The organism is Streptomyces sp. NPDC102274 (assembly GCF_044766385.1).
GTDB lineage: Bacteria > Actinomycetota > Actinomycetes > Streptomycetales > Streptomycetaceae > Streptomyces.
Window position 1 is genome coordinate 55,694 of the sequence record NZ_JBIWLW010000003.1, and the last position, 56,959, is coordinate 112,652.

Sequence of the window (56,959 nt, forward strand, 5' to 3'; positions counted from 1 at the left end):
CTCCGCCTGGGAGCACCCGCGCCCGACGCGGCGTCCTCCTGGTACGTCTCCGCGTTCAACCTTGGTATCGGAGGAGGAGCCCTCACCGGCGGACTGCTGAGCAGCTCCCCGGTGGCGATGCTCCCTTGGACCGCCCTGATCCCCGTAGTACCGGCCTTCGTCTTTGCCTGGACCACGCGGGCAGCCTTCCCACATCCGCCGTCGCGGTAAATGCCGGATTTACTGCGGCGGAGCTTCTACCGTGATCAACGCGACCTGCGGCGGACTCTCCGGCCACCGCAGGCGAGGTGTACGCATTTACTGCGGCAGTGCTGGAAGGGCAGGCGGGCGTGGCGATCGAACCAGTGACCGAACTCGGTAGCGGGGGCGCGCTCCGGCTGCCGCGCGCCCGGGTGGTGCCCCTGTCCGCCCCGCCCACGTCGTACACCGCGGCGGTCGAGCGTTACCTCACAGGCGCGGGCATCGCCAAATCCTCCGCACGGATCTACCGGATCTCACTGACGACGTGGGGATGGATGCTCGCCAGCGAACCCGCGCCGGCCGGACCCGCCCGCCGGGGCGCGAAGCCGCCTGTCTTCCCCCTCGCCGCGAACGACGACCCAGCGCTGCCCGAGGTGCTGGCCGAACTGGCGGCGGCCCGGGCGGACGAGATGGACGCCGACACCGTCAACCGCGAGCTGTCCATCGCACGCAAGGCGATCGGCTGGTGGCAGCGCCAGGGCTGGATCGAAAGCGATCCAACGATCGGCATCGAGCGGCGGCCGGCACCGCCGGACCGCACCAAGGCCCTGGCGGAGAACCAGATCGCCGCCCTGTGGCGCCTGGACATCGGACTCAGGGAGAAGACGTTCTGGAAGATGCTCTATGAGTCCGCCGCGCGGGCCGATGAGGTGCTGTGCCTGAATGTGGAGGACCTGTACCCGGCGGACAAGCGGGGCAGGATCACCGCCAAGGGCGGGGCGACCGAGTGGATTCACTGGCAGTCCGGCACCGCCCAGCTGCTGCCTCGCCTGATCGCCCGCCGCACTCGCGGACCGCTGTTCCTCACCGGCCGCAGGGCCCCGGCCGCGACAGCGACGCTCGACATGTGCCCGGAGACCAGCCGAGCGCGGCTCTCCTACCGCCGGGCCGAGGAGATCTTTGAGGAGAACACCCGGCTGCTGGCCAATCCGCTCACCTCACCCGAGGACAACGAGGAACTGGACGGCTGGACGCTGCACCGGCTGCGGCACTCCGCGCTCACCCACGACGCGGAAGGCGGCGCCTCCCCCCCGATGCTGCTGGCCCGCTCCCGCCACACCTCCGTCCGCTCCCTGGAGCGGTAAGCCCGCCCCGGCGTCGACGCGGTCGCCCGGCACGTCGCCGAACGCGACCCCGCCGCCCGAAGGAAGCACTGAAGCTTCAAGATCAACTATTGGCGGCTTCTGGGCTCACCTCGGCGACACCCCCAGCATGTCCGGCGACCGCGTCCGTACGTCAGCCGCCGTTCGCCTTCTTGGCGATCCGGTCGCCGATCACCTTGTCGATATTGCGCCAGTACTGGAGTGCCCGGTCCAGAACAGGACGGGACACCCCCTGCGCCAGATGCCCGGAGACATTCGACACCAGCCGGTCCCGCGCCGCGTCGTCCAGCACCTGACGGACCTGCGTGCCGGCCTGGCCCCAGTCGTCGTCCTCGCGGTGCAGCTTGTACGCCTCGCGCACCATCTCGCCGGCCGCGGCCCAGCCCGCCGGGTCGCCGAACCGGTCCACATCGGCGGCGGGGCCACCGTACGAGTTCGGTGCGTACGGCCTCGCCGCGTTCGACGCCTCGTACCGCATCGGACCGTCCTTGGCGTACGAATTCACCTGCGAGCGCGCCCTGTTGGGCGGCAGCTGGGCGTAGTTCGGGCCGATCCGGTAGCGGTGCGTGTCCGGGTACGAGAAGAGCCGGCCGAGCAGCATCTTGTCCGGGGACGGGCCGACGCCCGGCACCAGATTCGAGGGCTCGAACGCGGCCTGCTCGATATGGATGAAGAAGTTGTCCGGATTCTTGTTGAGCGTCATCCGGCCGACATCGATCAGGGGGTAGTCGCCGTGCGGCCACACCTTGGTCAGATCGAACGGATTGAAGCGGTAGTCGGCCGCGTCCTCGAACGGCATGATCTGGACCTTCAGGCTCCAGGTCGGCGCGTTCCCGGACTCGATCGACTCGTACAGATCACGGCGGTGGTGGTCACCGTCCGAGCCCGCCATCGCGTCGGCGTCGGCCTGGGTGAGGTGGTCGACACCCTGATCGGTCTTGAAGTGGTATTTCACCCAGAACCGCTCACCGGCGCCGTTCACCCACATATAGGTGTGCGAGCTGTAGCCGTTCATGTGCCGGAAGGACTTCGGGATACCCCGGTCGCCCATCAGCCAGGTGACCATGTGCGCGGACTCGGGGGAGAGTGTCCAGAAGTCCCACTGCATGTCGTTGTTGCGCAGCCCGGTGGCCGGGTGGCGCTTCTGCGAGCGGATGAAGTCCTGGAACTTCATGGGGTCGCGTACGAAAAAGATCGGCGTGTTGTTGCCGACCATGTCGTAGTTGCCGTATTCGGTGTAGAACTTCAGCGCGAAGCCACGGGGGTCGCGCCAGGTGTCGGGCGAGCCGAGCTCACCCGCGACCGTGGAGAACCGGGCCAGCATGTCGGTGCGCCTGCCCGGCTGGAAGAGGTCGGCCTTGGTGAACTGGCTGACGTCATTGGTCACTTCGAAGATTCCGTACGCGCCCGCGCCCTTCGCGTGGACCACCCGCTCGGGAACCCGTTCCCGGTTGAACTGGGCCATTTTCTCGATGAGGTAGTGGTCCTGCATCAGGATGGGGCCGTCGGGGCTGATGGAGAGCGAATGCTCGTCGCTCTCCACCGGAACGCCGGCGTTGTTGGTCGTGTAGGGAGTCTTGGGGGATGACGCGGTCACGAGCGGGCCTCCCGTCGATAGAGGGCCCGGGAAATGAGGGACCAGGGGACCAGGGAGTGATCCCAGGCCCTGTCCCGGGCTGGGACAGCGGTCACTACGGCCGCCTGCCCCAGCTAACCTCTACGACACCTCGTCGGCAACATATACCCTTAGGTCCGTTTCATCCCTGTGTTCCCTGTGCTCCCCGATCCGCTGCTCCTGGTCCGCGTCCACGACCTGGGTCCGGGCAGGACCTACGTCCGCGTCGGGATCTCGAACCAGACCACCTTGCCGGTGGAGAGCCGGGTCGCTCCCCAGCGCCGCGCCAGCCGGTTGACCAAGAACAACCCCCGGCCGCCCTCGTCGGTGTCGCGGGCCCGTCGCTGCCGGGGCAGCTGGGGCGAATCGTCCCCGACCTCACAGCGCAGTACGTCCGTACGGAGAAGCCGCAACGTCACCGGACGCTCCGCGTACCGCACGGCATTGGTCACGACCTCGCTGATCAGCAGCTCGACCGAGTCGCTCAGCTCCTCCATGTCCCAGCGGGCCAGCGCACGCCGGGCCAGCCGCCGGGCCCGGCCCGGAGCCGCGTCCTCCGGCTCCAGGAACCAGTACGCGACATCACTGGGCGCGATCCCGTCGAAACGCGCGGCGAGCAGCGCGATGTCATCGTCCCGGTCGCCGGGGCCCAGGACATCGAGGACGTCGTCGCAGAGCGCCTCCAGCGGCGGTGAGTGGTCGGGTCCGGTCAGCTGCGCGGTAGCCGCGAGCCGCTCCCGCAGCTGCTCGATCCCCGTCCACACGTCCCGCAGCCGGGACTCGACGAGCCCGTCCGTGTAGAGGAGCAGGGTCGCTCCCGCGGGCGCGTCCAGCTCGACGGCCTCGAAGTCCACCCCGCCGACCCCGATCGGCGCCCCGGGCGGCACCCGGAGCACCTCCGCCCGGCCGCCCAGGTGCAGCAGTATGGGCGGCGGGTGACCGGCGTTGGCGATGGTGATCCGGTGCGAGACCGGGTCGTACACCGCGTAGAGGCAGGTCGCCATCCGGTCCGTGCCGAGCCGCTGGGCCTGCTCGTCCAGATGGTGCAGCACCTCCTGCGGCGGCAGATCGAGACCGGCGAGGGTCTGCGCGGTCGTCCGCAGCTGGCCCATGATCGCCGCGGAGGTCATGGAGTGGCCCATGACATCGCCGACGACCAGCGCGACCCTGCTGCCGGGCAGTGGGATCGCGTCGTACCAGTCGCCGCCTACCCGCGCGGTCTCGGCGGCCGGCAGATAGCGGGACGCCAGTCGTACGCCGGTCGGCTGGGGCAGGTTCTCCGGCAGCATCGTGCGCTGGAGCTCATCGGCGATATACGCCTCGCGGCCGTACAGCACCGCCTTGTCGATGCCCAGCGCCGTATGTGTCGCCAGCTGCGCCGCGACCAGCAGATCGTTCGGCTCGAAGGCGGCCCGGTCAGGTCTGCGCAGGAAGACCGCGGCGCCGATGACCCGCCGCCGGCCGCGCAGCGGCGCGAGGATCGCGCGGTGCCCGGACGGTACGGTGCGGTCGGCGCCGAGCAGCTCAGGCAGTGCGGCACGGGCCGCGGCCGAGTCGCCGAAGACCGGACGTACGCCCCGCAGCACCTCGGAGAGCGCGCCGCCGGAGCGCACCTCGCACAGCTCGGCGGCCGGGATCACGTCCGACTGCGGGTCGAGGATCGGCAGCCGCAGACCTTCGCTCAGCTGGACCGGGATGCCGGCGGCGCCCTCCGTGTCGTCGTCGGTCAGCCGCAGCCGGTCCGTACGCCGCAGCCGCAGCACGAACGGCGACACCGGGCGCTCGTCACCGACGGGCAGCGGATCGCGCAGATAGACCAGTATGGCGTCGGAGAACGTCGGTACGGTCGCCCGGCACAGCCCGAGCACGATCTCGTCCAGGTCTATGCCGCGTGCGATCCGCCGGGTCGCGGCTCCCACGAAGCGCAGCCGGTCGCCCTCGCGCCGCGCCGTCGCGACGGGGTCCGGCACCGGCACCACGGGCTGCGGCACGGCGGAGGCGCCGGCCTCCTGCCGCGGCCTGGTGCGTTCCTGCGACCGGGCAACCAGTGGTTGCCGGCCTTCGTGGGAGGGGGGATGCTCCGTCACGCGTGGGATTCCGTCCGTCCGGGCCGGGGGTGCGATGCGATCGTTTCGACTGGCGAAACTACCGCGCGGCAGGCGGCGTCGACAGGGCGGCAGCCCTTACGCACGGCTCCACCCCCTCGTAGTGGCTCACGGTCGTAGTTGTGCGGGTCGTTGCGGGCGAACAGTGTGACGTGTGCGGTCGTATGCGATGTGACCAGTGGTCAGCCGGCTTTCCGTACCGGCCTGTTGCCCCGCTCCGGTCTTCCGGAGGACGATCCTACGTTTCAACCCCGGGGGCGTATCAAGGATCTCACGAGGTCGTATGCGTCCGAGCGCGTTCCCGGACGTGAATCAGTCACTTCACCGCGGCCGTACGGTGAGTTCCCTCAGGGCGTCAGCCGCGCCGCCGTACGGTCCCAGTCCGCGGGCAGCTCCGGCACCGGCCAGTGCGGCTCGGGCCGCCAGTGCTCCCAGCCGTCGTTGTACGGGGCGCCCCACGCGTTGATCACCTCGATCGCCGCGCGCCCGGCCTCCCCGACCCGGCGCGCCTGCGCCGGTGTCATCAGGCCGTCGTGCTGCGCCTGCGCGAACTCGTCCTCGTCGCGCCAGCGCCAACTGCGGTCCGGATAGACGTCGATGTCGAGGAAATGGTCCTCCGAATCGATGCCTCCCGTCCAACGGGTACGCGGCTCCTCCAGGTTGACGTACCAGTTCTGGAACCGCCAGCCGCGCTCCCACCACAGCCACACCGACCAGGGCTCGCCGGGTCTCGCCAGCTTCAGCACGCCCATCCCGTACCACCGGTCGTGCACCACCGTGCGCGGCTTGGTATAGCGGGTGGCAAGCGGCTCGCGGTGGACCGGGGTGCCGTCCGCGAGGGCCGGCCTCACACACGGGGTGTCCGGCGCGAGCCAGGCCGCGAGCAGGTCGTCGGTGTCCTGCACGACCGTGACAGGACGGCAGATGTGCACGCGGTTCCCGGCATTCTCCCGGTACCGCCACAGGATCTGTGTGCCGGGCGCCCAATGCTGCCCGTTCGTCGCCCTCACCGTCGCTGTCATGCGCAGATCCTAGGGCCTGTCCTCAAAGTAGCGCCGTCCGCCCGAAGGGCGGGCCCGGCGGGACTTTGAAGACACGCTCTAGGTCCTGTCCGGTCGATCTTCGCGGATCAGCCCGCGGCGTCTGGTGCCGTGCATCGCAAGGCGAAGGATCGCCCATGTACTGACGTACTTGGGCGACTCCGACAACGCCGCGAGGTGCGGTGCCAGGCGTCGCGGGCCCGCGAAGATCGGCCGGACAGGACCTAGGCGGTGGCGTACGGGCGCCACGGCACACCTCACGTATTCACGGCCGTGTCATGCGCAGCACATCCAGCGCCTCGTCGAGCTGCTCCAGGGTGAGATCCCCGCGCTCCACATAGCCGCCCGCCAGAACCGTCTCGCGGATCGTCGTGTGCTCGGCGAGGGACCGCTTGGCGACCCTCGCGGCCTCCTCGTACCCGAGGTACTTGTTCAGCGGGGTGACCACGGACGGCGACGACTCGGCGTACTCGCGGGCCCGCTCCACATGGGCCGTGATGCCGTCGACCGTACGGTCCGCGAGCAGCCGGGAGACGTTCGTGAGCAGCCGTACGGACTCCAGGAGGTTCTTGGCGATCACCGGGAGCATCACGTTCAACTCGAAGTTCCCGGCGGCGCCGGCCGTCGCGACCGTGGCGTCATTGCCCATGACCTGCGCGGCGACCATCAGCACGGCCTCCGGGATCACCGGATTGACCTTGCCGGGCATGATCGAGGAGCCGGGCTGGAGATCGGGGAGGCTGATTTCGGCCAGACCGGTGCGAGGGCCCGAGGCCATCCAGCGCAGATCGTTGGCGATCTTCGTGAGGGAGACGGCGAGCGTACGGAGCTGGCCCGAGGTCTCCACCAGTCCGTCGCGGGCGCCCTGCGCCTCGAAGTGGTCACGGGCCTCCGTCAGCGGCAGCCCGGTCGCGCGCGCGACCTCCGCGATGACGGCAGCGGAGAAGCCGGGCGGCGTGTTGATGCCGGTGCCCACCGCCGTACCGCCGAGGGGAAGTTCGGCGAGCCGGGGCAGCGAGGCCGTCAGCCGCTCGCCCGCGTACCGGATCTGGGCGGCGTAGCCGCCGAACTCCTGGCCCAGGGTGACGGGCGTGGCGTCCATCAGATGCGTACGGCCCGACTTCACGACGTCCCGGAAATCCTGGGCCTTGCGCTCCAGGGAGGCGGCGAGACGGTCCAGCGCCGGCATCAGTTCGCCGGTGACGGCGGCGGTCGCGGCGATATGGATGCTCGACGGGAAGACGTCGTTGGAGCTCTGCGAGGCGTTCACATGGTCGTTCGGATGGACCTCACGGCCGAGACGCTCGGTGGCGAGCGTGGCGAGCACCTCGTTGGTGTTCATGTTCGAGGAGGTGCCGGAACCCGTCTGGAAGACGTCCACCGGGAAGTGCTCGTCCCAGCGGCCGTCCGCGACCTCGGCCGCCGCGTCCCGGATGGCGTCCGCGATGTCCTTGTCGATCACGCCGAGATCGGCGTTGACCTTGGCCGCGGCGGACTTGATGCGGGCCAGGGCCTCGATATGGGCGCGTTCCAGGCGCTGTCCCGAGACGGGGAAGTTCTCCACCGCGCGCTGCGTCTGGGCACGCCACTTGGCGTGGGCGGGGACCCGTACCGTGCCCATGGAGTCGTGCTCGGTCCGGTACTGGTTCTCGTCGGTCGTCATCGTCGTCGTACCTCCTGCAAGGGTGAGCGTCCGGCTGATCCGATGTGTTCCCCCGTACGTTCCCCGGGAGTGTCGTGGAGACGGGTCATGGAGACGGGTCATGGAGACGGGAACGCCCTCCCCGGAGGAAGGCCGGGGAGGGCGCGTCGAAGGGGCCGTGCGGGGCCCCGGGGGAGCCTGGCGGTGCCAGGCGGTCGGGGGGCGTCAGGCGAGACCGGGGCCGCGTACCGGGATGCTGGTGAACGTCGGTGCCGGGGCCGGCTCGGTGAAGAAGTCGTTGCCCTTGTCGTCCACGACGATGAACGCGGGGAAGTCCTCCACCTCGATCTTCCAGACCGCCTCCATGCCCAGCTCCTCGTACTCGACGACCTCGACCTTCTTGATGCAGTCCTGGGCGAGCCGGGCCGCCGGGCCGCCGATCGAGCCGAGATAGAAGCCGCCGTGCGTGCCGCACGCGTCGGTGACCTGCTTCGAGCGGTTGCCCTTGGCGAGCATGACCTTCGAGCCGCCCGCCGCCTGGAACTGCTCCACGTACGAATCCATCCGGCCGGCGGTCGTCGGGCCGAACGAGCCCGAGGCGTACCCCTCGGGCGTCTTCGCCGGGCCCGCGTAGTAGACCGGGTGGTCCTTCAGGTACTGCGGCATCTCCTCGCCCGCGTCGAGCCGCTCCTTGATCTTGGCGTGCGCGATGTCACGGGCCACCACGAGCGGTCCGGTGAGCGAGAGCCGCGTCTTGACCGGATACCGCGTCAACTCGGCGAGGACGGCATCCATCGGACGGTTGAGGTCGACCCGCACGACCTGTCCCTCGTCGAGGTGTTCGTCGGTGGTCTCCGGGAGGAAGCGCGCCGGGTCCTTCTCCAGCCGCTCCAGGAAGACACCCTCGGCGGTGATCTTCGCGACGGCCTGCCGGTCGGCCGAGCAGGAGACGGCGATCGCGACCGGCAGCGAGGCGCCGTGCCGCGGCAGCCGCACCACCCGTACGTCATGGCAGAAGTACTTGCCGCCGAACTGCGCGCCGATACCGATCTTCTGCGTCAGCTCGAAGACCTTCTCCTCCAGCTCCTTGTCACGGAAGCCGTGGCCGGTCGGCGAGCCCTCGGACGGCAGCTCGTCCAGATAGTGAGCGGAGGCGTACTTCGCGGTCTTGAGCGCGAACTCGGCGGACGTACCGCCCACCACGATCGCCAGGTGGTAAGGCGGGCACGCGGCCGTACCGAGCGAACGGATCTTCTCCTCCAGGAACTTCATCATGGAGGCCTCGTTGAGGACCGCCTTGGTCTCCTGGTAGAGGAACGACTTGTTGGCGGAGCCGCCGCCCTTCGCCATGAAAAGGAACTTGTACGCGCCGCCGTCGGTCGCGTACAGCTCGATCTGCGCGGGCAGGTTCGAGCCGGTGTTCTTCTCCTCCCACATGGTGAGCGGAGCCATCTGCGAATAGCGCAGATTCAGCTTCGTGTACGCGTCGTAGACACCGTGCGAAAGGGCTTCCTCGTCGCCGCCGCTCGTCAGTACGTTCTGCCCGCGCTTGCCCATCACGATCGCCGTACCGGTGTCCTGGCACATGGGCAGCACGCCCGCGGCCGCGATGTTCGCGTTCTTGAGGAGGTCGAGCGCCACGAACTTGTCGTTCGAGGACGCCTCGGGGTCGTCCACGATCCGGCGCAGCTGGGCGAGATGAGTCGGGCGCAGATAGTGCGAGATGTCATGCATCGCCTCGGCGGCGAGCGTACGCAGGGCTTCCGGCTCGACCTTGAGGAACGTACGGCCGTCGGCCTCGAAGGTGGAGACACCTTCGGCGGTCACCAGCCGGTACGGCGTGGTGTCCTCTCCCAGCGGAAGCAGATCCGAGTACGTAAACTCCGGCATTACGGCCATTCCTCACTCGACAGACAGCGGCGTGGCCTCCATTGGCGACGCGCGGCGCGTCCTCCAGCGTAGGGCGCGGCACCGACAGCGATGCTGTGAGGTAAGGCTCAGTCGCGACTGCTCGCGGGGGCGTGGCGGTTCTTCCACCATGTCCGGTCCGGACAGGGCCTAGTCGCGATCTATCGCGTTTCGCTACCCTGGGGTCGTGGACCTCGAAAAGCACCCTCAGAAGCCGGTCACGCAGAAGCCGGTCGCGCCGGCGGAGCCCCCGGCCATCCGGGCCTCCGACGCCGACCGTGACCGGATCGCGGACATCCTCCGGGAGGCCCTCGCGGAGGGCCGGCTGGACGCCGAGGAGCACGCCGAGCGGATCGACTCCGTGTACCGGGCCAAGACCGTCGCCGAACTGGAGCCGCTGGTACGTGACTTGCCGGTCACCGGAGCCGACGGCCGCCGGGCCGCCCCGGGCGAGTCCTCGTCGGGCTCGTACAAATACGGCCCGGAGGACCCCTCGGCCCCCGCCGAGAACCTCGTCGCGATCTTCAGCAGTTCGACCCGCAAGGGCCGCTGGCGCATCGGCCGCAAGACCAACGCCTTCGCGCTCTTCGGCAATATCGAGATCGACCTGACCGAGGCGCTCTTCGGGCAGCGGACCACCGTGATCAACGCGACGTCGATTTTCGGCAATGTCGAGATCACGGTCCCCGAGAACATCTCGCTGCGCGGCAACGGCACCGGAATCTTCGGCAATTTCGAGGTGCTCACGCTGGAGGCCGAAGAGCAGGACGCGCCGACGGTGATCGTGAACGGGTACTCGGTGTTCGGCAATGTCGAGGCCAAGCCGAAGCGCGGCAAGTTCATCGCCGATCTCCGTAATCAGCTCCGCAAGCACTTCGGCCACTGACTCGTCCGGTTCGTTCGGCTCGTACGGTTCGTCGGGCTCATTCGGCTCGGCCGCTTCCGGCCGAAGCCGTCCTGTCACGTGGGCGTCCGGGATTCCGGACCACGTTCCGGACTCCGAACTGGCTGCCACTCAGTGCATAGGCGTGCGTACAGCGGGTAGGGAAAGCTTCATCGTCTCTCGCTCGCGAAGCCGTCGTCAGGAGTAGACCGTGCTGCAACTGCCGCATCAGCCCCTGCAGGTCGCCGCCGTACCGCCCCAGCGGAGTCCCGCTCGGGAGGATCAGGCCGGGCCCTGGCATTCGGAGGCGGTGTGCCGCCGGGACGAAGCCGGATTGTTCTTCGCCCCTTCCAAGGAGCCGACAGCCGCGAGACTGGCACGGGAGGAGGCCGCGAAGCGGGTCTGTGCCCGTTGTCCGGTCATGGTCGACTGCCGGGAGCATGCCCTGCTCCAGCCCGAGCCGTACGGGGTGTGGGGCGGGCTGACCGCGGCCGAGCGCCGAGTGGTGCTGGCCCGTCGCAGGCGGCGCGAGGTGGAGCTGCGGAAGGCCGCCGCGCCGGGCGACCGGATCGCCGCCGCCGGTTGAAGCGTGGCGGTACGTACGTACGTGGCGGTACGTGCGTATACGGAGGGGGCGCCCCGCCGCACAGCCGGGGCGCCCCTCCGTATACGCCATGGGCCATGAAGGCCCTTGCGCCGTATGCCGTTTCAAGCCCGTACGCGCCAACGGCCAGGATCCCCGGCTACTTGGCGCGGTCGAAGTCGATCGTGCTGTAGGCCCGGAGCTTCGAGAGCCGATGGGTCGAGTCGATCTGCCGGATCGTGCCCGACTTCGAGCGCATGACCAGGGACTGGGTGGTCGCGGTCTCCGAGCGGTAGCGCACCCCGCGCAGCAGTTCGCCGTCCGTGATGCCCGTGGCGACGAAGAAGACGTTGTCGCCACTGACCAGATCGTCCGTGGACAGGACGCGGTCCAGATCGTGCCCGGCGTCGATCGCGTGCTGCCGCTCGGCCTCGTCCTTGGGCCACAGCTTGCCCTGGATGACACCGCCGAGGCACTTTATGGCGCACGCCGAGATGATGCCCTCGGGGGTGCCGCCGATGCCCATCAGCAGGTCGATGCCGGTGCCGTCGCGCGCGGCCATGATCGAACCGGCCACATCGCCGTCGGAGATGAACTTGATCCGCGCGCCCGTCTCCCTGATCTCCTTGACGATGCCGTCGTGGCGGGGGCGGTCGAGGATGACGACGGTGACATCCTCGGGCGAGGAGCGCTTGGCCTTGGCGACCCGGCGGATATTGACCGCGACGGGCGCGTTGATGTCGACGAAGTCGGCCGCCTCGGGGCCGGTGACCAGCTTGTCCATGTAGAAGACCGCGGACGGGTCGAACATGGCCCCGCGGTCGGCGGCGGCCAGGACGGCGATCGCGTTCGGCATGCCCTTGGCGTTCAGGGTGGTGCCGTCGATGGGGTCCACGGCGATGTCGACCTCGGCGCCGGAGCCGTCACCGACATGCTCGCCGTTGAACAGCATCGGGGCTTCGTCCTTCTCACCCTCGCCGATGACGACCACGCCGTTCATCGACACGGTGGAGACGAGCGTGCGCATGGCGTTCACCGCGGCGCCGTCGGCGCCGTTCTTGTCACCGCGCCCGACCCACCGGCCGGCCGCCATCGCGGCGGCTTCGGTGACCCGGACGAGCTCCAGTGCGAGGTTGCGGTCGGGTGCCTCGGGAGACACCTCAAGGGGAGGCGGGAGGTGATGCTCGGTCATCGGAACGCACCTTTCTGTACGGCGACGGCCGTAAAAGAGGGTGATACGACTCTATCCGTACATCGATAAAATGAGCAGTGGGCCCCACGTATGAGCGCCGCGCCGTGATGCGACGATGGGGCGGTGGCGAGTAAGCGAGGCAAACAGACGGTGCGGGACCTGTTCCTGTCGATGGCGGTCATCGGGGTCGTCGTCGCCGGGATCTATGTGTTCATCCCGCATGACGAGAAGGCGACCCCGGTCAAGGCGGTCGACTACCGGGTCGAGCTGCTGACCGCGCGGCGCGCGGCGCCGTACCCGGTACTGGCGCCGACGGGCCTGGCGGAGACGTGGAAGCCGACGTCCGTCTCGTACAAGCGCGAGAGCGACAACGCCTGGCATCTCGGCTACCTGGCACCGGACGGCGAGTACGTCGCGGTCGAGCAGTCGACGGGGGCCGCGGAGAAGTACGCCGCAGAGGTCAGCCAGCAGGCCGCGGACACCGGCAAGACGCAGCGGGTGGCGGGCGAGACCTGGCAGCGCTGGGAGGGGCCGAAGTACGACGCCCTGGTCCGGACGGACGGGGACGCGACGACGGTGGTGACGGGTACGGCGTCCTATGAGCGGCTGGCGGAGATGGCCGCCGCGCTGGAGGCCGACAAACCGCGGTCCGGGGAGCCGGGGTCCGGGGAGCCGCAGTCCGGGAACCCTGAGGTCGCGGAGTCCTGAGGTCGCGGAATCCTGACGGGCGAGGCCGCTGTCCGGTACGGGGTGTACGGGACAGCGGCCTCGTCGTCTGCCGGGCTCGGGCGGCTGGGCTCGGGGGGCCGGGCTCAGACGGTGGTGATGGCGTCGTCGAAGGAGAGGCGCGGGGAGCGCGGGAACCAGGCGTTCTCGCCGGGCTTGCCGATGTTGATGATCATCAGCGGGGTGTGGTCGTCGTCCAGGAACTCCTTCTGGACAGCAGCCGAGTCGAAGCCCGTCATCGGGCCCGCGGCGAGCCCGGCGGCGCGAACGCCGACGATGAAGTAGCCGGCCTGGAGCGTGGCGTTCAGCGCGGCGGCCTGCTCACGGACCGAACGGTCACCGAAGAAGTCCTTGGCCTGCGGGAAGTGCGGGAAGAGCTGGGGAAGCTCCTCGTGGAACTCGTTGTCCGCGGCCAGGATCGCGACGAGCGGCGCGGTGGCGGTCTTGTTCTGGTTGCCCTCGGCCATGAGCGGTACGAGGCGCTCGCGGGCCGCGGCGGAACGGACCAGGACGACGCGCAGCGGCGACTGGTTCATCGAGGTGGGGCCGTACTTGACCAGGTCGTAGATCGCCTGGATCTGCTCCTCGGTCACGGGCTCGTCGGAGAACGTATTGGCCGTACGTGCCTCACGGAAGAGGAGGTCCTGAGCGGCGGGGTCGAGAATGAGGGACATCTGAAGTACCTTCCGGGGCGCGATGGATCAGGCAAACAGCATTTACCGTACAACCGGATGTATGAACATTCAACAAAAACTGGCCCAGGTGACTCTACTCACAGCAGCCCCGGCAGCCCCGCAGCCCCGGCCGTCAGGTCACTGTGCCCCGTCGCCGTCCTGTTCTGACTCGTCCGCCAGGGACGCGTCGAGCCGCGCCCTGGCACCCTCCAGCCAGCGGCGGCACACCTTCGCCAGCTCCTCGCCCCGCTCCCACAGTGCCAGCGAGTCCTCCAGGGACGTACCGCCGGCCTCCAGCCGCCGTACGACCTCGATCAGCTCGTCCCGCGCCTGCTCGTAACCGAGCGTCGTGCCCTCGTCCGTCCTGGCCATGTGATCCACCCTAGCTAGTGCCCCTTCCGGCAACGTTTGCCCCGTCGGGCAAACAATGCCGGTCGCGGCACTGGTTACGCGCGCGTGGGCGCGGTCCGACAATGACAACGTCAGCGGCTGTGTGAACGATTCCGTCAGTGATTCCCTCAGCGGGTCCGGCAGCGATCACGTGGGCGATCACGTCGGCGTTCACTCGGCGACCCGCACCGTGAACTCACCCTCCGCCACCCTGGCCCGCAGCTCCTCGGCCGCGGTGACCTCCTCCGGGGAGCGTACGACCGTCCCGTCCGGCCGCTGGAGCACCGCGTACCCACGCCCCAGCGTGGCCGCCGGCGACAGCGCGACCACCCTTGCCCGGGTGTGCGACAGCTCCGAGTCGGCGCGGTCCAGCAGATGCCGCAGCACACGCCGGCTCCGGTCGGCGAGCGCGTCCACCTCGGCCGCGCGCTCGTCCACCATCCGGTGCGGCCGCTCCATCACGGGCCTCGCCAGCGCGTGGGCGAGACCGCGCTCCTCCCGGTCGAGCAGCCCCCGTACCGTCCGCAGCGCCCGGTCCCGCAGGGCCTGTACGCGATCCTGCTCCTCCCCGACGTCCGGCACGATCCGCTTCGCGGCGTCGGTCGGCGTCGAGGCCCGTACGTCCGCCACCAGGTCGAGCAGCGGCGCGTCCGGCTCATGGCCGATGGCGGAGACCACGGGCGTACGGCACGCGGCCACCGCCCGTACCAGCTGCTCGTCCGAGAACGGCAGCAGATCCTCCACGCTGCCGCCGCCGCGCGCCACGACGATCACGTCCACCTCCGGCAGCGCGTCCAGCTCCTTGACCGCCTGGACGACCTGCGCCACCGCGTTGACCCCCTGCACCGCGGTGTTGCGGACCTCGAAGCGCACCGCGGGCCACCGCCGCCGCGCGTTCTCCAGCACATCGCGCTCGGCCGCCGAGGCCCGCCCGCAGACCAGCCCGATCAGCTGCGGCAGAAAGGGCAGCGGCTTCTTGCGGTCGGCGGCGAACAGCCCCTCGGCGCCCAGGGATTTCCTCAACCGCTCCAGCCGGACGAGCAGTTCACCGATCCCGACGGGCCGTATCTCCGTGGCCCGCAGCGACAGCTGACCGCGCGGCGCGTACCACTCGGGCTTGGCCTGCACCACGACCCGCGCGCCCTCGGAGACCACATCGGCGATCGCGTCGAAGACCTGCCGGTAGCAGGTCACGCTCACCGAGATGTCGTACGACGGGTCGCGCAGCGTCAGGAAGACGACGCCCGCCCCCGGTCTGCGCGAGAGCTGGGTGATCTGTCCCTCGACCCAGACTGCCCCGAGCCGGTCGATCCATCCACCGATGAGCCGCGACACCTCGCCGACGGGCAGCGGAGCGTCCGCGGATGTGTTGAGAGCCATACCAGGGAGCGTATCGGCCGCCTGTGACATCGTTCCGAAAACCGCTTTGCGGACACGGACCGTCGCTGCGGCCCGCTGCCTCCGGCCCCGGCTACGGCTCTCCGGGCCCCGGCTATGCCCCTCCGGGCCCCCGGCTATGGCGTGCCGGTGCCGGTGCCGGTGCCGGAGAGCGGGGCCGACCGTCCGCGTCCCCGCTGCACCAGCAGCACCACCAGACCCACCGCCAGCCAGATCGCCCCCGCCAGCCGCGCCGAGCCCGCCGCCTCCACGATCACCGCGATCAGGATCACCGCGCCGATCACGGGCAGCACCACATGGGTGAACCAGCGCACCGGCCCTTCCCGGCGCCGCACCGCGAACCACCCCACCACCGACGCGTGCAGCAGCACGAACGCCGTCAGCGCCCCGATGTTCACCACCGAGACCAGCCGGTCGAGCCCGTCGGCGCGCCGGGCCGCCCATACGGCGGCCACCAGCGTCACCACCGCGGCCAGCAGCAGTGCCAGCCGGGGCACGCCCGAGTCCGTACGGGAGAGCACGCGCGGCAGCCGGCGCTCGCGGCCCATGGCGAAGAGCAGCCGTCCGGCCGCCGCCTGCGCGGCCAGCGCCGCGAACGCCGCGCCGATCGCCTTGCTGACCGCCACCAGATCGTGCAGCCAGGTGCCGACCGAGGTGTCCACCGCGTCATAGAACGCGGAGCCCTGCGCGGCCGGATCCGCGGCCAGCTCCGCCGAGGACATCGGCTCAAGCAGCGCCACGAGATAGGTCTGCGCGACGAACAGCGCGCCCGCCAGCATCAGACAGAACAGCACGGCGCGCGCCACCTGCCGCGATCCGCCCGTCACCTCTTCCGCGAACGACGCGATCGCGTCGAAGCCGAGATAGGACAGCACGGCCACCGACACCCCGCCGAGTACGGCGGCCGGTGAGAAGCCCACATCGCCCGTGAACGGCGTGGCCCAGCCGCGCGTCCCGCCGTCCTGCGCGAGCACCGCGACGGCCGACACCACGAACACCAGCAGGACGACGATCTCCATGGCGAGCACCGCCATCCCGACCCGGGCCGCCGCCCGTACCCCCCAGAGGTTGAGCAGAGTGGTGATCACGACGGCGATCGCGGTCCACACCCAGCGGTCCACGGACGGAACCAGCGCCTCCATGGCGATGCCGGCGAAGAGATAGGCGACCGCCGGGATCAGCAGATAGTCGAGCATCGCCATCCAGCCGGCGATGAATCCGGCTCCCTCGCCGAGCCCCTTGCGCGCGTACGCGAAGACGGAGCCCGCCTGCGGGGCGACCCGCACCATCTGCGCGTAACTGAACGCGGTGAACGCCATCGCGACCGTCGCCACGACGTAGACCAGGGCCACGGAGCCATGGGACTTGGCGTCGAGCGTGCCGAAGACCCCGACGGGCGCCATGGGAGCGATGAAGAGGAGTCCGTAGACGACGAGGTCGCGGAAGCCGAGCGTCCGCCGCAGTCCGCCGCCCTCGGGCCGCCGGATCGCTGCCCCCGGCCGGGCGTCCGGCCGGCCTTCCGACGGCGCGTCCGACGGCCCTTCCGACGGCGGCCCGTCAGAACCGGTGCCGGTCCCGGCCATCGCGTCCCTCCGGTCGATCACGTAGGCCCAGTCTCGGGCCGCCGCCCGTCGTCCCGCCTCTTCTGGACGGCCTTACGATGGGACGCATGACTGCCACGTCCCGCCCGTCGCCCGCCGCCACCTCCAGTGGAGACGCCGCGCGCCGCGCCGGCAAACGCGTCCTGCTCGCCGCTCCCCGTGGTTACTGCGCCGGTGTCGACCGTGCCGTGATCGCCGTGGAGAAGGCCCTGGAGCAGTACGGGGCGCCGATCTACGTCCGTCACGAGATCGTCCACAACAAGTACGTCGTCAGGACCCTGGAGAAGAAGGGCGCGATCTTCGTCGAGGAGACGGCGGAGGTCCCCGAGGGGTCGATCGTCATGTTCTCGGCCCACGGCGTCGCGCCCGTCGTCCACCAGGAGGCGGCGGACCGGAAGCTCGCCACGATCGACGCGACCTGCCCGCTGGTCACCAAGGTGCACAAGGAAGCCGTCCGGTTCGCGGACGAGGACTACGACATCCTGCTCATCGGCCACGACGGACACGAAGAGGTCATCGGTACGTCGGGCGAGGCCCCGGACCACATCACGCTGGTCGACGGCCCCGACGATGTCGCCAAGGTCGAGGTGCGCGACGAGTCGAAGGTCGTCTGGCTCTCGCAGACCACGCTGTCGGTGGACGAGACGATGGAGACGGTCGGGGCGCTCAAGGAGAAGTTCCCGCAGCTGATCTCGCCGCCGAGCGACGACATCTGCTACGCCACGCAGAACCGCCAGATCGCGGTCAAGCAGATGGGCGCCGCCGCCGATCTCGTGATCGTGGTCGGCTCCAAGAACTCCTCCAACTCGGTCCGGCTGGTCGAGGTCGCCCTCGGCGCGGGCGCGGGCGCCTCGTATCTGGTGGACGGCGCCGACGAGATCGACGAGGCGTGGCTCGACGGCGTTTCCACGGTCGGTGTCACCTCGGGCGCGTCCGTCCCGGAGATCCTGGTCGAAGGCGTACTGGAGTGGCTCTCGCAGCGCGGCTTCGAGGATGTCGAGATCGTCAAGTCGGCCGAGGAGTCGATCACGTTCTCACTGCCGAAGGAACTGCGCCGCGACCTGCGCGTCGAGGCGGCGGCTCTCGCGGAGAAGTAGGACCGGACGCGGGGCGGAGGCAGCGGAGGCACGGGCCGGGACGGTACGCGGTACGGAGGCAGGACGTACCCGGGCAGGACGAAAGCCGCCGCCCGGGACGTCGCTGTCAGCATCTGGCCGTAACGTTGTGTCCATGAACGTCTTCGGAGTGGACATCGGTGGCTCGGGCATCAAGGGTGCGCCCGTGGACCTGGAGCGCGGCGATCTGGTCGAACCGCGGTACAAGGTGCTGACCCCGCACCCGGCGACGCCCGAGAGCGTCGCCGACGGCGTGGTGGAGGTCGTGCGGCACTTCGGCTGGTCGGGCCCGGTCGGCATCACCTTCCCCGGGGTGGTCACGGGCTCGGTGATCCGTACCGCCGCCAATGTCGACAAGGCCTGGATCGATACGGACGCGGGGAAGGTGCTCGGCGAGCGGCTGGGCCAGCGGACCACCGTCCTCAACGACGCCGACGCGGCGGGGGTGGCCGAGATGGCCTTCGGCGCGGGCAGAGGCCGCAAGGGCCTGGTGTTCCTGCTGACTTTCGGTACGGGCATCGGCAGTGCGCTCTTCGTGGACGGCAAGCTCGTGCCCAACACCGAGCTGGGTCATCTGGAGCTGGACGGCCACGAGGCGGAGAAGCGTGCCTCGACGAAGGCCAAGGACGACGCGGACCTGGGCTGGCACCACTGGGCGCACCGCGTCCAGAAGTATCTGGCCCATCTGGAGATGCTGTTCTCGCCCGAGTTGTTCATCATCGGCGGCGGGGTGAGCCGCAAGGCCGACAAGTTCATTCCCCTCGTCGAGGGGATCAGGGCGGAGATCCTCCCGGCGGAGCTCCAGAACAACGCGGGGATCGTGGGCGCGGCGATGGCGGCCGCGGGAAGGTGACCGAGCCCGTACGGCGCGGCTAGCCGCGCCGTTCGGCCCTGGGCACGGTGGTTCCGGGAGCCGTTCCGGGAGCCCTGGTCGCGGGGCCGGGACCGGCTGTTCGATACGCCGTGGCCCCGGCCCGGGCCGCCCCCGCCCTGGCCGCCGCGTCCCGGGCGCTCTGCCGCCGGCTCATCTGCTGCACCTTCCGTACGGTCGCGATGAGCCCGGCGACGAGTGTGCCGCCGTACAGCCAGCCCGCGTGCACGGCCAGGGTGGTGACGAGCGCCATCGTCTGCCCGCCGAAGCCGCCGGTGCCGCCGGCGATCGGGTACGCGCCGGCCGCGAACGCGATCGGCACGCTGATCGGCGCCGTGACCAGGTCGGCGGTACGTACCCAGAGCGCGGTCACCGCGCTGACCAGCAGGAACAGCACCCCGTAGACCATGGGCGCGCCGTCGAGGAGCAGCTGGTCCAGAAAGGCGACGGCCAGCATCGCCGCGGCGGCGAACAGACCGGCGCCGAGTCCGGTGAACCGCGGATTGGGCAGTCCGCGCAGCCGCGCCGTCGGCGGCGACACCCGCGGACGGGGCGTCACCGGTGCCCGGTAGCCGCCGGGCACCGGTACCCGGTACCCACCGGCGGTTCCGGGGCCGGTCCCGGCGAAGGTGCTCGGGGGGCGCTGTCGACGCTGCTGCGGTTGACGTGTCCTGTGCTGCTCCACCGGACCAACGTAGGTGGCCCGGGGCGACGATGCGGGCTTTGGACACGCCCTTTGGGTGAGCTTGGCGTTGAGTTCGAGGTTGGGCGGCCGGAGCGAGGCGCCCGCGCCCGTCGGTAGCGGCTTCGGCCCGCCCGTAAACTGGGAGATCGGCCCGCCCGGGTCACACGCCATCAGCCAGTCCTCACTTCAGGAAGTCGCCAACGTGTCGCTCACGATCGGAATCGTCGGCCTGCCGAATGTCGGCAAGTCGACCCTGTTCAACGCCCTGACCAAGAACGACGTGCTGGCGGCCAACTACCCGTTCGCCACTATCGAGCCCAACGTCGGCGTGGTCGGCGTGCCGGACCCGCGGCTGGACAAGCTCGCGGAGATCTTCGGCTCGCAGAAGATCCTTCCGGCCACGGTCGACTTCGTCGACATCGCCGGCATCGTGCGCGGCGCCTCCGAGGGTGAGGGCCTGGGCAACAAGTTCCTGGCGAACATCCGTGAATCGGACGCGATCTGCCAGGTCATCCGGGCCTTCAAGGACGAGAACGTCGTCCATGTCGACGGCAAGGTCTCGCCCAAGGACGACATCGAGACGATCAACACCGAGCTGATCCTCGCCGACCTCCAGACGATCGAGAAGGTCCTCCCGCGCCTCCAGCGCGAGTCGCGCATCAAGAAGGAGGTCGTGGGCCAGGTCAAGGCCATCGAGGAGGCCCAGGCCATCCTGGAGACCGGCGAGACCCTCTTCTCGGCCGGCATCCTCCAGGGCACGGAGAAGGCCGAGCCCCTGCGTGAGCTGCACCTGCTCACCACGAAGCCCTTCCTCTACGTCTTCAACGTCGACGAGGACGAGCTGACGGACGACACCTTCAAGGACGAACAGCGCGCCCTGGTCGCCCCCGCCGAGGCGATCTTCCTCAACGCCAAGCTGGAGTCCGACCTCGCCGAACTGGACGACGACGAGGCCCTCGAACTCCTCCAGTCGGTGGGCCAGGAAGAGCCGGGCCTCGCCACCCTCGCCCACGTCGGCTTCCGCACCCTGGGCCTGCAGACCTACCTCACGGCAGGCCCCAAGGAATCCCGCGCCTGGACGATCAAGAAGAACGCGACGGCCCCCGAGGCGGCCGGTGTGATCCACACCGACTTCCAGAAGGGTTTCATCAAGGCAGAGGTCATCTCCTTCGCCGACCTGGTCGAAACGGGCTCGGTGGCGGACGCCCGCGCGGCGGGCAAGGCGCGGATGGAGGGCAAGGAGTACGTCATGCAGGACGGCGACGTAGTTGAATTCCGCTTTAACGTTTAGCGCACGTCGGTATCGACGTGGCGATCTGGCAAACGCGCAGGTGAAACGGGGTCCGCCCTATTCGGGGCCGACCCCGTCGCCGTGCCCGTCGCTGGATCTGTGCTGGATGTCCTGACGTCTCGTCACCTGTCGTCAACCCTGGTTTTCCGTACCGCTGTTGGACCGGCGCCGGACCACCTGACGATGCGTCAGCTGGATGGAGTGCGTACGGTCGCGCCTTGGCCGCCCGGACGGCCGATCTCCGTTTGTGTGAGTCACGGAACTCAGACATAGGCGAACATCGCCACAGACGAATTGATGCCAGGGATCGGTTGACCTTTAACCGCAGTAGCTAATAGTGTCTCGCCCGTTGCACGGGAACGTTGTTGGTACGAAAGGCAACACGGGGGGGGCCCGGATTGTTGACTTATTTTTTGCCCTGAGATCAGTTGCGCGTAGACCCGACTTGCGGTACGCGTCCACGGGATCCGGGCGGAACCTTACTCATTAGCTTCGCGACGTCTCGCGGCTTATTTTCATCACTCGTTTCCATGAACGATGGTGAAATTTGCCATGTCCGGGACCTGGTCGCGAGTGCTCTCCATGCGAACCATCGCCATGCTCAGAGCTAGATTTCGAGGAACTTCTGTGTCTTATCGTGTCCTGGTGGTGCAGCCTGCGTTCTCCGCGAACGCTTATGTCGCTCATGCCCATTCCCTTGGTTGGGAGGTCTTAGTGGCCTCCCACGAAAGCGAGGGCCGCAGAGTCGCAGACGTGGTGCGATCTCTCGCCACAGAAATACTCACGGTGGACACCAATGACAGCACTGCCCTGGAGGCTGCTGTCGATCGGGCTCACCAGCGGAACACAATTCATGCCGTTGTCGCCGGCGGCGAATACTACGTGCCGGCCGCCGCACAGTTGTCTGCCCGGCTCGGTCTGCCCGGTCTGGACCCCGCTGCCGTCGACCAGGTCCGGCACAAAGCGAGAATGCGCGAGGCGGTGGCCGCGGCCGGCCTGGAGGTACCGAAGTTCACCGTGGTCCGCGATCTGACGGACATCGAAGAAGCCTGTGCGTACGTGGGCTTCCCCGCGGTCATCAAGCCGGTCGATTCCGGCGGTAGCGTCCATGTCTCGCGCGTTGACACACCGGAAGAGGTACGCGCGGCGGTGGCCGCGATGCACGCCGAAGAAGGGCTTGAGTTCGACCGGGCACTGACCACCGACGCGATCCTCGAGCAGTACGTCCCCGGTACGGAGTACAGCGCCGACGGTTATGTACGCGACGGCGAAGTGGTCGTCGTGGCGGTGACGCGGAAGCTGCTCGGGCCCGAGCCGCGATTCCTGGAGCTCGGGCACCTCACGCCGGCCCCGCTCGACGAACCCACCCGTCATGAGCTGGCGTCGTACGCTTCGGGCGTCGTCGAGGCAGTGGGGATCACGACCGGGCCGTTCCACTGCGAGCTGCGTCTCAGCGATGGCCGCCCGGTCCTCATGGAGGTGGCGGCGCGCCTGCCCGGTGACAAGATCACCGACCTCATGGAAATGGCCGCCGGCCTCGTGTTGCCGGGAAAGGTACTCGCGGATATCACCGGCGCTGATCCGGTGAGTGCGGGAGCATACCGGGAACCTGTCGCCAAGGCGGCCGGGATTCGCTTTCTGACAGCGGGCGGAACGGGTTCGTACGCGCGGCTCGACGGCTGGGAGGAACTGACGGCCGAGCCGTGGGTGGTGGCGAGCCAGGTCCTCATAGAACCGGGCGCCGGGATCAGCACGGATGAAGCGGACTACAGCTGCCGGATCGCCGCCGTCGTATTCACTGCGGATTCCCCTGAAGAGTCGCACGAACGCTGGTCCGAGATCGGTGACCGCGTGCGTGTGCTCGGTGCCTGAAATGGAAGGGAAAACCAATATGGACGCTCTGCGCTTACACTGGTGTTCGCCCCCCGACACGGGACAGGCGACGCCGACGGATACGTATAAGATCGGCGCGCTCGATATGGGTGAAGTCATCGACTTCGTCCAGGAGGCCGAAGAGCTCGGCGTCGACAGCCTGTTGTTCGGAATCTCCAACTACCTGCCCGATCCGCTCCCGGTGCTCGGTGCTCTCTCGCAGGTGACGGATCGCATCAAATTCATGCTCGCCTATCGCCCCGGCCTGATGTCGCCGACACTCTTCGCGCAGGTCGTCAACACGCTTTCCTGGATGTCGGACGGGCGTATCTCCCTCAACATCGTCTCCGGAATCTCACCAGCGGAACAGGCCGGCTATGGCGATTTCCTCAGCCATGATGAGAGGTACGCGCGATGCAATGAGTTCCTTGAGATCATTCGGGGTCTCTGGGAAGGCGAGTCGCCGCTGAGCTACGACGGGCAGCATTACACCGTCAAGGACGCGGCGCTGGGCCTCGGCCACAAAGGCGGCGGAAGGCCTGAGATCTATATCAGCGGGGCGTCCGGTGTGGCACAGCAGACGGCGCTGGCCTCCGGCGACTGCTGGCTGCGCTATGGAGACACCCCTGAGGGGATCGCACAAGCGAGCCGGCCGCTCATCGAGGGCGGGTGCCGGGTGGGCACCCGAATGCACGTGCTGGCTCGGGCCACTCGTGAGGAGGCGGTGGCGGAGCTCGCCCACCTCATGCGCAATCCGGATGAGGATCACGAGGCGTGGATCCGTCAGTGGGTGAACACGACCGACTCCGAGGCGGTGAAGTCCTCCTACCGGCTGGCGGACGGTGCGACCGACGAGTGGCTGTCGCCCTACATCTGGACCGGTGCCGTTGCCTACCGCGGCGGTCCGGCACTGTGCATAGTCGGCAGCTACGAAGAAGTGGCCCAGTACATTTACAGCTACAAAGCTGCGGGCATCAGTGAGTTCATTTTCTCCGGATGGCCGACCCGGGACGAGATGAGGAACTTCTTCACTCATGTGGCTCCCCTGATCCGGCGCCTCGAAGAGGCGTCGTCATGAGCGAGCGCGGTGACCAGGAGCTTCTGCTCGTCGGCGTCGGAATAATGGGTCGTCCGTACGTGGCGGCCGCCCGGCGACTGGGCCTGCGCGTACGCGCCATCGAGGCGCACGACTGGGCCGGTGGGATCGAGGATCTGGTCGATGCCGTCGAGCCGAGCCAGGGCAGGTACGGCTCGCTGGACGAGCTGTGGGCCGAGACCGTCCACGCCGCCGTGCTGGCGAGTCGGCCGGACGGAATTTTCGGGTTCACCGAATCGCACGTCCTGGGAGCGGCCATGGCGCAGGACCGCTTCGGTCTGCCCGGACCGTCACTCCAGGCAGCCGTGATCTCGCGGAACAAAGCACTGCAGCGCGGACGCTTCCGCGCCCACGAGATCGGCCAGCCCGAGTATCTCCTCACGAACGACCTCGCGGATTCGGCGGAATGGGCCGGCGCTCGCCTTCCCGTGGTGGTGAAACCGCTGTCGTCGGCCGGCAGCGACGGCGTCGAGCTCGTGGCCGATGCCGACGCCTTCGACCGTGCCGCGCTCCGGCGCGCTTCGGAGCGGCCGCTCCTGGTGGAAAGCGCGCTCGAAGGACCTGAGTACAGCTGGGAAGCCCTGGTTCGTGACGGAGAGGTCTGGTTCTCGAACCTGACCGCGAAGACCACGACGGGCCCGCCCAACTTCGTCGAGCTCGCGCATCGGGTCGCGGCGCCCCTGTCGACGGCGGACGCCGATCGTGTCGCCGAACTCGGCAGATCTGTCCTCTCGGCCATCGGGATGCGTACCGGAATCGTCCATCTGGAGTTCCGGATGACGAGTTCAGGGCCTGCGGTGATGGAGGTGGCGGTCCGCACACCCGGCGACTACATCATGGAGTTGTGCACCCTGGCGTACGGGATCGACTGGCACGAGATGGTGGTGCGGCTCGCCATCGGTGCCGAACTGCCACCGCCGCCGGAGGGGCCGGTGCGGCACGCGGCCAGCCTTTTCGTGACCTCCGATCCCGGCGTGGTGGTCGCCGTCGACGGGCTGGACGCAGTCCGGAGTCACCCTGCCGTCGTGGACGCCGCGTTCAAGGTGTCGGTCGGTGACACCGTCGGACAGACCTCCTCCTCCCTGCAGCGGACCGGGTACGCGGTGCTCGCCGCGGATTCGCCCGAGGAACTGGAAGAAGCAATCGAGTTCACCCGGCGAACTCTGTCGATCAAGACGGTTCCCGCGGCGACTGAGGAGTGACCCGTGCATATTGTTGTCGTCAATCGCTGGCCAAGGTTTCATGACGGGCAGCGCTGGGACTTTTCGCTCGGCCGCTTCGAGGAGCTCATCGACCATGAGCGGCATCGCGTCAGCTACGTGGTCGACCCAGTTGGCGCCACCGGCGTTCTCGCGGATCCCTCGCAGATCGCCGGTCTCGTCGAGATCGACGATGTCAACGATTTCGGGGCGCTCTGCGCAGCGGTTCGGGAGATCGCGGATCAGGTGGGCCCGGTCGATCAGCTCATCGCGGTGTCCGAGTTCACGCTCGGCATAGCGGCTGAGGTCCGCGAGGCACTTGGCATCCCCGGCCCGCGCCCTGAGGACGTGGCGGTCTACCGCAACAAGCTGAGGATGAAGGAGTTGGTCGCGGAGGCCGGCATACGCGTGCCTCTCTTCGCTTCCTGCGGCACGGCGGAGTCCGCGGTGACGTTCGCCCGGACGACCGGGTTCCCGCTGATACTCAAGCCGGTATCCGGGGCGGCGAGCATGGGAGTGCACCGCGTCGACGACGAAGGCACGCTCACGACGCAGCTGGAGCAGATCGACACCGGCGACTATGAACTCGAAGAGTTCATCGACGGGGCCATCTACCACGTGGACGGGTTCGCGGGCGAAGATTCGCAGGTCCCATTCCTGGCGGTTTCTCGCTACATCAATGACTGCCTGTCCTTCGAGTCCGGCGGACAGCCGCTCGGTTCAGTCGTTGTTCAGGCATCCCCGTTGCGGAGCCGCATAGAGGAATTCACGCGGCGGTGCATGTCGGCTCTGGGCATGAGCTCCATGCCATTCCACCTCGAACTCTTCGTCACGCCGGACGGAGACCTGGTCTTCCTGGAGGTCGCAGGCCGCATCGGCGGAGCCGAGGTGCCGTATCTCACGGAAAAACTCTTCGGAGTCAACCTTTTCCAGGTCTGGCTGGACGCACTCTGCGAGGGGCGGGTGACGCTCCCGCCCATGACAGGCGATCCGTCCGGCGGCTGGCTGATCATCCCGAAACCGGATGGGCTGCCGGCGCGGGTTGTCACGGTGACTCCTATGCGCGGGGATTTCGGGACGATCTGGCGAGAGCTGGTGCCGAGCCCAGGTGAAGTACTGCCTCCGGGGGGCAGCTATGACGCGGTGCACAGCGGGCGGTTCATCCTGATCGGGGACGAGGCGACCGTGGAAGAAGACATTCGGAAGATTATCGCTGGTTTCCATATCGAGACCGTTCCAGTGTCGGAGTGACAAGTCTCGCGCCGTGCTGTGGCCGGCGGAGCAAAAGGGAGCACTCAATCTGATGACCACGCGATCACGGTTGCACCGCAGGCTTTTCGGCTGCGGCGTCCTCCTCGGAATCGTCGCAGAGCAGATGATGTTATTCGCCGTGCCTCTGCTTATCTTTCAGGACACCAAAGAAGTATCTGCTCTCGGATTCGCTTACGCGATCGAGTGGCTTCCGGCCCTGCTTGCGTATCCCTTCGCCGGGCTCCTCGCCGATCGGGACGGCGGCGCACGGCTGTTCCGCTTCGTTTCCGCCGGCCGGGCCGTCGTCCTTGTCGGCGCCCTCGTAGGCTGTCTGGCCGCCCCTTCCTTGCTGACGCCGATTTTGATGACCTCCGGGGCGCTGCTTTCCCTCTTGATGGCGCCGGTACGGATGTCCGTCGAAAAGGTGGTGCCGCAACTGGCCAAGGGCACGGAGCTGGCGAAAATTCAGGGCCTGGTCCAGAGCATGGAGGTGTCGGCGATGGCCGTCGGCCCCGCCTTGGCCATGCTGGGCGTGGCCTTCATCGACAAGATCTGGCTCCTGGGCGCCGCCGCGGCGTTCTTCCTCGTGGCGGCGGCCTGCTGGCTACCGCTGCCTCGCGGGCTGCGGTCGCCCAGCAGCGGTGGAGCGCGAGAGACGTTTGCCGAGCTCAGACTGGGCTGGTCACTCCTGGCAGGCAGCAGGCCGCTCGTCCTGCTGGCCGGCCTCAACTTCTCGATCAACCTGGTCTTCGCCACAGTGCTCAGCGCCAATGCCGCACTTGTCACGGGTGTGTTCCACGCCCCGGAATCAACGTTTGCCTTGCTCAACATCTGCGTCGGCGTACTTGGAATCGTCAATCTCCTGGCGATCCCATTCTTGCTCAGATACGTCGACGTTGGGATGCTCGGAGTCTTCGGCCTCATTCTTCTCTGCGTTTGTCTGGTGTTTATCGGGTTCGCCTCCTCAATGCTGCTGTATGGTGTGGCATTTGTTGCGGCGATGCTCGGCGTGACGTACTTCAACGTCTTCAATCGAACGCAACGGATCAAGGTCCTGCCACAGGAGCACCTGGGCAAGGTGATGGGGCCGTTCTATCTGCTCAATATGCTGGCCCTGCCCATCGCCGGTCTTCTCGTGGCCGGTTTCGGATCCAGCGTGGGCCCGCAACGGCTTGTCGCTGTACTGGCGATAGCGCTCACCGGATTCGGTGCGATCATGCTGCCATTGACAGTACGTGCTTTCGGTCGCGCGATTGCCGCACGGGAGGTATCTCTCGTGGACGCGAACGTAGAATAGTAACAATGGTCTATCCAGAATCGAATCACCGGCTGCTCCGCGGGGGGAACTTGATGGACGTCGGTTCTGCACGGTTCAGCGAACTCTTCGGCTCATTCCCGACCCCGATTGCGATCGTCACGGCGACGGATGGGGAAGGGAAGCCCTTCGGATTCACCAGTAACGCGGTTTGCGCTGTGTCGGCAGCGACACAGATGCTGCTCATCTCCGTGGGCAAGGGATCTCGAACTCTGCCGGCGATCATGTCGTCGCAGGCGTTTGCGGTGAACTTCCTCTCCGCGTCCGGGCGGGCTGCCTCGCAGGTATTCGCGAGCAAGGCCACGGATAAGTTCGCGAATTTGAAATGGGAGCCTTCGGTCATCGCGGAAGGCGCGCCGCTGCTCGTGAATATCGCCCTGAGCTACGCAGAATGCAGGGTTGAGAATGCGATCGAGGTGAGCGACCATTGGCTCTTCATCGCCCGGGTGGAAGGCACTGCCGTCTTCCCTCGCGAACCACTGCTTTATCGTAGAGGCGACTACGGCGTCTGGTCGCCGCAGAATGCCGATGTAGAAGAATTGACGGCTTTCTGAAAGAGCGCTGACCATCGCCGGTCGATAATTCAAACAGAAAGGCATCACATGGATATCGGAGCCGTAGACCACGTCGAGTTCTACGTCGGGGACGCCCAGCAATCCGCGTTCTACCTCTGCACCGCGTTCGGCTTCCGCATATGTGGGCAGGCCGGTCCCGAGACCGGGCAGGCCGACCACCGCTCGCTGCTGCTGCGTCAGGGCGGTATCGAGATCGTTCTCACCTCCGCCCTGACCCCCGCCCATCCGGCGGCGTCCTATGTGACACAGCACGGCGACGGCGTCGCCAACATCGCGTTCGAGGTCACCGACGCGGCCGAGGCATTCGCGACGGCGGTGAAGCGGGGTGCCACCCCGGTTGAGCAGCCCGTCGTCCACAGCAAGGACGGCACCGAGGTGGTCACCGCGTCGGTTCTGGGCTTCGGGGACGTGGCGCACCGGTTCGTCCAGCGAACGGGAAACCGCGAGCAGTTCCTGCCCGGAGTGATGGACATCTTCGCTCCGGATCCCGACGAGGGTGAGCAGCTCCTGAGCACCGTGGATCACGCGGCGATCTGCCTGCCCGCGGGCCGGCTCCTTCCCACGGTCGCCTTCTACGAGAAGGTCTTCGGCTTCTCCCAGATCTTCGAGGAGTTCATCGAGGTGGGCAGCCAGGCCATGGACTCCAAGGTGGTGCAGAGCCCATCCGGGAAGGTGACCTTCACGCTGATCGAGCCGGTGACCAGCCGGGAGCCGGGCCAGATCGACACCTTCCTGGCCCGCCACGGCGGCGCCGGAGTGCAGCACCTGGCGCTGCTGTGCGACGACATCGTGGGAACCGTACAGACCCTTGAGAACCGGGGTGTCAAGTTCCTGCAGACACCGAGTTCCTACTACGACCAGCTCGAGGAGCGCATGGTGCGCCCCAAGCTCCAGGTCGAGGACCTGCGCCGGACCAACGTACTGATCGATGAGGACCACTGGGGGCAGGTGTTCCAGATCTTCAGCCAGTCCCAGCACGTACGGAAGACCTTCTTCTGGGAGGTCATCGACCGGCACGGCGCCCGCACCTTCGGCAGCGGCAACATCAAGGCGCTCTATGAGGCGGTGGCCCGCGAGAAGGCCGTCTCCTGACCCGGATAGCTCGCATCCGGTCCATCGACCCAAGAGGTCATCTCATTTGGTGAGTCGGTGGTGGCGGACGAGGGTGCAGGCGACGTTGGTGAAGGCGAGGGGACAGGATTCGGTCCTGTCAGATCCCCCTTCTGATGGCCCGCATGTTCACCGAGTCGATCGCGCAGCGGGACCAGTCCAGCTCGCCACGTGAGCCACGTTCGTCGAGCACCACACGGTGGAGTCTGGCCCACACCCCGGCCTTCGCCCACTCCGAGTAACGCCTGTGTGCCGTCGCCCCCGACGGGCCGAACGAAGCAGCGGGCAACTGCTGCCATGTGCACCCCGACGTGGTCACGAACACGATCGCGGCCAGTACCTCACGATCACCATGCCGACGACGCCCACCACCCTGCGGCCGCGTCGGCGCCACAGGCACCACCCGCTGGAACAACTCCCACAACTCATCCGGCACCAGCCGCTCAACGATCCCTGCCATGCCCGACAGACTACTGACGACACCAAATGAGATGGCGTCCACGTACTCGAAAGGAAGACCATGACCGTTGAAGACTCCCGGACTTTCTCCCTGACCGACGAGGAACTCAGTCTCCTCCCGTCCGACGAGGACGTCGCTTTCTACGCCGAGCACGGCTGGTACCTGTCGAAGAAGCTCTTCACCGACGAGGAGGTCGAGCAGCTGGAGGCCGCCAGCGAGCGCTTCTACGCCGGCCATCGCGACCGTACGTTGCCGGTACGCCCGCCCAAACTGGCGTACTGGGAGCCGGAGCACGGTCCCGTTCAGCGGCACAACGACTACATCCACTACGAGGACGACACCATCGGCCGCATCCTGCGCAAGCCGCTGCTGGGTGCTGTGGCCGCACGGCTTGCCCGGGCCAGGCAGATACGGGTGTTCCAGTCCACCCTCATCTACAAGCCGCCGATGGCGGAAGAGCAGTCGAACATCGTGCCCTGGCACTTCGACCGCCACTACTGGGCCACTTCCACCTCCGAGCAGATGCTGACCGCGTTCATCCCCTTCCACGACTGCGGTGAGGAGATGGGCACCATCACGATGGTCGACGGCAGCCACCTGTGGAAAGAGATGTCCGGGAACGACAGCACCTCCCTCCACTTCGCCGAGCGCGACCGCACCGAGCTGGACAAGATGCTCGATGAGAACGCCGCCTTCAACGGAGTCGAAGTCCACAAGATCCCGGTCCATATCCCGAAGGGACACGTGAACTTCCACCACTGCTGCACCTATCACGGCAGCGGTGCCAACGTCAGTGATCGTCCGCGTCGGGCCATCTCGTTCCACCTGCAGGACGGCGAGAACCGCTACCGCGAGTTCTTCCGCTCGGATGGCACCCAGGTCTCCTACAACCACGACGCGCTCGTTCGACGCACCGCCGAAGGCACTCCGGACTACAGCGACCCCGAATTTCTCCCTCTCCTGTGGAGCGACGCTGATGCGTAGTGCCGCAGTGGTCGGAACCGGCCTGATCGGTACATCGATCGCCCTGGCCCTTCGGGGCCGGGGCGTGACCACGTATCTGATCGACACGAACCTGGAAGCGGCGCGCATAGCCGCTGATCTCGGGGCCGGTATCGCGGGAAGACCTCCTGAACCGGTCGATCTGGCCGTCATCGCGGTGCCGCCGCAGCATGTCGCGGCGGCGCTCAAGGAACATCAGCTGCAGAAGCTCGCGCATGACTTCACGGACGCGGCGAGCGTCAAGGAATCGCCCCAGCGGGAGGCGGCCCAGGCCGGCTGCGACCTGACGCGCTTCGTCGGGGGGCATCCCATGGGCGGACGGGAGCAGTCCGGGCCACTGGCGGCGAGGGACGACCTGTTCCAGGGACGGCCCTGGGTGCTCACCCCCTCCCCGCAGACTCGGGTGGAGACCGTCGAGCGCGCGGAGAGGCTGGCCGAGTTGTGCGGAGCCAAGCCGGTCGTGATGGCCCATGCCGAGCACGACCGGGCGGTCGCGCTCACCTCCCACACCCCTCATCTGGTATCGAGCCTGCTCGCGGCACGTCTGCTGTACGGCGACCAGTCCCAGCTGGGGCTCGCGGGGCAAGGACTCCAGGACGTGACCCGCCTCGCCGGAGGCAGCGTCGAGTTATGGACCGACATCCTCGGCTCAAATGCCGTGGCCGTCGCCGACGTCCTCGCGGAGTTCGCACACGACGTGCACGGGGTGGTCGACGTCCTGCGGGCGTTGGGCACCGCCCGGGAGCCGGAACAGCGGCGGGCTCATATGGACCGGCTCTCGACAGCCCTGGTCCGCGGTGTACAGGGCCGGGCCCGGATCCCCGCACGCAGCACGGCCGGACTGAGCGCGAGTACGGCCTACGCGACCGTGCCGAGAGGGGCCTGAGCCATGACGCAAGCCGCTCCGCCGCTCCCGCGGCCCCATGCTCTTGCCGAGCTGCACGAATCGCTCAGCGACCCGGTCCTCGACGCGATGAACTTTCTCAACGAGGTCGTCAGCCGTTTCCCGGACGCCATTTCCTTCGCTCCCGGCCGGCCGACCGAAGGCGACTTCGAACCGGAGGACCTCGCCCGTCATCTGCTCACGTACACCACGTACTTGGAGAAAGAACTCGGCTGGTCACGTGATCAAGTAAGAACCCAGCTGTTCCAGTACGGTCGTACCAACGGGATCATCCACGAACTGATCGCCAGGACGGTCGCGAACGACGAGGGTATTCAGGTCCCGCCGGAAGCGATCGTGGTGACGACCGGTTGCCAGGAGGCCATGCTCCTCACCCTGCGGGCGCTCTTCGCCCGGCCTGAGGACACTCTGCTGGTCAGCTCGCCGTGCTATGTGGGCATCACGGGTGCGGCCCGGCTCCTGGGTATCCGGGTGTGCCCCGTGCCCGAAGGCCCCACGGGACCCGACCCGGAAGCTGTGCTGGCGGCTGTCCGCGCCAGGCGGGACGCCGGTGAACGCCCTCGGGCCTTCTACGTGGTCCCGGACTTCGCCAACCCGTCAGGAACGAGCATGAGCCTCGCGGCCCGAGAGCGTCTGCTGGAGGTGGCCGCGGCGGAGGACCTGCTCATCATGGAGGACGACCCGTATGGGTTCTTCGTCCGGGTCGGATCGGCCCGCCCGACGCTGAAGGCCCTCGACCGCGGCCGAAGCGTGGTGCATCTGGGTTCCTTCGCCAAGACGGCGCTGCCCGGAGCCCGTGTGGGCTACGTCATCGCCGACCAGGAGATCATCGGCCCGGCCGGCCGGCGCTCTCTGCTCGCAGACGAACTGTCGAAGATCAAGAGTATGACCACGGTCAACACCTCGGCCGTCGGTCAGGCCGTCATCGGCGGACTGCTCATCGAGAGCGACTACCGACTCCGCGAGGCGAACTCCCGGACCATCGCCTACTACCGCACGAACATGGACACGCTGCTCGGCGAGTTGGAGCGGCATTTCCCCGCGGAACGCCAGGCCGAGCTCGGCATCTCCTGGAATCGTCCGGACGGCGGATTCTTCGTCGTCGTCAATGTCCCCTTCGCCGCCGACCACCATGCCCTGGAGCGCTCCGCACGCGCCTTCGGTGTGCTGTGGACCCCGATGTGCGATTTCCATCTCGACGGTGGTGGCACCCACCAGCTGCGTCTCTCGTGCAGTGCCCAGAGCCCGGAAGCGATCACCGAGGGCATGGCCAGGCTGGCCGCCTTCATCACCGCGCAGATCACCGACACAACCGCCTCAGCCGCCTAATGGCGGGTGACCGAAATCCATTTACCGTACGGAGAACGGAGAAAATGTGGTGATGGCGCTGCACACGTACGAGGCAGCGGCCAAGGAGCGGTTGCCGGGACCGGTATGGGACTTCCTCGCGGGCGGCAGCGGCACCGAGTCGATGCTGACGGCGGGACGAGAAGCTCTGGACCGCATTCAGTTGCGGCCACGTTGTCTCGTCGATGTCTCCCACTGCGACTCCCGCACCGATCTGCTGGGTGCGGAGCTGGCGGCTCCGTTGGGCATTGCCCCCATGGCCTACCACCAGCTCGCCCATCCGGAGGGCGAGGTGGCGACGGCGCGAGCCGCGGGCGACGTCGGCGCACTGCTCACCGTGAGCATGTTCGCGAGCCGGACTCTTGAGGACATCGCTGCCGCGACGAGTGGCCCCTTGTGGCTGCAGCTCTACTGGCTCAAGCGCCGTGAGCTGATGACAGACCTGATCCGCCGGGCCGAGTCCGCCGGCTTCCGAGCGTTGGTACTGACGGTCGACGCGCCCAGGGTCGCGTTTCGCCCGCGGGATGCCATCAACGGGTTCGCGGTTCCTCCTGGCATACGAGCGGTCAACTTGTCTCCGGAGGTCATGGCCGCTTCCCACGGGAGCCTGGCCGGAGAATCGGCTATCGCAAAACACTCGATGGAGCAGTTCGATCCCTCAATAACCTGGGAGGACCTCGCCTGGCTGCATGGAGTGACGTCCTTGCCGGTGGTGTTGAAGGGCGTCCTTACCGGAGAGGACGCCCAGCTGGCTGTCAAGCACGGTATTTCAGGACTGATCGTCTCCAACCACGGTGGTCGGCAGCTTGATTTCTCCAGGAGCGCTCCGGAGTCTCTTACGGAGGTTGTGGATGCCGTGGACGGAAGATGCCAGGTAATCCTTGACGGGGGAATCCGGCATGGTGCCGACATAGCCAAGGCTCTTTGTATGGGCGCGGACGCGGTAATGATCGGTCGTCCGGCTCTATGGGGTCTTTCTCATTCCGGCGCCGAGGGGGTGGCAGGGGTCCTGCGACTGCTCATGGACGAGTTCGAGGAGGTTATGGCCTTGATGGGATCTCCGACTGTCGCCGATTTCGGGCGGTCCGGAGTCTCACCTGCGCGTGGCCATCTTTCCGCATGACACCGCGTGTTCGGCCGGTCGGAGATCACGATCACTCGCGTGAGATACACGCCATGCCTCTTCACTGCCCCATGGGCTGCTCGCGGGCTGCTCGCGGGCTTCCCGTGAGCTGCTCATGGGCGTACAGCGGCTGCCCGACGAGACCGAGGAGCCGCTGTGGGTCGCCGGCGTGGGCGGGGTACGGATCGACCACCTCAGGTGACCCGTCCTCCTGCCCTGCGCCCGTGATGCCCGGACCCTCGAACGGACAGGCTCAGCCCGCGGCCGCCCGCTCCCCGGCCGTGCGCCTGCGCCGTGTGCGCTCGGTGAGCGACGGCGGCTGCCACACACCGTCGGCCCGATAAAGATCGGTGCCAGGCGCCACGATCTCGTCGATACGGTCGAGCACCGCGTCGTCGAGCAGCAGGTCAGCTCCCTTGAGCAGCGAGGTGAGCTGGTCCATGGTGCGCGGACCGGTGATCACCGACGTGACGGCCGGGTGCACCAACGGAAAGGCGACGGCCAGTTCCGGCAGGGTGCAGCCCACCTCCTCGGCGAGAGCGACGAGTTGCTCGACGGCCGCGAATTTCGCGGCGTTGCCCGGGATGGCGGGGTCGAAGCGGTGCGGAGTGCGCATGGCGCGGCCGGTGGTGAGGTCGACGGGCCGGCCCTCGCGGTAGGCGCCGGACAGAAATCCCGAGGCGAGCGGCGACCAGGTCAGCACTCCCATGCCCAGGCGCTGCGCGGTGGGCAGCACGGACCGTTCGATGCCGCGCGCGAGAATCGAGTACGGCGGCTGCTCCGTGCGCAGCCGCGTCAGTCCGCGCCGCTCCGCCACATGGTGAGCCTCGACGAGGTCCTCGGCGGGGAACGTGGAGCAGCCGAACGTCCGGATCTTGCCTGCCCTCACCAGGTCGCTGAGGACGGACAGCGTCTCCTCGATGTCGGTGGTGTGGTCAGGACGGTGCACCTGGTAGAGGTCGATCCAGTCCGTGTCCAGACGCCGCAGACTGTCCTCGACGGCCTTGAGGATCCAGCGGCGCGAATTGCCGCTGCGGTTGCGTCCCTCCCCCAGCGGAAAGTGCACCTTCGTGGCGAGCACGACATCGTCGCGCCTGCCCTTGAGCGCCTTGCCGACGATCTCCTCGCATTCGCCGGCCGAGTACATGTCGGCGGTGTCCACGAAGTTGATGCCGGCGTCGAGCGCGGCGTGGATGATGCGTGCGCTGTCCTCGTGGTCGGGGTTGCCGGCGCCTCCGAACATCATCGTGCCGAGGCAGTGGGTGCTGACCTCGATGCCGGTCTTGCCGAGGACTCGATAGCGCATACAGGTGCTCCGTCGCGGGCGGGGGCGAGTTGGGAGCGTCAGTCTAGGACTTGGCGTGCACTTGACGACAAGGCACGGGGAGGTTCCGGCGGGCCGCGTTGCCGGTGGCGCCGGTGACCTGCGCGAAGAGAAGTGCCCCGGCAAGGTGGCCAAGGGCTGTCCCCCGGGGATTACGGGACAGCCCTTAGACTTTCCTGCCACCGTCCGATCTGTTCGCGGCCGCCTTTACGGAACGACATCGGGGCGGCAACTCTCCACGAGATCAAGGAACTTCATGTCCCTGAGCGAGCGGCAACCCCTTTACACGGTCGAAGTGCCCCTGAAGGACGGCACGGACGTCGTCACAGTTCAGGTGAACGACGCGGACGAGAGCGTCGTACGGGTGGGCCGAGGCGGTCGCACGGTGGCGCGGGCCGAACGGTCGCTCGACCAGATGCTGGACATCGTCCGCCCCGTGGCCGACGCGTTCGTAGGCCGCTGCCGGGAGATGACCCGCCAGCCGGACGAGGCGACCCTGGAGTTCGGCATGTCGCTGTCGGCCGACGCGAAGGTCCTCATCGCCGGTTCGTCGGCGGGGGCGAACTTCTCCGTCAGCCTGACCTGGCACGCGGACAGCGGAAGCGGCCAGGACTAAGGGCTGTTCCGTAACCCCCGGCGGGTGCGCGACGACAGCTACGGCGCCTCGCCGCGTTTTCGGAACGCCCGCATACATCCATTATGCGGGCGCCCCTCCGCGATGAAAGACGCCCCGGATCGTCTGCGGTGGGCGATGAACCACTGCCTGGCTCAGATCGGGATCGAGCACGCCGAGCACCGCACCCGTGCGATCGACATCGGTGAGCGCCTGGGGGTGCACGCTCCGCGTCCTCGGCCGGTGGACCGCACAGGAGCACCTCGTTCGTTTTGACCGCACAGGAGCACCTCGTTCGTTTTGACAACGACTTGTGGCGGGCGAGAATTGAAATGGTGTGCGACAACGAGGTCCGAGACCTGGCCCATCGAACAGGTCACGGATTCGCCGGCCATTTGTGGGCGGAGAGCGTTCAGACCTCGGATGGGACGGTTGAGCAATGGCCAGGGCCAGGACCCCACAGAGCCTGAACAGGCCAATCCGGCACGACGCACCTCTGCTCAGGCGCGGCAAGCTGGTAAAGCCGGGCGAGGGCGTCTCTATCTGGTGGATGGGCGACGATCGGATCACTTTCGCCGCTGTCAGCGAGGACACGGGAAGTGAGTACGCGTTCTGGCTCGACTGTCCACCGGCCGGGACCGGCCCGCCCCGGCACATCCATTCACGCGAGGAGGAAGGCTTCTACCTTCTCCATGGGAAACTCGAACTGAAGGCGGGGGGAATCCACACCACCGTGGGCGACGGCACGTTCTTCGCGGCGCCCCGCGGCATTCCTCATGAGTGGTGCAATGTCGGAGAGGACAGCGCGGAACTCCTCACCTTCACCACCCCCGGCGGTAATGAGGGCTTCTTCCTTGAGCTGGGCGCACCGGGCGATGAGCCTCCGGGTGAACGCGGGAAGCTGCCGATCAAGGAGATCAACGCCCGGACCCCGCGTTACGGCGTCACCTACGTCGAAAGCGGCCCCGATGCGCCGACAAGACCCCTTCCGATCGGTGAAGGGCGCGGTCCCACGCTGGTGCTTCCGGATGAAGGCGACCGCCGGTACGCCGCCGGGGCGACGTACAACATCAAAGCGGCGGGTCTCGCGACCGCGGACGCCTACACGGTCACCGAGATCACGCTCGAACCGGGCGGCGGCATGCCCGGCCACCGCCATGCCCGCTACGAGGAGCTCTTCTACGTGATGGAAGGAAACGCCACCGCGCTGATCGACGGAGAGGAATACGAAGCCTCCGCCGGAGCGGTTGTGCTCGTGCCCTGGGGGGTTCAGCACCAGGTACGGAACCGCACCGATCAGACCGTACGGCTGTTCGATCTGACGGTGCCCGGTGGGATCGAGGAGTACTACCGCGCCGCGTGTCGTCCGTCCGCAGGGCCGGACAGCGACCCGGACGGAGATCTGAACCGACTGACCGCGGCCGGGAGGCAGTTCGGTATCCAAGTCGGCACCGACCAGGGGTCGCCGGACTGAGGGCGCCGTGTCGATGCATAGGAACAGTCGATGCACTCGAACAGGAGGGCGTAATGCCCGACGCCAACTTTTTGACAGGCAGCAATGGTCTCGTGGCAGTCGACAAGGTCGGGAATCATATTCTCTTCCTCGATCCGGCCACCTATGAGGTCGAGTTGACCCTCGAAGGCTTCGCACCGAGGGTGCACGAGCTTCTCATCTCACCTGATCGCCGCTTCGCGTATGTCCCCATCTACGGCGCGGGCATTCACGGGGACAACCCCCCATCCGGGTCACCTGATCGCAAAGTTCGACCTGGAGGAACGGCAGCATGTCGGTGACCTCAGCACGCATCCGCATCTGGCCCCGCACGGCCTGCGCTGGGGCACGGACGGCCAGTTGTACTGCGTGTGCGAGAACAGCGGCGTGGTGCTCGAAATGGACCGACTACTGCTCGGTGACTGCTGACGGCTCGGCCGACCACTGCCGCTGCCCACTCGCCCCGCTCGACAGCACACGCCGCGTGGCCAGGCTCCCCAGTACTCCGGCCGCACAGCCGACGATGCCAGCGGACGCGGGCCAGTTGATGCCGGCCAGCCGGTCGAGTGACCAGGCGCCCGGCCAGCCGGTCGAGTGACCAGGCGCCCGGCCCGGCGAGCCCGGTGACGGCCACGGACAGGATCAGGACCAGCGGGTACTCGTATCCGTCGTTCTGGACCCACGGCCCGTGCGGGTACTTCACCGTGACCGCGACGGTCATGACGCCGGGGTGGCCGCCACCCCGAGCGGTGTCAGGAGCCCGGTCGCGAGCAGCAAGCCGCCGCCCGTCTGGCCGGCACCGGCCGCCACCGCGGTGAGCCGGCCGCCGCGGAAGCCGTCGTGGCGGAACTCTTCGGCACCGCCTGCCAGGCCGCCTCCACCCAGCCGGTGCGTCATCTTCTGCAGGCCGTGGGCGGTCATCAGCCCTCCGACGACGACGCGGAGGGCGAGCAGCCCGGTGCCGGCATACCGGGCGCCGGTGCACGCGGCGCCCCCCAGACCTACTGGGCGGACCGGCCGACCGCCCCGCCCGCCCCCGCCGCCGACGCGAGCCCGGTCTTCGCGCCCGCGCCGCACAGCGGCACGACGGTGGAGCGGTCCGTGTGATCGGCCCGGTCGCCTTCGGCGCGCACCGCCGCCCAGCAGGCGACGGCCGTGGACTCCACGAAGAGCCCCCGGGAGGCAAGATCCAGCTGGGCGGAGCGCAGTTGATCCTCGGTCACGGTACGGAAGGTGCCGCCGGAGGCCCGCACGGCCCGCAGGATCTGCCGGGCGCGCGGCGGGTTCGGGATGGCGATGCCCTCGGCCAGGGTGGCGGCGCTCCCGGCCGGTGCGGACAGCTCCTCCGCGCCCGCGCGGAAGGCGGTCGCCAGCGGTGAGACCGCCTCGGCCTGGACGGCGATCAGCGCGGGGCGTTCGTCGATGAGCCCGTGCGCGGACAGTTCGGAGATCGCGAGCGCCGCGCCCAGGAGCAGGGTGCCATTGCCGACGGGGACGACGATCGTCTCCGGGAGGCGTCCGCCGAGGTCCTCCCACAGCTCGTAGACGTAGGTCTTGGTGCCGTGCAGGAAGTACGGGTTGTGGACGTGGCTGGCGTAGAACGTGCCCGGCTCGGCGGCGGCGGCGCGGGCGGCCCGCGCGGTGGCCTCACGGTCGCCGGGGACGCGTTCGAGGCGCGCGTCGTGGGCCCTGATCTGCTCGGTCTTCTTGGGCGAGGTGGTCTCGGGCACATACACCGTGCAGGGCAGCCCGGCCCGCGCGCAGTACGCGGCGACCGCGGTGCCCGCGTTGCCGCTGCTGTCGGCGATCACCCGCTCGGGGCCGAGCCGTCGCGCCAGCTCGGCGAGCATCACCGCGCCGCGGTCCTTGAAGGAGAGCGTCGGCATCAGGAAGTCGAGCTTGGCGGAGACGGACGACGTCAGCGGTACGAGCGGGGTACGGCCCTCGCCGAGCGTCGTGGCCGGCGCCGCGAGCGGCAGCGCCTCCTCGTACCGCCACAGCGAATTGACCCGGGAGGAAAGGGACTTCAGGGGTACGGGTGATGCCTCGAAGTCCAGATCCCAGGGGCCGCGGCAGACAGGGCAGCACCAGGCGAGCGACTCGACGGGTGAGCGGGTGCCGTCGGCCGGGCAGATGTACATCGTGGTCATGATCGCCAGCATCGCAGTTTCACGGCGCGCACGGCGCTGTCGCGCGGTGGTGCGCCCGGTGCGGCAGCAGGGCGCGAGGGGGCGTACCTGCAGTAAGTGCCTGCTTAAACGCAAGTCATCACTTCGGGTGAAACTCTGGCCCATGCTTGCGGTGATCAACCGACGGTTGCCACGCTGTTGCTGTCTGTCAACCTGATGGGAGTGGCCCGTGGCCTTCGGTGAGCAGCCCGCCTATCTCCGCGTCGCGAGCGATCTCCGCGAGAAGATCACCAATGGCGCACTGCCGCCGCATACCCGGCTGCCCTCGCAGGCCCGTATCCGCGAGGAGTACGGCGTCTCCGACACGGTCGCGCTGGAGGCGCGCAAGGTGCTGATGGCCGAGGGACTGGTCGAGGGCCGCTCCGGGTCCGGTACGTATGTCCGCGAGCGCCCCGTCCCCCGCCGGATCGCCAGGTCCGGGTACCGGCCGCCGTCCGGCTCCAGTCCGTTCCGGCAGGAGCAGGCGGCGACGGGCGCGCGGGGCACCTGGGAGTCCCGCAGCGAGCAGGACGAGGCCGGGCCGGAGATCGCCGCCCGGCTGGGGATCGAGCCGGGTGACCGCGTGATGCGTACGCGCTATGTCTTCCGGGAAGCGGGCGAGCCGATGATGCTCTCCACCTCCTGGGAGCCCCTCGCGGTCACGGGGCGTACGCCGGTGATGCTGCCTGAGGAGGGCCCGCTCGGCGGGTGCGGGGTGGTCGAGCGGATGGCGGCCATCGACATCGTCGTGGACAACGTGCTGGAGGAGGTCGGCGCGCGCCCCGGGCTGGCGGAGGAGCTCATGGCGCTCGGCGGGGTGCCCGGCCATGTCGTGATGGTCCTGGAGCGGACGTACTACGCGTCGGGGAGGGCCGTGGAGACCGCGGAGGTCGTCGTCCCCGCGGACCGGTACCGCATCGCGTACCACCTCTCCGTCAAGTGACCGGCGGTCCGGCCGCCTGACCGACGGCCGGGCGCGCGGGGGAAGTTGACGGCGCGTACGGGCCCATCGGGCTTGCCCGCGTCCGGCCGTACGGGCATGATGCAGAGCCCGATCGGGCGTGCGGGGTGGCAGGGGGCGCGTCCAGTGGGTTGCCGCCCCCGGTTTCCGGTGTTTTCTTGGCCGGATGTGTATCTCTTTGTACAAACACGTATCCGCTCTGTGAAGGTCAGGCGTAGGCTCCGGCATATGCGGAATGCGGTTTCCTGGGGATCTTCGGAGAGATGCACGTCGGCGGCGGGAGGAGCGCGATGAACGACGGCGGAGCCATGCTCCCGTGGCTCGTCATACGGGAGGACGACAACGGCAACCGCTATCGCGTCGGCAGGTATGCCACCCAGGACGAGGCGCAGAAGATAGTCGAGAGCCTCGACGGCCGCGGACAGCAGCGGATCTACTGGGTGGAGCGCGTCAGCCAGGCCGCCGGATAGGCGCTGTCGGGCCGTAGGTCACGGCGCTGGTCGAGCGCGCGTTACGCTCCGGCGCATGAGTGATCGTGTGGTGGTGGTGGCGGGCGCCGTGTACGACCGGGGGCGACTGTTGGCCGCCCGGCGCAGCGCGCCACCCGAGCTGGCCGGTCGCTGGGAGCTTCCCGGCGGCAAGCTGGAGCCGGGGGAGACGCCCGAACAGGCGCTGGTGCGCGAGCTGCGGGAAGAACTCGGCGTGGAGGCCGAGCCGGTGGAGCGGATCCCCGGCGAGTGGCAGCTCAAGCCCGGCTATGTGCTCCGGGTGTGGACGGCCCGGCTGCTCTCCGGGGACCCCCGGCCGCTGGAGGACCACGACGAACTCCGCTGGCTGCGACCGGACGAGATCCATACGGTGGACTGGCTCGACCAGGACAGGCCGGCGGTGGCCGAGGCGGCCCGCCGACTGCTCACCGCCCCCGCGCCGCCCCGCCGGATCCCCTGAAGTCGGCGCCGGCCGGGGCGCCGGGAATGCGTGAGGAGCGCGTGGGGGGTGCGTGAGGCGTGCGCGGCGGTGTGACGAGCGGTACGTCATATGCGGAGGGGGCGTAGGGCCTCTCGTTTGGATCAGGCCGGGCTCGCGAGCCCTGGCACCATGCCTCGCCACGTTGTCATCAGTTGCCGACTCCCCCACAGCCTCAAGGGCGTGGGAGGTGCCCCCTCCGCGTCGGCTCCCTCCTCCGTCTTGCGATCCACGGCACCAGCCCCCGCTCCCTGATCCGGCCTGATCCAAACGAAAGGCCCTAGTCCGTTTGTGCCGGTGGGGCGTCCCCCGCGACGGTGGCTGTGACGGTAGCCGCGATGGATATCGGGTATGTGCTGATTGACCCCTAAAAGGGACACTGGTCTGCCGTCGGTCTGGGGAAGTGATCGGCTTGATCGACACAGAGGGTGACGCGTGCGCCGAATGGACCTTCCCTGCCGAACTCGATGCCGTACGCGGCGCCCGCCATGCCGTCCGTGACACGCTCCACGCCTGGCGTCTGCCGCCATCGGTCGGCGACATGGCAGTCCTGCTGGTGAGCGAGCTGGTGACCAATTCCCTGCGCTACACCTCGGGGCCGATCGGGGTCCGGCTCGCCGTCCGCCCCGTCGAGCCGGGACCGGGAGACCCGGGTGGTCCCGACGGGGCCCGGTGCGCCGCCGTCACGGAGCGTGCCGCACTGCTGGTGGAAGTCTCCGACCCGCTGCCCGATCCTCCGACCGAACGTCTCGCCGGTCCCGAGGACGAGGGCGGCCGGGGACTCCAGCTTGTGGCGGTTTCGGCCCGGCGTTGGGGTACACGCCGTGGGAAGACTGGTAAGACCGTGTGGTTCGAGCTGCCCCTCCCTGGTTAGAAGTCTGGATGGGAGAACGATCACAGCGGACTCGGCTCAAAAAGAACGAGACCGTGCTGTGATCGTGAACGCCGTGTCGGCTGGGGCCGTAGTGCTGAATACTGCGGGCATGGCCGGTCCGGTGCGTGAGCTGGAGGGGACGGTCGCGTGAGCGAGATATCTGGGGCGGCGGGCGACGTCGTATGGCAGAGCAGTCCGCCGGGCTCGATCTATGACTACATCAAGGTCGCTTCGTTCTCGATCGGTCCGGACGGGCTGGTCGACCAGTGGAGCGAGCGGGCCGCCGAGCTGTTCGGAGTGGGTGCCGACGAGGTCAGGGGCCGGGACCCGGTCGAGGTGTTCATGCCCGCCGACCAGCGGTCGCGAGGCCATCGCAAGGTCAAGGAGATCCTCGACGGCAAGGAATGGACCGGCCTCGTTCCGTTCCGCGCGGAGGGCGGCACCGGGCAGCACGGGCTCGCCGAGGTCTATGTGATGCCGAGCGAGACGGAGCGTGGCGAACGCGCCGCGCTCTGTATCGTCGTCGACGTCAGGGCGCTGCGCCGGATCGAAACCGACCTCGCCTCCTCGCAGGCCATTTTCGGCCAATCTCCCTTCGGCTTCCTGCTGTTCGACACCCGCCTCAAGGTGCAGCGCGCCAACCAGCGCTTCGCCACCGTCTTCGGCGGCCAGGCCAACGACCATCGCGGCCGTACGGTCCACGACTATCTCTCCCGCCCCGAGGCCGAGCGGATGACCGCCGCCCTGGAACGCGTCCTGAAGACCGGAGAGTCCGTCACCGACCTCCAGATCGTGGGCACCCGGCCGGGCGACGCGGAGCGCCGGCACTGGTCGGTCAACCTCTATCGCGTACACAGCGGCTCCGGCCGGTCCATCGGGGTCGCCGGGGTCGGCACCGATGTCACACGCCGTCACATAGCCGCCAGGGAGGCCGCGAGCGCCCGCCGCAACCTCGCCCTCCTGAACGAGGCCAGCGCACGCATCGGTAACTCCCTCGATCTGGAGACCACCGCGCGCGAGCTGCTCGGCGTGGCCGTCCCCGGCTTCTGTGATCTCGCCTCCGTCGACCTCTACCAGAGCCTGCTCACCGGCGAGGAGGCGCCGCCCGGACGGTGGGGCTCCTCGGAGGCCGATTCCGGCGGCGGCAGTGCCCGGCTGCGCCGGGTCGCCTTCGCCAGCGCCGTCTCCGACGTGCCGCTGACCGGGCCGGGTGGCGAGGGCGACGGATATGTCCCGCCGGAGGTCGGCGCCGTCCACCGCTTCCCGTTCAGCTCGCGCAGCGCGGGCGCGCTGCGCACCGGCCGCGTGCAGTCCATCCCCGGCGAGGCCGGCAGCCTCGTGCAGTCCACGTTCGCCGTCCCGATGGTCGCTCACGACAGCGTCATCGGGCTCGTCCAGTTCTCCCGTACGAAGGGCAGCGAGCCGTTCGGCGAGCGGGACCGCGCCCTCGCCGTGGAACTCGCCGCGCGCGCCGCGGTCTGTATCGACAACGCCCGCCTCTACCGGCGGGAGCACGAACGCGCCCTGATCCTGCAACGCAGCCTGCTCCCGCCCGGCGACCCGGAGGCCGCGGGGCTGGACATCGCCTGCCGCTATCTGCCCGGCAACACGGCCACGGAAGTGGGCGGCGACTGGTTCGACGTCATCGAACTGCCCGGCCACCGCACCGCGCTGGTCGTCGGCGACGTCATGGGGCGCGGCCTGCGGGCCGCCGTCGCCATGGGCGAGCTGCGCACGGCCGTACGCACGCTGGCGCTGCTCGACCTGGAGCCCGCGGAAGTGCTCTCCGCGCTGGACGAGATCGCCCGTGGACTGGGCTCGCCCAGCGGCGCCCAGCAGGCCTCGCGCGTCGCCCACAAGTCGCGCGACGCGGACCTCGCCGAGGTCTATCTCGCCACCTGCGTGTACGCCGTCTACGACCCGGTCACCCGGCGCTGCACGTTCGCCAATGCCGGCCATCTGCCGCCCGTCCTCGTCGAACCGGGCGAGGAGGCGCTGATGCTCGACGTGCCGCCCGGGATGCCCCTCGGCGTGGGCGGTGAGCCGTTCGAGCAGGTGGAGGTCGATGTGACGGAGGGCGCGCTGCTCGCGCTCTACACGGACGGGCTGGTCGAGTCCAGGGACCAGCCGCTGGACGAGGGCCTGGACGCCTTCCGCGCGGCTCTCGCTCATCCGTCCCGTCCGCTGGAGGACGTCTGCGACCACGTACTGAACACGCTCGACACCCGGCACGGCGAGGACGACATCGCCCTCCTGATGGCCCGTATCCAGGGGCTGCCGGCCGAAGCGGTCGGGGACTGGCGGCTGCCCCGCGAGCCGCGTTCGGTGGGCCGGGCCAGGGAGCTCGCCCGTACGCAGCTGCTCGCCTGGGATCTCGAACCACTGGTGGACACCGTGGAGCTGCTCGTCAGCGAGCTGGTCACCAACGCCATGCGCTACGGCGAGGGCGAGATCCGGCTGCGGCTGCTGCTCGACCGCACCCTCGTCTGCGAGGTGTGGGACGCGGGGCTGGTGCAGCCGAGGCGGCGGCGGGCCCGTGACACCGACGAGGGCGGCCGGGGTCTCCAGCTGGTCGGGCTGCTGAGCGCGGCGTGGGGTTCGCGCCGCACGCCGCGCGGCAAGACGGTCTGGTTCGAACTGGCCCTGCCCGACGGTGACTCGTCGGCCGAGCCGACCGTCGAGCAGCTGCTGAGCATGTTCTGACGCGGGGCCCGTGGTGCTTCGCCCCGGACCGGCTCCGGTCCCCGGGCCCCCGGCCCGTCAGCCGCTCTTCAGCGCCGCCAGCCGCGCTTCGACCTCCGCGCTGTCGCCGAGACTGTCCAACTGCTCGAACTGGGCGTCCAGCGACGAGGCGGCGAGCTCCTGCTTGCCCATCGCCCTCGCCTCCTCGCGGCGCACCTTGTCCTCGAACCGGCCGAGGTCGCTGGTCGGGTCCAGGACGTTGATGTTCTTGACCGCGTCCATCATGCGGTTCTGCGCCTGGGCGGATGTGGACCGCGCCACCAGCTCGTCGCGCTTCGCCCGCAACTCGTTCAGCTTCACCTTCATCCGCTCCAGACCGGTCTTCAGCTTGTCCACGACCTCCGTCTGGGAGGCGATGGCGGGCTCCGCGGTCTTCGCCTCCTTCTCGGACTGGAGCTGGCGCTCCAGCGCGACCTTCGCGAGGTTGTCGAACGTGTCCGCCTCCCCGCTCCGCCCCGCCGCGCGCAGCTCGTCCGCCTTCTTGCTGGCCGCGAGTGCCTTCTCGCCCCACTCGCGGCCCGCGGCCACGTCCTCCGTGTGGTCCTGCTCCAGCAGGCGCAGATTCCCGATGGTGCCGGCCACCGCCTCCTCCGCCTCGGCGATGTTGTTGGTGTAGTCACGGATCAGCTGGTCCAGCAGTTTCCGCGGATCCTCCGCCTGGTCCAGCAGAGCGTTGATATTGGCCTTCGCCAGCTGGCTGACCCGGCCGAGGATGGTCTGCTTGGTCATGGCTCTTCTCCTTGTGGCCTTGGGGCCCCGTGACCCCGGGGCCTTGTGGGGAAAGGTGATTACGTCAGAACCGGCCGCCGCCGCCCATCCGGCCGCGCGTCCCCCCGCCGCCGAAGCTGCCGGGGCCGCCGCCGCCCCGGTAACCCCCGCCGAACCCCCCGCCCCCTCCGATGCCGCCCCCGCCGCCGAACAGGCCGCCCAGGAGAATTCCGCCGAGCACCGCGCCACCGAGCCCGCCTCCCGTCCCCTGTACACCGGCGCCGCCGTACCGGCTCCCGAACGACCGCACGTCCTGCTCGGCGAGGTCCTGCGCCGTCCTGGCCAGCGCGTCCGCCTGCTGCGCCTCGGCCAGCGCGCCCTGCGTGTCGCCCGACACCGCCGCGGCGTGCGCCAGCTCCAGCCGCCGCTGCGCCTCCATCAGGCGGGTACGGGCCTGGCTGCCGACCGCCCCGCGATGCGTGCCGATGTAGTCGGCGGCGGCGCCGATCGCCGAACGCGCGGTGAGCATCGCCTGATCGAAAAGCGTGCCGGCCCGGCGGCTGCCCTCCTCGCGCTCCCGCGCCCCGGTCAGCGCCTCGTCGAGGACCGCGTCCGCCTCCTCGACCCGGCGCAGCGCGTCGATCGGGTCGTACCGTCCGGAGTCCAGCTCGCGCCGTACCCCCGAGACCACCGCCTCGGCGCGGCCGATCCGGCCCTGGAGGTCGGCCGTGGGCACCCCCTGCGTCGTGCCCTTCAGCAGCCCGCGCGCGTCGGCGAGATCCGTCTCCGTCTCGGTCAGCGCGCCGGGAAGCTTCCCGGCCGCCTCCGCCAGTTCCTGCGCGCGCCGTTCGACCGTCTCGACAAGCGTGGCGGCCTGCCCGACGGCCGCCTCCGCCGCCCGCACATGCACGGCCGCCATGCCGTTGTCGCCCGCGCCGGTGAAGCCGCGGGCCTCGTCCAGAGCGGTGGACGCGAAGACGAGCCGGTCCTCGGCCTGTGTGACGCTGTCCGCGACAGGCGCGGAGGCCGAGTCCGCGTACCGCTCGCGCATCGCGGCGAGCGTGTCCCGCGCCGTCGCGACCCGCCCGTTCAGCTCGCGGAAGGTGGCCCCGACCGTCTCGACGGCCTGGGGCGCGTTCCGTTCCAGGGCCCGGAGCCGGTCGAAACCCTCGGACTCGGCGTCCAGCCGGCCGTTGGCCTCCGCGCAGCGGGCGATGATCTCGTCCAGCATCCGGCGGCGGGTCGGGTCGTCCTCCGGGAAGGCGTCGTCCAGTTGCTGGCGCAGCCGGAAGGCGAGCGTCAGCTGACCCTTCGCGAAGGCCACGGCGTCGGTGAACGGCGCCGCCTCCTCCTCGCCGAACTGCGCTGTGGCGAAGCCCAGTTCCTCCTGACTGGTGCGCAGCGCGTCGTCCGTCTCGACCAGGACCTGCTTCGCCCGGCTGTCGAGCTCGGGCAGCGGAGTCGGCGCGGGCCGCTCCGTACCGCCGGAGGAGCCCCAGCCCTGCCGCCCGCCCCGCGGTGTCGTACGGGCCGCCATCCGCCGCTTGCGTTTGGCGAAGGTGTACGCCCCGATGGCCGCCGCCCCGAGCACGACGATGACGGGCAGCACCAGATTGGTCGCCGCGCCACCGTCGGCCGCGGGGCCGCCCGGGTCCGCCACCCCGGGCGTGATGGCGGGCGTGGGCACCGGCCGGCCCGCGAGCACCGCGCCGAACCCGTCCGCGGCGCCGATCGCCGCGGCCGACCAGTCGTTCTGCCGCAGCGCGGGTTCGACGGCGGTGCGGGCGACCGTGCCGAGCTGGCCGGCGGTGAGGGGCGAGTCGATGTCGGCGGAGTAGGCGTACTGCCGGTCGTGGGTGGCGACCGCGAGCAGGAGATCGTCACGGCCGAGGCCGTTGCGGGTGGCCGTCGTGTCGGCCCAGCTCTGCGGCGAGTGCCCGGAGAAGTCACGTACGTACACGACGAAGAGCTGCACCCGCCGGTCGTTGTAGAGCCGGTCGAGCGCCCGGCTCACCGCGGGCCGCTGATTGCCCAGCGCCCCCACCTTGTCGGTGATCTGCCCCTGCCGGTCGAGGGGGATCGGCTGCTCGGCGGCTGCCCGCTGAGCCGTGGGTACGACAAGCCACCACGCCACGACCAGCGCGGCCAGGAGGGTCCTGGCGGCTATACGCGTCCGGGGGCGACGGAGCCCAGGAAGACGGGGCCCGGGGCGGCTCACGAGTGACGTCACATTTGGGAGGTTATGTCCAGCAAAGGGCGGGCGCGACCGGACGTAGCGGCCCCTGGAACGGGTGCTGTGTTGTCAGCGAAAGGCGCCCGGCGCATAGCCTGAGCGTCTCCATGACCGGCCGGTCATGGGCACACGGGGGAGGTAACGGCTTTGCGTGCACAGCTGCGCGGATTCGGACGGACACTGATACCCGCCTGGCGTGCGCCTCGCGCGCGGTGGCCCAAGCGGGTCGCGCTGGCGCTCGCCGTCCTGCTCGTCGTACCGGCCCTCACCGGCGCGGTCGCCCTGCGCCTCACCTACGCGGGCGACCTCCAGGACGGCACCCGCACCCGCGGCAAGGACGCCATCTGGCTCGGCCACGCCTGGGTGGACGGCCGGAAGAAGGACGCGGATCTCGCCGCCTTCGCGGAGCGGATCCGCGGGACCGGGATACGCGACCTGTACGTCCACGCCGGGCCGCTGGAGCACGACGGCACCCTCCCCACGGCCCGCTACCCCCGGGCGCGCTGGCTGATCGACGCCGTCCACCGCGAGATCCCGGGCGTACGCGTGCACGCCTGGCTGGGCGACAAGCTCGCGACCGAATCCCCCGACGGGCTGCGGCTGGAGCGCGCCGCGTCCCGCGCCGCCGTGGTGGGCTCCGCCGGACAGATCCTGGACGCGGGCTTCGACGGCGTTCACTTCGATCTGGAGCCGCTGCACTCCGGCGATCGCGACTATCTCTCGCTCCTCGACGACCTGCGCGCCCTCACCCGGGCCCGGGATGTGCCGCTCTCCATCGCCGCCCACCAGATCGATCCGGTGCCCGCGCTGCACTCCGTCGCCGACGCGCTCACCGGACATCCCAAGTGGTGGTCGCAGGCGTTCTTCGCGCAGGTCGCCCGGCGGGTCGATCAGATCGCCGTCATGTCGTACGACACGGCGATGCCGCTGGAGAGCCTGTACGGCGGCTATGTCGCGCAGCAGACCACGCTCGCCCTCGAAGTCACGCCGGAGGGCACCGACCTGCTGATGGGTCTGCCCTTCTACTACGAGGACGACATGAGCCACCACGGCCACGCGGAGACCGTCGCGGCCGCGGTCCGCGGCGTCAGGCTGGGCCTGGGGCGCACGGACCGCGACCGGGACCGCTTCGGCGTCGCGATCTACGTCGACTTCGCGGCGACCGAGAAGGACTGGACGTCCTACCGCGACGGCTGGGGACGTCTGGATGACGCCTAAAACCTGTCCGGACGGGGCTTGAAGCCCGCCTGTCCGGACCGGGTTTGAAGCCTGTCGGTCCGGACCGGGTTTGAAGCCTTTCCGTCCGGACGGGGCGTGGAGCCGCGGCCTCAGATGCTGAATCGCTCCTGCGCCAGCAGCGGCCGGACCCGCGAGGTGAATCCGCCCGTACGGAACGGCCGCTGGAGCAGCCCGGGACGCAGTTCCTGGGCGAGCGCGGCGGCGATCATGCCCTGGTCGAGGGCGAGGACGAAGTCGCTGACCCGGCCCGTCCCCACATTGACGGAGTCACGGAAGCCGTAACGCTCGTCGTACGCGCCGAAGTCGGCCGCGATCGCCCTGAGATTGGCGATGGCCTCCCCACGCGCCTGCGGCAGCGCGAGGAACGACGCGTGCGGGGTGACGACCCCGTTGGTGTACGCGGACGGCGGCGGCAGCGGCTCGCCGTGGGTGACGAAGGTGCGGTCGGTGTTGGAGGCGTACCCGTCGGTCTGCATCCCGATCGCGTCGACGCGGTGACGGGCGCGAGCGTCTCGACGGGCAGCTCGTCGGCGGCGCGCAGCTTCCGCCACTGCTGGTCGTCGGGCCAGTCGCCGCCGTCCAGGTCCTTCCAGACGGCCTGGATATTGGCGTGGTGCTGGTCGACCCCGCGCGACTCGACGCTGTAGACGGCGCCCGGTTCGAGCCCGAGCACGCGGACGGTCGCGGCGCGGTCGAGCACGGCCGCCCCGTCGATCTTGGACTGGTCGAGGGTGCCGCTCCAGAGTAGGACGTCCACGGTGGAGCGGTCCTCCGCGCGGGTCGCGAGGGACTCGACGAGCGCGTCGGCGCCGTCGCCGCCGACGGCGGCGGGGATCCGGCCGCCGGTGAGTTGGGAGAGGAGATACAGCGCCCAGAAACGCGGCTTGCGCAGATTGCCCACCGTCAGCAGCCCGAAACCGCCGTGGAACAGCCGGGGCGGCCAGCCCAGTTCCTCGAACTGGTCGGAGGCCACCCAGTACGAGAGGCAGTCGGTGGACGACAGCGCGCTCTTCATGCCGCGCAGCACGAACGGCGCGGCGAAGACGGAGTCGCTGACGCGGTGGAAGTGCGTCGGCGTGACGCCCCCACTCCGTCCACAGGATCTCCGGCTCGGGCCTGCCGGTCGCCTCGGCGAAGGCGCGCGTCATCGGGCGGAAGTCCAGCGGGGCGTTGCCGTAGGTGTGGGTGGAGACGAAGTCGACCGGGACGTCGTGCTCCTGGCAGTACTCGAGCAGCGCGCCGACCCAGCCGGCCGCGGCGGAGGAGGGCCCGCCGACCCTGATCCGGTCGTCCACGCCCTTCACGGCGCGTACGGCGACCTCGTACAGCCGGTGGTAGTCGTCCTGGGTGCCGTTCCAGAACACCTCCAGATTGGCCTCGTTCCAGACCTCGAACTCCCAGCCGGCGACGGTGTCGCGGCCGTACCGCTCCTGGAGGTGGACGGTCAGCTCGCGGCAGAGGTCGCCCCAGCGCTCCCAGCGCGCGGGCGTGGAGACGAGGGCCTTGTAGTCGAAGACCGTGTAGTGCGGGTCGGAGGCGAGTTCCCTCGGCATGAAGGAGAGCTCGACGACGGGCCTGAGGCCGGTGGCCAGGAAGCGGTCGACGGCGTCGAGACCGGAGAAGTCGAACGAGCCGTCGCCGCGTACGGTCACGGTCTCGGGCAGGAAGGTGCCGTGCGCGCGGACGGAGCGTACGCCGATCTCGTCGCGGACGATGGCCAGCGCCTCGCCGTACTCCTTCGCGACATCGGAGCCGCCCGCGCCCGGCTTGTCCCAGGTCAGCAGTGAGAAGTGCTCGGCGCCGATCATCCGGTTCCAGACGCCGGGGAGTTCGGTGGCCGGGGCCGCCGCGTCCACGGCCACGGTGACCTCGGCGGGGCGCGAGCCGGCGGCCCTGGCGGAGCCGGGCACGGCCTCGGACAGCGCGCCGGCACCGGTGTCCGACCAGGTGGCGATCTTGTAGAAGTAGCCGCGGCCCGGCTGGGCCAGTGTGTCCGCGTACGGCGGGTGCGGTACGGCGAGCACATCGCCGCCGAGGTGGTCGAGCGGCTCGAAGGGGCCTTCGGCGGAGTCGGCGCGGTGCACCAGATAACCGAGCGCGCCCGGCACCGGACGCCAGGTCAGCAGCACATGGCCGGTGCCGTCCTCGGCGGACGGACCGGCGGGAGCGGGAAGCTCCCCGATGCCGGTGAGCCGCCCGTCGCCGGGCTTCCCGATGCGCGACTCCCAGTGGGCGCGAGCGGCGGACTTTTCGGTCATGGCAGTACAAACCTTTTCTCGGAGGGGGGTGCGGAGCTACAGAAGCGCGCGGAGGTAGGTGAAAGAGCGGGCGGAGGGCGGGCTGAGGGTGGGCGCGGGGGGCCGGCGCGGGGCGGCCCGCTATTTGAGACCGGCCGTGGCGATGCCCTGAGTGAAGTACCGCTGGAGCACGAGGAAGACGAGCAGCACCGGCAGCACGATCAGGAAGGAGCCCGCCATCAGCATCCCGTTGGAGCCCACCGATTGATTGGGATCGGTGGCGAACGTGGCGAGCGCCACCGGGAGGGTGTATTTGCCCGGGTCGTTGGTGGCGATCAGCGGCCAGACGAAGTTGTTCCAGGAGCCCAGGAAGGTAAGGATCGCGAGCGTCGCCAGCGCGGGCTTGACCAGCGGCATCACGATCCGCCAGAAGACGTACCACTCACCGGCGCCGTCCATCCGGGCCGCCTCCAGCAGCTCGTCCGGGATCGACTGCATGAACTGCCGCATCAGGAAGACCTCGAAGGCCCCGGCGGCGAACGGCAGCACCAGGCCCGCGTACGAGTCGATCAGCCGTAACGTGCTCATCAGGACGAAAAGCGGCAGCAGCATCAGATTGCCGGGCACCATGAGGGCGCCGAGCACCAGCGCGAACAGCCTGTTCCGGCCGGCGAACCGCAACTTGGCCAGCGCGTAGCCCAGCATCGAGCAGAACACCAGATTGGAGACGGTCACCAGCACGGCGACCAGCACGGAGTTGAAGAAGTGGAGCGGCAGATCGAGCCGGTCGAGCAGGCGCGAGAAGTGCTCCAGGGTCCACTCGCCGGGCAGCCACACCGGCGGACTGGCCGTCAGTTCGCGGTCGGTCTTGAAGGCGGACAGCGCCATCCAGAGGAACGGCGCCGACATGACCAGCAGCCCGAGCGACAGCAGCGCGTACAGGCCGGGCTTCCGCAGGCGCTCGCCGCGCGTGCCGCGCCGGGGCACGACAGGAACGGGAGTCGAGGTCGGGGTCGGAGCCGGAGCCGGGGGCGGAGTCTGTACGGCGCTCATTTCGTGTTGTCCTTCAGCAGACGGAGCTGGAGCACCGTAATGCCCATGATCACGACGAAGAGCACATATGCCATGGCGCTCGCGTAGCCCATGTGGAAGAAGTTGAAGCCCTCGCGGTACATGTTCAGGGAGGCGGTGAGCGTGCTGTCCGAGGGGCCGCCCTGGGTCATCACGAACGGCTCCTCGAAGACATTGAGATAGCCGATCGTGGTGATCACCGTGGCGTAGAGCATCGTCGGCCGCAGCAGCGGCACGGTGATCCGGCGGAACTCCTGCCAGACACCGGTGCCGTCGAGCCGCGCCGCCTCCCGTACATCGGTGGGAATCGCCTGGAGGCCCGCGATGAACAGCACCATGACCGTGCCGAGATTGCGCCAGACCGCCATCAGGATCAGCGACGGCATGGCCAGCGCCTCGGAACCCAGGAAGTCGGGGGAGGTGAGCCCGACCTCGGAGGCGAGCCCCGCGATCAGCCCGTGTGCGACATCTGTGCGTGTGGCTTCTGTGTGTGCGACGTCTGTGTGCACGACGTCTGTGTGTGCGGCTTCCGTGAGTTAAGCCGGGCTGATGGCGTTCCGAAAGCAGGTGTGACGGATTCCGTTTACGTCCGATGGGCCGTACCCGGTGGGCTACTTTCGCAACACGCCCTCGGCGCGCCGGCGCTGCCCTGGGACGACGGCTTCGTCTGCGGCCGACTGACCGTACCGACCTTCGGCAACCATCCGCTGCGGCTGACCCTGCCCTGCGTCGGGAGCGGCGAGGCGGTACGTGCCTACTACCGCGATCACCCCGGGATCGTGGACGTACTCCCGTACTTCGACGCCGCCACGGCCGCGAGCCGGATCCGAATCCCGATGATGGTCGCACCGGCCCTGTTCGACCCGTCGGTCCCGCCGGGCGCTTTTTCGAGGAGAGGCTGGGGTGAGGGCGGGGGTGGGGGTGCGGGTTCGTGCCGACTACCCCTCGGTCGTCACCCGCACCCGCAGCTCGCCCTGCGGGCCACCGAGACCGGGAGCATCAGGGAGACCGGTTCGCGGGTCGGTTCCGCGAGTCGTTGTACGAGCAGTTCCACCGCCTCCTCGCCGAGCCGGCGGATCGGCTGGCGTACGGTCGTCAGCGCCGGTCGCACCATTCGGCTCAGGGGAATCCCGTCGAAGCCCGCGACCGCGATGTCCCCGGGTACCCGTATCCCGCGCCGCTCCAGTGCGTGGAGCGCGCCGATCGCCATCTGGTCGTTGGCGAACAGCATCGCCTGTGGGCGGCCCCCGTCCCGGTCGGCGCGGTCGAGCAGCGTTTCCGCGGCCCGTTCTCCCTCGGCCTGGGTCATCATCACGGCGCGCAGATCGGGTTCGTCCGGGACCGGCAGTCCGGCCTCGGCGCAGGCGTCCCTGAACCCCCGGAACCGCGCCTCCGCGTCCGGTGAGTCCTTCTCGCCCCCGACGAAGACCAGCTCGCGCAGACCGTGGTCGCGGATCAGATGGCGGGTCAGTTCCCGTTCGCCGTCGGAGTTGGCCACCTCGATGTGGTCGAGGTGATCGATCTCGCGCGGTCCGGCCAGCATCACCACCGGCAGCCGCCGCGAAATCACCTCAAGGTCCTCGGTGGGGACGGTCCGCGCCAGTACGGCGAATCCGTCGACCCGCCCCGCGACCTTCGCCACCAGCGACTCCGGCCCGCCCTTCAGGGACGCCGCGATCAGCAGCGCGTAACCGTGCCGCCGCGTGGCCCGCTCCATGCCCCGGATGATCTGGTCCGAGTAGAGCATCACCGCGGTGTCGTCGTACGCGCCGTCCGTCTCGGCGTCCGGATCGGAGTAGTCGGGGAAGCAGAGCCCGAGCACGCCGGTGGTCCTGCTGGCCAGACCGCGCGCGTTTCCGCTGGGTACGTAACCGAGCGCGCGCGCCGCTTCCAGTACCCGGTCGTGGGTCTGGGCGCGCACGGAATCGGGGTTCCGGTAAACCCGCGAGACCGTCGCAATGGAGACGCCCGACCGCTCGGCGACGTCGTACACCGTGGGGGCACTCACCCGACCGACCCGTCCCCTTCTTCACTGTTGCTTGCGTGTGTCATGAAAGCGCATTCACCCTAGGCGCCGTGCTGTCCGGGGAGCAAGGCGGGCTCCCCTGGGGCAGGGCCGGGATGGCAGGGCCGGGATGGCGGGGCAGGTATCCGACCAAGAATGACAGGGAAACTTGCAAGGCTACCTGTCTATATCCTACGGTGGACATATGCACGAGGAGTTCGAGCGGTCCGGAGACCCGACCGCCGAGCAGGTCGCCGCCGATCTCGGCGTCGTGGTCCGCAGGCTGGTACGACGGCTGCGCACGACCTCGCCGGAGAGCGGGCTCACGCCCTCCCAGCGCTTCGTCCTGGCGCGGCTGGTCGGCGAAGGGCCGTCGACCACGGCCGCGCTGGCCCGCGCGGAGTACGTACGGCCGCAATCCATGCGGCTGACCCTCGGCGCCCTGGAGGAACAGGGCATGGTCGAGCGGACGCCGGATCCCGACGACGGGCGGCAGTCCGTCGTCTCGGTCACGGACGCCGGCCGCCGCACGGTCGCCGCAGTCCGCGCGGCCAAGCAGGGCTGGCTCTCCGAAGCGATCGCGGGCGAACTGGACGGCGCGGAACGCCGGACGCTGGCCGAGGCCGTGGCCCTGCTGGAGCGGCTGGTGGAGAGGAGCGATTGACACGGAGGCGCGCGGGAGCGTGCTTCGGTGCGCCGCCGGGGCTGATCGCTACGAGCAACCAGGCCGCGGCGCCCCCGCCGTCCTCGGTGTGCTGCCGATCATCCTGACCGTCACCCACCGGGCGCTGCGCGACCACCGACAACCGCCCCACCCCGTAAGGCAAGGAGCACCACCATGACCGTCACCACGCTCGACCCCAAGACCGCCCTGGTCGTCGTCGACCTCCAGAAGGGCATCGCGTCCCTGCCCACCACCCCCCACCCGGCCGCCGAGGTCGTGGCGCGCTCCGCCGAGCTCGTCGCCGCCTTCCGCGCCAAGGGGCTGCCCGTCGTGTTCGTGCGTGTCACCGGCGGCGCCCCCGGCCGTACCGAGGGTCCGGCGCGCGGTGGGCAGCCGGCCGCCGACTGGGCCGACCTCGTGCCCGAACTGGGCGTCCAGGACAGCGACATCGTGGTCACCAAGCAGCAGTGGGGCGCCTTCTACGGCACCGATCTCGACCTCCAGCTGCGCCGCCGGGGCCTCACCCAGGTCGTGGTGACGGGCATCGCCACCAGCATCGGTGTCGAGTCCACCGCCCGCGCCGCGCACGAGCACGGCTACCACGTCACCGTCGCCGTCGACGCGGTCGCCGACATGGACGAGGGCGCGCACCGGAACAGTGTCGAGAAGATTTTTCCGCGGCTCGGCGAGACCGGGACAACCGAGGCGATCGTGAAGCTCCTCGGCTGACGCACCACAGAGGGGACACGGGAGGGGCCCGGAATCCTGGGCCCCTCCCGTCTCCACCTGGCTACGTCACTCGCCACGCCGCCGGATCTTGTTGCCCAGCCACACCAGCGGGTCGTATTTCCGGTCCACGGCCCGTTCCTTGAGCGGAATCAGCGCGTTGTCGGTGATCTTGATGTGCTCCGGGCACACTTCAGTGCAGCATTTGGTGATGTTGCAGTAGCCGAGGCCGTGCTCGTCCTGGGCGGTCTTCTTCCGGTCCAGCCCCGATTCCCCGGCCGCGTCCAGCGGATGCATATCCAGCTCGGCCACCCGCATCAGGAAGCGCGGCCCGGCGAACGCGGTCTTGTTCTCCTCGTGGTCCCGCACCACATGGCAGGTGTCCTGGCACAGGAAGCACTCGATGCACTTACGGAACTCCTGCGAGCGGTCCACATCCACCTGCTGCATCCGGTACTCACCGGCGGCCACCCCCGGCGGCGGTACGAACGACGGCACCTCCCGCGCCTTCGCGTAATTGAAGGAGACGTCCGTCACCAGATCGCGGATCACGGGGAAGGCTCGCAGCGGGGTGACCGTGATCGTCTCCTCGCGCGAGAAGACCGACATCCGGGTCATGC

At 69.0% G+C, this 56,959-nt stretch carries 50 protein-coding genes and 6 pseudogenes (2 of these 56 cut by a window edge); 31 read left to right on the plus strand and 25 right to left on the minus strand.

The genetic code is table 11. The annotated features are described in order from the left end of the window. Window positions 1-210: the end of a hypothetical protein gene (locus ACIRQP_RS04800; protein WP_403883472.1), read on the plus strand. 330 nt of this gene lie to the left of the window's left edge; only the last 210 of its 540 coding nucleotides appear in the window; its start codon lies off the left edge, out of view; its stop codon occupies window positions 208-210. A 119-nt stretch (window positions 211-329) separates the two neighbouring features. Next, window positions 330-1,325 carry a tyrosine-type recombinase/integrase gene (locus ACIRQP_RS04805; protein WP_403883475.1) on the plus strand — a complete coding sequence of 332 codons (996 nt, stop codon included), beginning with the start codon at window positions 330-332 and terminating at the stop codon, window positions 1,323-1,325. Window positions 1,326-1,476: 151 nt separating this feature from the next. Here ACIRQP_RS04805 and ACIRQP_RS04810 read toward each other — a convergent pair whose 3' ends face one another. The 5 genes from ACIRQP_RS04810 to ACIRQP_RS04830 all read right to left on the minus strand — a co-directional run bounded on the left by ACIRQP_RS04810 (window position 1,477) and on the right by ACIRQP_RS04830 (window position 9,635). Further along, window positions 1,477-2,940 (minus strand): catalase, encoded by a 1,464-nt coding sequence (locus ACIRQP_RS04810; RefSeq protein ID WP_403883478.1) that lies wholly within the window; start codon window positions 2,938-2,940, stop codon window positions 1,477-1,479. Window positions 2,941-3,173: 233 nt separating this feature from the next. Beyond that, window positions 3,174-5,045, minus strand: coding sequence for a SpoIIE family protein phosphatase (locus ACIRQP_RS04815; protein ID WP_403883481.1), 1,872 nt, complete (start codon window positions 5,043-5,045; stop codon window positions 3,174-3,176). A 365-nt stretch (window positions 5,046-5,410) separates the two neighbouring features. Next, a complete protein-coding gene (locus tag ACIRQP_RS04820; RefSeq protein ID WP_403883484.1) occupies window positions 5,411-6,085 on the minus strand; it encodes a DUF402 domain-containing protein in 675 nt (224 codons plus the stop codon). Between the two features lie 283 nt (window positions 6,086-6,368). Next, the gene (locus tag ACIRQP_RS04825; protein WP_403883487.1) at window positions 6,369-7,766 is read right to left on the minus strand and encodes a class II fumarate hydratase; all 1,398 of its coding nucleotides are present in this window, start codon (window positions 7,764-7,766) and stop codon (window positions 6,369-6,371) included. 204 nt (window positions 7,767-7,970) lie between these two features. Next, window positions 7,971-9,635: a fumarate hydratase gene (locus ACIRQP_RS04830; RefSeq protein ID WP_403883490.1), complete on the minus strand. Its 1,665-nt coding sequence runs from the start codon at window positions 9,633-9,635 to the stop codon at window positions 7,971-7,973. 205 nt (window positions 9,636-9,840) lie between these two features. Here ACIRQP_RS04830 and ACIRQP_RS04835 point away from each other — a divergent pair, with 205 nt between their 5' ends. Further along, window positions 9,841-10,539 (plus strand): DUF1707 domain-containing protein, encoded by a 699-nt coding sequence (locus ACIRQP_RS04835; RefSeq protein WP_403883493.1) that lies wholly within the window; start codon window positions 9,841-9,843, stop codon window positions 10,537-10,539. Window positions 10,540-10,747: 208 nt separating this feature from the next. Continuing rightward, window positions 10,748-11,122, plus strand: a complete 375-nt coding sequence (locus tag ACIRQP_RS04840) for a WhiB family transcriptional regulator (RefSeq protein ID WP_403883496.1) — start codon at window positions 10,748-10,750, stop codon at window positions 11,120-11,122. A 157-nt stretch (window positions 11,123-11,279) separates the two neighbouring features. On the opposite strand, the gene glpX is transcribed toward ACIRQP_RS04840, so the two are convergent. Beyond that, window positions 11,280-12,311, minus strand: coding sequence for a class II fructose-bisphosphatase (gene glpX / locus ACIRQP_RS04845; RefSeq protein WP_403883499.1), 1,032 nt, complete (start codon window positions 12,309-12,311; stop codon window positions 11,280-11,282). Window positions 12,312-12,434: 123 nt separating this feature from the next. Here glpX and ACIRQP_RS04850 point away from each other — a divergent pair, with 123 nt between their 5' ends. After that, window positions 12,435-13,019: a DUF4245 domain-containing protein gene (locus ACIRQP_RS04850; RefSeq protein ID WP_403883503.1), complete on the plus strand. Its 585-nt coding sequence runs from the start codon at window positions 12,435-12,437 to the stop codon at window positions 13,017-13,019. 104 nt (window positions 13,020-13,123) lie between these two features. On the opposite strand, the gene ACIRQP_RS04855 is transcribed toward ACIRQP_RS04850, so the two are convergent. From ACIRQP_RS04855 to ACIRQP_RS04870, 4 genes are all read right to left on the minus strand, one after another. Next, complete coding sequence (locus tag ACIRQP_RS04855) at window positions 13,124-13,711, minus strand: malonic semialdehyde reductase (protein ID WP_403883506.1); 588 nt, start codon at window positions 13,709-13,711, stop codon at window positions 13,124-13,126. A gap of 138 nt (window positions 13,712-13,849) precedes the next feature. After that, window positions 13,850-14,083 carry an exodeoxyribonuclease VII small subunit gene (locus ACIRQP_RS04860; protein WP_403883509.1) on the minus strand — a complete coding sequence of 78 codons (234 nt, stop codon included), beginning with the start codon at window positions 14,081-14,083 and terminating at the stop codon, window positions 13,850-13,852. 189 nt (window positions 14,084-14,272) lie between these two features. Next, window positions 14,273-15,481: an exodeoxyribonuclease VII large subunit gene (gene xseA / locus ACIRQP_RS04865; RefSeq protein ID WP_403883513.1), complete on the minus strand. Its 1,209-nt coding sequence runs from the start codon at window positions 15,479-15,481 to the stop codon at window positions 14,273-14,275. Between the two features lie 134 nt (window positions 15,482-15,615). Further along, window positions 15,616-17,082 carry an APC family permease gene (locus ACIRQP_RS04870; protein WP_403884364.1) on the minus strand — a complete coding sequence of 489 codons (1,467 nt, stop codon included), beginning with the start codon at window positions 17,080-17,082 and terminating at the stop codon, window positions 15,616-15,618. 86 nt (window positions 17,083-17,168) lie between these two features. On the opposite strand from ACIRQP_RS04870, the gene ACIRQP_RS04875 reads away from it, so the two are divergent. Beyond that, a complete protein-coding gene (locus tag ACIRQP_RS04875) occupies window positions 17,169-18,197 on the plus strand; it encodes a 4-hydroxy-3-methylbut-2-enyl diphosphate reductase (protein WP_403883516.1) in 1,029 nt (342 codons plus the stop codon). 133 nt (window positions 18,198-18,330) lie between these two features. Beyond that, a complete protein-coding gene (gene ppgK, locus ACIRQP_RS04880) occupies window positions 18,331-19,068 on the plus strand; it encodes a polyphosphate--glucose phosphotransferase (RefSeq protein WP_403883519.1) in 738 nt (245 codons plus the stop codon). A gap of 19 nt (window positions 19,069-19,087) precedes the next feature. Here the strand turns inward: ppgK and ACIRQP_RS04885 are convergent, their stop codons facing one another. Beyond that, window positions 19,088-19,669, minus strand: coding sequence for a DUF6542 domain-containing protein (locus ACIRQP_RS04885; RefSeq protein WP_403884367.1), 582 nt, complete (start codon window positions 19,667-19,669; stop codon window positions 19,088-19,090). A 304-nt stretch (window positions 19,670-19,973) separates the two neighbouring features. Between ACIRQP_RS04885 and ychF the strand changes: the two genes are divergently transcribed. The 8 genes from ychF to hppD all read left to right on the plus strand — a co-directional run bounded on the left by ychF (window position 19,974) and on the right by hppD (window position 29,462). Next, a complete protein-coding gene (gene ychF, locus ACIRQP_RS04890; RefSeq protein WP_403883522.1) occupies window positions 19,974-21,062 on the plus strand; it encodes a redox-regulated ATPase YchF in 1,089 nt (362 codons plus the stop codon). Between the two features lie 645 nt (window positions 21,063-21,707). Then, window positions 21,708-22,934 (plus strand): ATP-grasp domain-containing protein, encoded by a 1,227-nt coding sequence (locus ACIRQP_RS04895; protein WP_403883525.1) that lies wholly within the window; start codon window positions 21,708-21,710, stop codon window positions 22,932-22,934. Between the two features lie 19 nt (window positions 22,935-22,953). Further along, a complete protein-coding gene (locus ACIRQP_RS04900; protein WP_403883528.1) occupies window positions 22,954-24,012 on the plus strand; it encodes an LLM class flavin-dependent oxidoreductase in 1,059 nt (352 codons plus the stop codon). After that, window positions 24,009-25,232 (plus strand): ATP-grasp domain-containing protein, encoded by a 1,224-nt coding sequence (locus tag ACIRQP_RS04905; protein ID WP_403883531.1) that lies wholly within the window; start codon window positions 24,009-24,011, stop codon window positions 25,230-25,232. Before ACIRQP_RS04900 ends, ACIRQP_RS04905 begins: the two co-directional genes overlap by 4 nt. Window positions 25,233-25,235: 3 nt before the next feature. Continuing rightward, window positions 25,236-26,480 (plus strand): acetyl-CoA carboxylase biotin carboxylase subunit family protein, encoded by a 1,245-nt coding sequence (locus tag ACIRQP_RS04910; RefSeq protein ID WP_403883534.1) that lies wholly within the window; start codon window positions 25,236-25,238, stop codon window positions 26,478-26,480. Between the two features lie 52 nt (window positions 26,481-26,532). After that, window positions 26,533-27,777: an MFS transporter gene (locus ACIRQP_RS04915; protein ID WP_403883536.1), complete on the plus strand. Its 1,245-nt coding sequence runs from the start codon at window positions 26,533-26,535 to the stop codon at window positions 27,775-27,777. 5 nt (window positions 27,778-27,782) lie between these two features. After that, window positions 27,783-28,349, plus strand: coding sequence for a flavin reductase family protein (locus ACIRQP_RS04920; protein WP_403883539.1), 567 nt, complete (start codon window positions 27,783-27,785; stop codon window positions 28,347-28,349). 48 nt (window positions 28,350-28,397) lie between these two features. Further along, window positions 28,398-29,462, plus strand: a complete 1,065-nt coding sequence (gene hppD / locus ACIRQP_RS04925; protein WP_403883542.1) for a 4-hydroxyphenylpyruvate dioxygenase — start codon at window positions 28,398-28,400, stop codon at window positions 29,460-29,462. Window positions 29,463-29,566: 104 nt separating this feature from the next. On the opposite strand, the pseudogene ACIRQP_RS04930 reads toward hppD, so the two are convergent. Continuing rightward, window positions 29,567-29,940 (minus strand): annotated as a pseudogene (locus tag ACIRQP_RS04930) (transposase); the annotation flags it as partial. A 60-nt stretch (window positions 29,941-30,000) separates the two neighbouring features. On the opposite strand from ACIRQP_RS04930, the gene ACIRQP_RS04935 reads away from it, so the two are divergent. The 4 genes from ACIRQP_RS04935 to ACIRQP_RS04950 are packed head-to-tail and all read left to right on the plus strand — an operon-like array spanning window position 30,001 to window position 34,316. After that, a complete protein-coding gene (locus ACIRQP_RS04935; RefSeq protein WP_403883545.1) occupies window positions 30,001-30,924 on the plus strand; it encodes a phytanoyl-CoA dioxygenase family protein in 924 nt (307 codons plus the stop codon). Continuing rightward, a complete protein-coding gene (locus tag ACIRQP_RS04940; RefSeq protein WP_403883548.1) occupies window positions 30,917-31,828 on the plus strand; it encodes a prephenate dehydrogenase in 912 nt (303 codons plus the stop codon). Before ACIRQP_RS04935 ends, ACIRQP_RS04940 begins: the two co-directional genes overlap by 8 nt. A 3-nt stretch (window positions 31,829-31,831) precedes the next feature. Next, window positions 31,832-33,175, plus strand: a complete 1,344-nt coding sequence (locus ACIRQP_RS04945) for a PLP-dependent aminotransferase family protein (protein WP_403883551.1) — start codon at window positions 31,832-31,834, stop codon at window positions 33,173-33,175. A gap of 52 nt (window positions 33,176-33,227) precedes the next feature. Next, the gene (locus tag ACIRQP_RS04950) at window positions 33,228-34,316 is read left to right on the plus strand and encodes an alpha-hydroxy acid oxidase (RefSeq protein WP_403883554.1); all 1,089 of its coding nucleotides are present in this window, start codon (window positions 33,228-33,230) and stop codon (window positions 34,314-34,316) included. A 61-nt stretch (window positions 34,317-34,377) separates the two neighbouring features. Here the strand turns inward: ACIRQP_RS04950 and ACIRQP_RS04955 are convergent, their stop codons facing one another. Together ACIRQP_RS04955 and ACIRQP_RS04960 are read right to left on the minus strand one after the other, a co-directional pair. Then, window positions 34,378-34,509 carry a hypothetical protein gene (locus ACIRQP_RS04955; protein ID WP_403883557.1) on the minus strand — a complete coding sequence of 44 codons (132 nt, stop codon included), beginning with the start codon at window positions 34,507-34,509 and terminating at the stop codon, window positions 34,378-34,380. Window positions 34,510-34,569: 60 nt separating this feature from the next. After that, the gene (locus ACIRQP_RS04960) at window positions 34,570-35,622 is read right to left on the minus strand and encodes an aldo/keto reductase (RefSeq protein WP_403883560.1); all 1,053 of its coding nucleotides are present in this window, start codon (window positions 35,620-35,622) and stop codon (window positions 34,570-34,572) included. A gap of 274 nt (window positions 35,623-35,896) precedes the next feature. On the opposite strand from ACIRQP_RS04960, the gene ACIRQP_RS04965 reads away from it, so the two are divergent. The 3 genes from ACIRQP_RS04965 (at window position 35,897) to ACIRQP_RS04975 (ending at window position 38,174) form a co-directional block, all read left to right on the plus strand. Continuing rightward, window positions 35,897-36,256, plus strand: coding sequence for a CU044_2847 family protein (locus ACIRQP_RS04965; protein WP_403883563.1), 360 nt, complete (start codon window positions 35,897-35,899; stop codon window positions 36,254-36,256). A 547-nt stretch (window positions 36,257-36,803) separates the two neighbouring features. Further along, on the plus strand, window positions 36,804-37,727 hold the full coding sequence (locus ACIRQP_RS04970; protein WP_403883565.1) for a cupin domain-containing protein: 924 nt from the start codon (window positions 36,804-36,806) through the stop codon (window positions 37,725-37,727). A 222-nt stretch (window positions 37,728-37,949) separates the two neighbouring features. After that, on the plus strand, window positions 37,950-38,174 hold the full coding sequence (locus ACIRQP_RS04975; RefSeq protein ID WP_403883568.1) for a hypothetical protein: 225 nt from the start codon (window positions 37,950-37,952) through the stop codon (window positions 38,172-38,174). Window positions 38,175-38,462: 288 nt separating this feature from the next. On the opposite strand, the gene ACIRQP_RS04980 is transcribed toward ACIRQP_RS04975, so the two are convergent. After that, a complete protein-coding gene (locus tag ACIRQP_RS04980; protein WP_403883571.1) occupies window positions 38,463-38,666 on the minus strand; it encodes a DoxX family membrane protein in 204 nt (67 codons plus the stop codon). An 80-nt stretch (window positions 38,667-38,746) separates the two neighbouring features. Next, complete coding sequence (locus ACIRQP_RS04985) at window positions 38,747-39,895, minus strand: threonine synthase (RefSeq protein ID WP_403883574.1); 1,149 nt, start codon at window positions 39,893-39,895, stop codon at window positions 38,747-38,749. A 208-nt stretch (window positions 39,896-40,103) separates the two neighbouring features. Between ACIRQP_RS04985 and ACIRQP_RS04990 the strand changes: the two genes are divergently transcribed. From ACIRQP_RS04990 to ACIRQP_RS05010, 5 genes are all read left to right on the plus strand, one after another. Beyond that, window positions 40,104-40,856 (plus strand): GntR family transcriptional regulator, encoded by a 753-nt coding sequence (locus ACIRQP_RS04990; protein WP_129770539.1) that lies wholly within the window; start codon window positions 40,104-40,106, stop codon window positions 40,854-40,856. 308 nt (window positions 40,857-41,164) lie between these two features. Next, on the plus strand, window positions 41,165-41,344 hold the full coding sequence (locus tag ACIRQP_RS04995) for an SPOR domain-containing protein (protein ID WP_356514563.1): 180 nt from the start codon (window positions 41,165-41,167) through the stop codon (window positions 41,342-41,344). Between the two features lie 55 nt (window positions 41,345-41,399). Next, window positions 41,400-41,822, plus strand: coding sequence for a (deoxy)nucleoside triphosphate pyrophosphohydrolase (locus tag ACIRQP_RS05000; RefSeq protein ID WP_403883579.1), 423 nt, complete (start codon window positions 41,400-41,402; stop codon window positions 41,820-41,822). Between the two features lie 421 nt (window positions 41,823-42,243). Then, window positions 42,244-42,714, plus strand: coding sequence for an ATP-binding protein (locus ACIRQP_RS05005; protein ID WP_403883582.1), 471 nt, complete (start codon window positions 42,244-42,246; stop codon window positions 42,712-42,714). Window positions 42,715-42,861: 147 nt separating this feature from the next. Continuing rightward, the gene (locus ACIRQP_RS05010; RefSeq protein WP_403883585.1) at window positions 42,862-45,417 is read left to right on the plus strand and encodes a SpoIIE family protein phosphatase; all 2,556 of its coding nucleotides are present in this window, start codon (window positions 42,862-42,864) and stop codon (window positions 45,415-45,417) included. A gap of 57 nt (window positions 45,418-45,474) precedes the next feature. Here the strand turns inward: ACIRQP_RS05010 and ACIRQP_RS05015 are convergent, their stop codons facing one another. Together ACIRQP_RS05015 and ACIRQP_RS05020 are read right to left on the minus strand one after the other, a co-directional pair. After that, window positions 45,475-46,185: a PspA/IM30 family protein gene (locus ACIRQP_RS05015; RefSeq protein ID WP_403883587.1), complete on the minus strand. Its 711-nt coding sequence runs from the start codon at window positions 46,183-46,185 to the stop codon at window positions 45,475-45,477. Window positions 46,186-46,249: 64 nt separating this feature from the next. After that, entirely contained in the window at window positions 46,250-48,394 is a 2,145-nt protein-coding gene (locus ACIRQP_RS05020) for a TPM domain-containing protein (RefSeq protein ID WP_403883590.1), read from the minus strand. A gap of 150 nt (window positions 48,395-48,544) precedes the next feature. Here ACIRQP_RS05020 and ACIRQP_RS05025 point away from each other — a divergent pair, with 150 nt between their 5' ends. After that, window positions 48,545-49,615 carry a hypothetical protein gene (locus tag ACIRQP_RS05025; RefSeq protein WP_403883593.1) on the plus strand — a complete coding sequence of 357 codons (1,071 nt, stop codon included), beginning with the start codon at window positions 48,545-48,547 and terminating at the stop codon, window positions 49,613-49,615. Between the two features lie 110 nt (window positions 49,616-49,725). On the opposite strand, the pseudogene ACIRQP_RS05030 reads toward ACIRQP_RS05025, so the two are convergent. From ACIRQP_RS05030 to ACIRQP_RS05050, 5 genes and pseudogenes are all read right to left on the minus strand, one after another. Next, a pseudogene (locus ACIRQP_RS05030) lies at window positions 49,726-50,130 on the minus strand (glucoamylase family protein); the annotation flags it as partial. A 59-nt stretch (window positions 50,131-50,189) separates the two neighbouring features. Then, a pseudogene (locus ACIRQP_RS05035) lies at window positions 50,190-50,651 on the minus strand (glycoside hydrolase); the annotation flags it as partial. A gap of 211 nt (window positions 50,652-50,862) precedes the next feature. Further along, window positions 50,863-51,894 (minus strand): annotated as a pseudogene (locus ACIRQP_RS05040) (glycoside hydrolase); the annotation flags it as partial. A gap of 120 nt (window positions 51,895-52,014) precedes the next feature. Then, entirely contained in the window at window positions 52,015-52,926 is a 912-nt protein-coding gene (locus ACIRQP_RS05045; protein WP_403883596.1) for a carbohydrate ABC transporter permease, read from the minus strand. Beyond that, window positions 52,923-53,465, minus strand: a pseudogene (locus ACIRQP_RS05050) (carbohydrate ABC transporter permease); the annotation flags it as partial. The gene ACIRQP_RS05045 and the pseudogene ACIRQP_RS05050, both read right to left, overlap by 4 nt. A 108-nt stretch (window positions 53,466-53,573) precedes the next feature. Here ACIRQP_RS05050 and ACIRQP_RS05055 point away from each other — a divergent pair. Continuing rightward, window positions 53,574-53,822 (plus strand): annotated as a pseudogene (locus ACIRQP_RS05055) (acetylxylan esterase); the annotation flags it as partial. 74 nt (window positions 53,823-53,896) lie between these two features. On the opposite strand, the gene ACIRQP_RS05060 reads toward ACIRQP_RS05055, so the two are convergent. Beyond that, window positions 53,897-54,952 (minus strand): LacI family DNA-binding transcriptional regulator, encoded by a 1,056-nt coding sequence (locus ACIRQP_RS05060; protein ID WP_403883599.1) that lies wholly within the window; start codon window positions 54,950-54,952, stop codon window positions 53,897-53,899. 202 nt (window positions 54,953-55,154) lie between these two features. Here ACIRQP_RS05060 and ACIRQP_RS05065 point away from each other — a divergent pair, with 202 nt between their 5' ends. Beyond that, window positions 55,155-55,613, plus strand: coding sequence for a MarR family winged helix-turn-helix transcriptional regulator (locus tag ACIRQP_RS05065; RefSeq protein ID WP_403883603.1), 459 nt, complete (start codon window positions 55,155-55,157; stop codon window positions 55,611-55,613). 174 nt (window positions 55,614-55,787) lie between these two features. Continuing rightward, window positions 55,788-56,342, plus strand: a complete 555-nt coding sequence (locus ACIRQP_RS05070) for an isochorismatase family protein (RefSeq protein WP_403883605.1) — start codon at window positions 55,788-55,790, stop codon at window positions 56,340-56,342. A gap of 66 nt (window positions 56,343-56,408) precedes the next feature. Here the strand turns inward: ACIRQP_RS05070 and ACIRQP_RS05075 are convergent, their stop codons facing one another. Next, on the minus strand, window positions 56,409-56,959 hold the 3' portion of the coding sequence (locus tag ACIRQP_RS05075; protein ID WP_403883608.1) for a succinate dehydrogenase/fumarate reductase iron-sulfur subunit. It continues 265 nt past the right edge of the window; the window shows 551 of its 816 coding nt (coding positions 266-816); its start codon lies beyond the right edge, outside the window — the gene reads right to left on this strand; it ends in the stop codon at window positions 56,409-56,411.

Coding starts and splice junctions, on each gene's coding strand:
- ACIRQP_RS04905 (WP_403883531.1), top strand. CDS start 24,009: ATGAGCGAGCGCGGTGACCAGGAGCTTCTGCTCGTCGGCGTCGGAATA.
- ACIRQP_RS04870 (WP_403884364.1), bottom strand. CDS start 17,082: ATGGCCGGGACCGGCACCGGTTCTGACGGGCCGCCGTCGGAAGGGCCG.
- ACIRQP_RS04830 (WP_403883490.1), bottom strand. CDS start 9,635: ATGCCGGAGTTTACGTACTCGGATCTGCTTCCGCTGGGAGAGGACACC.
- ACIRQP_RS04915 (WP_403883536.1), top strand. CDS start 26,533: ATGACCACGCGATCACGGTTGCACCGCAGGCTTTTCGGCTGCGGCGTC.
- ACIRQP_RS04945 (WP_403883551.1), top strand. CDS start 31,832: ATGACGCAAGCCGCTCCGCCGCTCCCGCGGCCCCATGCTCTTGCCGAG.
- ACIRQP_RS05045 (WP_403883596.1), bottom strand. CDS start 52,926: ATGAGCGCCGTACAGACTCCGCCCCCGGCTCCGGCTCCGACCCCGACC.
- ACIRQP_RS04825 (WP_403883487.1), bottom strand. CDS start 7,766: ATGACGACCGACGAGAACCAGTACCGGACCGAGCACGACTCCATGGGC.
- hppD (WP_403883542.1), top strand. CDS start 28,398: ATGGATATCGGAGCCGTAGACCACGTCGAGTTCTACGTCGGGGACGCC.
- ACIRQP_RS04950 (WP_403883554.1), top strand. CDS start 33,228: ATGGCGCTGCACACGTACGAGGCAGCGGCCAAGGAGCGGTTGCCGGGA.
- ACIRQP_RS04940 (WP_403883548.1), top strand. CDS start 30,917: ATGCGTAGTGCCGCAGTGGTCGGAACCGGCCTGATCGGTACATCGATC.
- ACIRQP_RS04900 (WP_403883528.1), top strand. CDS start 22,954: ATGGACGCTCTGCGCTTACACTGGTGTTCGCCCCCCGACACGGGACAG.
- ACIRQP_RS04960 (WP_403883560.1), bottom strand. CDS start 35,622: ATGCGCTATCGAGTCCTCGGCAAGACCGGCATCGAGGTCAGCACCCAC.
- ACIRQP_RS04855 (WP_403883506.1), bottom strand. CDS start 13,711: ATGTCCCTCATTCTCGACCCCGCCGCTCAGGACCTCCTCTTCCGTGAG.
- ACIRQP_RS04920 (WP_403883539.1), top strand. CDS start 27,783: ATGGTCTATCCAGAATCGAATCACCGGCTGCTCCGCGGGGGGAACTTG.
- ACIRQP_RS04970 (WP_403883565.1), top strand. CDS start 36,804: ATGGGCGACGATCGGATCACTTTCGCCGCTGTCAGCGAGGACACGGGA.
- ACIRQP_RS05065 (WP_403883603.1), top strand. CDS start 55,155: ATGCACGAGGAGTTCGAGCGGTCCGGAGACCCGACCGCCGAGCAGGTC.
- ACIRQP_RS04875 (WP_403883516.1), top strand. CDS start 17,169: ATGACTGCCACGTCCCGCCCGTCGCCCGCCGCCACCTCCAGTGGAGAC.
- ACIRQP_RS04995 (WP_356514563.1), top strand. CDS start 41,165: ATGAACGACGGCGGAGCCATGCTCCCGTGGCTCGTCATACGGGAGGAC.
- ACIRQP_RS04965 (WP_403883563.1), top strand. CDS start 35,897: ATGTCCCTGAGCGAGCGGCAACCCCTTTACACGGTCGAAGTGCCCCTG.
- glpX (WP_403883499.1), bottom strand. CDS start 12,311: ATGACCGAGCATCACCTCCCGCCTCCCCTTGAGGTGTCTCCCGAGGCA.
- ACIRQP_RS04860 (WP_403883509.1), bottom strand. CDS start 14,083: ATGGCCAGGACGGACGAGGGCACGACGCTCGGTTACGAGCAGGCGCGG.
- ACIRQP_RS04820 (WP_403883484.1), bottom strand. CDS start 6,085: ATGACAGCGACGGTGAGGGCGACGAACGGGCAGCATTGGGCGCCCGGC.
- ACIRQP_RS05000 (WP_403883579.1), top strand. CDS start 41,400: ATGAGTGATCGTGTGGTGGTGGTGGCGGGCGCCGTGTACGACCGGGGG.
- ACIRQP_RS04975 (WP_403883568.1), top strand. CDS start 37,950: ATGTCCCCATCTACGGCGCGGGCATTCACGGGGACAACCCCCCATCCG.
- ppgK (WP_403883519.1), top strand. CDS start 18,331: ATGAACGTCTTCGGAGTGGACATCGGTGGCTCGGGCATCAAGGGTGCG.
- ACIRQP_RS05015 (WP_403883587.1), bottom strand. CDS start 46,185: ATGACCAAGCAGACCATCCTCGGCCGGGTCAGCCAGCTGGCGAAGGCC.
- ACIRQP_RS04985 (WP_403883574.1), bottom strand. CDS start 39,895: ATGACCACGATGTACATCTGCCCGGCCGACGGCACCCGCTCACCCGTC.
- ACIRQP_RS05070 (WP_403883605.1), top strand. CDS start 55,788: ATGACCGTCACCACGCTCGACCCCAAGACCGCCCTGGTCGTCGTCGAC.
- ACIRQP_RS04935 (WP_403883545.1), top strand. CDS start 30,001: ATGACCGTTGAAGACTCCCGGACTTTCTCCCTGACCGACGAGGAACTC.
- xseA (WP_403883513.1), bottom strand. CDS start 15,481: ATGGCTCTCAACACATCCGCGGACGCTCCGCTGCCCGTCGGCGAGGTG.
- ACIRQP_RS04980 (WP_403883571.1), bottom strand. CDS start 38,666: ATGACCGCCCACGGCCTGCAGAAGATGACGCACCGGCTGGGTGGAGGC.